At 64.5% G+C, this 56,379-nt stretch carries 50 protein-coding genes (1 of these 50 only partly in view); 14 read left to right on the forward strand and 36 right to left on the reverse strand.

The features are described 5' to 3' along the window. Positions 1-292: 292 nt before the first annotated feature. On the reverse strand, positions 293-466 hold the full coding sequence (locus tag NTZ26_00255) for a hypothetical protein (GenBank protein ID MCX6558918.1): 174 nt from the start codon (positions 464-466) through the stop codon (positions 293-295). Between the two features lie 526 nt (positions 467-992). Here NTZ26_00255 and NTZ26_00260 point away from each other — a divergent pair. After that, entirely contained in the window at positions 993-1,331 is a 339-nt protein-coding gene (locus NTZ26_00260; GenBank protein ID MCX6558919.1) for a hypothetical protein, read from the forward strand. Between the two features lie 424 nt (positions 1,332-1,755). Here the strand turns inward: NTZ26_00260 and NTZ26_00265 are convergent, their stop codons facing one another. Beyond that, a complete protein-coding gene (locus NTZ26_00265; protein ID MCX6558920.1) occupies positions 1,756-2,085 on the reverse strand; it encodes a hypothetical protein in 330 nt (109 codons plus the stop codon). A 185-nt stretch (positions 2,086-2,270) separates the two neighbouring features. On the opposite strand from NTZ26_00265, the gene NTZ26_00270 reads away from it, so the two are divergent. Further along, entirely contained in the window at positions 2,271-3,392 is a 1,122-nt protein-coding gene (locus NTZ26_00270; protein ID MCX6558921.1) for a dipeptide epimerase, read from the forward strand. A gap of 12 nt (positions 3,393-3,404) precedes the next feature. On the opposite strand, the gene NTZ26_00275 is transcribed toward NTZ26_00270, so the two are convergent. Continuing rightward, positions 3,405-5,906, reverse strand: coding sequence for a hypothetical protein (locus NTZ26_00275; GenBank protein MCX6558922.1), 2,502 nt, complete (start codon positions 5,904-5,906; stop codon positions 3,405-3,407). A gap of 47 nt (positions 5,907-5,953) precedes the next feature. Continuing rightward, complete coding sequence (locus tag NTZ26_00280; protein MCX6558923.1) at positions 5,954-7,048, reverse strand: pyridoxal phosphate-dependent aminotransferase family protein; 1,095 nt, start codon at positions 7,046-7,048, stop codon at positions 5,954-5,956. 198 nt (positions 7,049-7,246) lie between these two features. Here NTZ26_00280 and NTZ26_00285 point away from each other — a divergent pair, with 198 nt between their 5' ends. From NTZ26_00285 to NTZ26_00295, 3 genes are read left to right on the forward strand one after another with little or no spacing between them, the layout of a single operon-like run. Next, positions 7,247-8,533, forward strand: coding sequence for a C4-dicarboxylate ABC transporter (locus NTZ26_00285; GenBank protein MCX6558924.1), 1,287 nt, complete (start codon positions 7,247-7,249; stop codon positions 8,531-8,533). 11 nt (positions 8,534-8,544) lie between these two features. Next, positions 8,545-8,694 (forward strand): hypothetical protein, encoded by a 150-nt coding sequence (locus NTZ26_00290; GenBank protein ID MCX6558925.1) that lies wholly within the window; start codon positions 8,545-8,547, stop codon positions 8,692-8,694. Between the two features lie 8 nt (positions 8,695-8,702). Next, positions 8,703-9,851, forward strand: coding sequence for a succinylglutamate desuccinylase/aspartoacylase family protein (locus tag NTZ26_00295; GenBank protein MCX6558926.1), 1,149 nt, complete (start codon positions 8,703-8,705; stop codon positions 9,849-9,851). A 17-nt stretch (positions 9,852-9,868) separates the two neighbouring features. Here NTZ26_00295 and NTZ26_00300 read toward each other — a convergent pair whose 3' ends face one another. The 3 genes from NTZ26_00300 to NTZ26_00310 are packed head-to-tail and all read right to left on the reverse strand — an operon-like array spanning position 9,869 to position 13,670. Further along, a complete protein-coding gene (locus NTZ26_00300) occupies positions 9,869-10,573 on the reverse strand; it encodes a response regulator transcription factor (protein ID MCX6558927.1) in 705 nt (234 codons plus the stop codon). Continuing rightward, positions 10,570-12,558 carry a HAMP domain-containing sensor histidine kinase gene (locus NTZ26_00305; protein ID MCX6558928.1) on the reverse strand — a complete coding sequence of 663 codons (1,989 nt, stop codon included), beginning with the start codon at positions 12,556-12,558 and terminating at the stop codon, positions 10,570-10,572. Before NTZ26_00305 ends, NTZ26_00300 begins: the two co-directional genes overlap by 4 nt. Before the next feature lie 23 nt (positions 12,559-12,581). Then, positions 12,582-13,670, reverse strand: coding sequence for a hypothetical protein (locus NTZ26_00310; GenBank protein MCX6558929.1), 1,089 nt, complete (start codon positions 13,668-13,670; stop codon positions 12,582-12,584). A gap of 133 nt (positions 13,671-13,803) precedes the next feature. Between NTZ26_00310 and NTZ26_00315 the strand changes: the two genes are divergently transcribed. After that, positions 13,804-15,147 carry a DUF1015 domain-containing protein gene (locus NTZ26_00315; GenBank protein ID MCX6558930.1) on the forward strand — a complete coding sequence of 448 codons (1,344 nt, stop codon included), beginning with the start codon at positions 13,804-13,806 and terminating at the stop codon, positions 15,145-15,147. A gap of 565 nt (positions 15,148-15,712) precedes the next feature. Here NTZ26_00315 and NTZ26_00320 read toward each other — a convergent pair. From NTZ26_00320 to NTZ26_00350, 7 genes are all read right to left on the reverse strand, one after another. Beyond that, positions 15,713-17,875 carry a hypothetical protein gene (locus NTZ26_00320; GenBank protein MCX6558931.1) on the reverse strand — a complete coding sequence of 721 codons (2,163 nt, stop codon included), beginning with the start codon at positions 17,873-17,875 and terminating at the stop codon, positions 15,713-15,715. Between the two features lies 1 nt (position 17,876). Then, complete coding sequence (locus NTZ26_00325; protein MCX6558932.1) at positions 17,877-18,719, reverse strand: tetratricopeptide repeat protein; 843 nt, start codon at positions 18,717-18,719, stop codon at positions 17,877-17,879. A 57-nt stretch (positions 18,720-18,776) separates the two neighbouring features. Then, a complete protein-coding gene (locus tag NTZ26_00330; protein MCX6558933.1) occupies positions 18,777-19,082 on the reverse strand; it encodes a transcriptional regulator in 306 nt (101 codons plus the stop codon). Between the two features lie 4 nt (positions 19,083-19,086). Beyond that, a complete protein-coding gene (locus NTZ26_00335; GenBank protein MCX6558934.1) occupies positions 19,087-19,683 on the reverse strand; it encodes a hypothetical protein in 597 nt (198 codons plus the stop codon). 174 nt (positions 19,684-19,857) lie between these two features. Further along, the gene (gene pgsW, locus NTZ26_00340) at positions 19,858-20,958 is read right to left on the reverse strand and encodes a poly-gamma-glutamate system protein (GenBank protein ID MCX6558935.1); all 1,101 of its coding nucleotides are present in this window, start codon (positions 20,956-20,958) and stop codon (positions 19,858-19,860) included. Between the two features lies 1 nt (position 20,959). Next, positions 20,960-21,385: a poly-gamma-glutamate biosynthesis protein PgsC gene (pgsC, locus tag NTZ26_00345; GenBank protein ID MCX6558936.1), complete on the reverse strand. Its 426-nt coding sequence runs from the start codon at positions 21,383-21,385 to the stop codon at positions 20,960-20,962. Beyond that, positions 21,385-22,581 (reverse strand): Mur ligase family protein, encoded by a 1,197-nt coding sequence (locus NTZ26_00350; protein MCX6558937.1) that lies wholly within the window; start codon positions 22,579-22,581, stop codon positions 21,385-21,387. Before NTZ26_00350 ends, pgsC begins: the two co-directional genes overlap by 1 nt. A 445-nt stretch (positions 22,582-23,026) precedes the next feature. Between NTZ26_00350 and NTZ26_00355 the strand changes: the two genes are divergently transcribed. Together NTZ26_00355 and NTZ26_00360 are read left to right on the forward strand one after the other, a co-directional pair. After that, entirely contained in the window at positions 23,027-23,617 is a 591-nt protein-coding gene (locus tag NTZ26_00355) for a sigma-70 family RNA polymerase sigma factor (GenBank protein MCX6558938.1), read from the forward strand. Then, a complete protein-coding gene (locus NTZ26_00360) occupies positions 23,556-24,218 on the forward strand; it encodes a hypothetical protein (protein ID MCX6558939.1) in 663 nt (220 codons plus the stop codon). Before NTZ26_00355 ends, NTZ26_00360 begins: the two co-directional genes overlap by 62 nt. Positions 24,219-24,273: 55 nt before the next feature. Here NTZ26_00360 and NTZ26_00365 read toward each other — a convergent pair whose 3' ends face one another. From NTZ26_00365 to NTZ26_00400, 8 genes are all read right to left on the reverse strand, one after another. Next, positions 24,274-26,847, reverse strand: a complete 2,574-nt coding sequence (locus NTZ26_00365; GenBank protein MCX6558940.1) for a CHAT domain-containing protein — start codon at positions 26,845-26,847, stop codon at positions 24,274-24,276. A 189-nt stretch (positions 26,848-27,036) separates the two neighbouring features. Continuing rightward, positions 27,037-27,417 (reverse strand): response regulator, encoded by a 381-nt coding sequence (locus tag NTZ26_00370; GenBank protein MCX6558941.1) that lies wholly within the window; start codon positions 27,415-27,417, stop codon positions 27,037-27,039. A gap of 155 nt (positions 27,418-27,572) precedes the next feature. Then, positions 27,573-28,910: a sigma-54 dependent transcriptional regulator gene (locus NTZ26_00375; protein MCX6558942.1), complete on the reverse strand. Its 1,338-nt coding sequence runs from the start codon at positions 28,908-28,910 to the stop codon at positions 27,573-27,575. Further along, entirely contained in the window at positions 28,907-30,364 is a 1,458-nt protein-coding gene (locus NTZ26_00380; GenBank protein MCX6558943.1) for an ATP-binding protein, read from the reverse strand. The genes NTZ26_00375 and NTZ26_00380 overlap by 4 nt, the downstream gene beginning before the upstream one ends. Further along, positions 30,361-31,989: an ABC transporter substrate-binding protein gene (locus NTZ26_00385; protein ID MCX6558944.1), complete on the reverse strand. Its 1,629-nt coding sequence runs from the start codon at positions 31,987-31,989 to the stop codon at positions 30,361-30,363. Before NTZ26_00385 ends, NTZ26_00380 begins: the two co-directional genes overlap by 4 nt. Positions 31,990-32,123: 134 nt before the next feature. Next, on the reverse strand, positions 32,124-33,386 hold the full coding sequence (locus NTZ26_00390) for a dipeptidase (GenBank protein MCX6558945.1): 1,263 nt from the start codon (positions 33,384-33,386) through the stop codon (positions 32,124-32,126). A gap of 361 nt (positions 33,387-33,747) precedes the next feature. Next, positions 33,748-35,133, reverse strand: a complete 1,386-nt coding sequence (locus NTZ26_00395) for an ABC transporter permease (GenBank protein MCX6558946.1) — start codon at positions 35,131-35,133, stop codon at positions 33,748-33,750. 3 nt (positions 35,134-35,136) lie between these two features. Then, positions 35,137-36,108 (reverse strand): hypothetical protein, encoded by a 972-nt coding sequence (locus NTZ26_00400; GenBank protein MCX6558947.1) that lies wholly within the window; start codon positions 36,106-36,108, stop codon positions 35,137-35,139. 153 nt (positions 36,109-36,261) lie between these two features. On the opposite strand from NTZ26_00400, the gene NTZ26_00405 reads away from it, so the two are divergent. Continuing rightward, complete coding sequence (locus NTZ26_00405; GenBank protein MCX6558948.1) at positions 36,262-37,191, forward strand: diacylglycerol kinase family protein; 930 nt, start codon at positions 36,262-36,264, stop codon at positions 37,189-37,191. Here the strand turns inward: NTZ26_00405 and NTZ26_00410 are convergent. The 4 genes from NTZ26_00410 to NTZ26_00425 form a co-directional block, all read right to left on the reverse strand. Continuing rightward, positions 37,175-37,825 carry a DUF429 domain-containing protein gene (locus tag NTZ26_00410; protein ID MCX6558949.1) on the reverse strand — a complete coding sequence of 217 codons (651 nt, stop codon included), beginning with the start codon at positions 37,823-37,825 and terminating at the stop codon, positions 37,175-37,177. The two genes, NTZ26_00405 and NTZ26_00410, sit on opposite strands and share 17 nt — an antisense overlap. 148 nt (positions 37,826-37,973) lie before the next feature. Further along, positions 37,974-38,384 (reverse strand): OsmC family protein, encoded by a 411-nt coding sequence (locus NTZ26_00415; GenBank protein ID MCX6558950.1) that lies wholly within the window; start codon positions 38,382-38,384, stop codon positions 37,974-37,976. Further along, complete coding sequence (locus tag NTZ26_00420) at positions 38,374-39,153, reverse strand: RNA methyltransferase (GenBank protein ID MCX6558951.1); 780 nt, start codon at positions 39,151-39,153, stop codon at positions 38,374-38,376. Before NTZ26_00420 ends, NTZ26_00415 begins: the two co-directional genes overlap by 11 nt. A gap of 65 nt (positions 39,154-39,218) precedes the next feature. Continuing rightward, entirely contained in the window at positions 39,219-39,386 is a 168-nt protein-coding gene (locus tag NTZ26_00425; GenBank protein ID MCX6558952.1) for a DUF6132 family protein, read from the reverse strand. Positions 39,387-39,917: 531 nt separating this feature from the next. Between NTZ26_00425 and NTZ26_00430 the strand changes: the two genes are divergently transcribed. The 4 genes from NTZ26_00430 to NTZ26_00445 are packed head-to-tail and all read left to right on the forward strand — an operon-like array spanning position 39,918 to position 45,368. After that, positions 39,918-40,457, forward strand: a complete 540-nt coding sequence (locus tag NTZ26_00430; protein ID MCX6558953.1) for a DUF2284 domain-containing protein — start codon at positions 39,918-39,920, stop codon at positions 40,455-40,457. Positions 40,458-40,511: 54 nt separating this feature from the next. Continuing rightward, positions 40,512-41,843: an NAD-dependent malic enzyme gene (locus NTZ26_00435; GenBank protein ID MCX6558954.1), complete on the forward strand. Its 1,332-nt coding sequence runs from the start codon at positions 40,512-40,514 to the stop codon at positions 41,841-41,843. A 39-nt stretch (positions 41,844-41,882) separates the two neighbouring features. Continuing rightward, a complete protein-coding gene (locus NTZ26_00440; GenBank protein ID MCX6558955.1) occupies positions 41,883-44,177 on the forward strand; it encodes a hypothetical protein in 2,295 nt (764 codons plus the stop codon). A gap of 21 nt (positions 44,178-44,198) precedes the next feature. Next, positions 44,199-45,368: an MFS transporter gene (locus NTZ26_00445; GenBank protein ID MCX6558956.1), complete on the forward strand. Its 1,170-nt coding sequence runs from the start codon at positions 44,199-44,201 to the stop codon at positions 45,366-45,368. A 508-nt stretch (positions 45,369-45,876) separates the two neighbouring features. Here NTZ26_00445 and NTZ26_00450 read toward each other — a convergent pair. The 8 genes from NTZ26_00450 to NTZ26_00485 all read right to left on the reverse strand — a co-directional run bounded on the left by NTZ26_00450 (position 45,877) and on the right by NTZ26_00485 (position 53,689). Then, entirely contained in the window at positions 45,877-46,233 is a 357-nt protein-coding gene (locus NTZ26_00450) for a DUF1667 domain-containing protein (protein ID MCX6558957.1), read from the reverse strand. Next, complete coding sequence (locus NTZ26_00455; GenBank protein MCX6558958.1) at positions 46,226-47,485, reverse strand: NAD(P)/FAD-dependent oxidoreductase; 1,260 nt, start codon at positions 47,483-47,485, stop codon at positions 46,226-46,228. Before NTZ26_00455 ends, NTZ26_00450 begins: the two co-directional genes overlap by 8 nt. Next, the gene (locus NTZ26_00460; GenBank protein ID MCX6558959.1) at positions 47,482-48,981 is read right to left on the reverse strand and encodes an NAD(P)/FAD-dependent oxidoreductase; all 1,500 of its coding nucleotides are present in this window, start codon (positions 48,979-48,981) and stop codon (positions 47,482-47,484) included. Before NTZ26_00460 ends, NTZ26_00455 begins: the two co-directional genes overlap by 4 nt. A gap of 69 nt (positions 48,982-49,050) precedes the next feature. Next, the gene (locus NTZ26_00465; protein ID MCX6558960.1) at positions 49,051-50,058 is read right to left on the reverse strand and encodes a hypothetical protein; all 1,008 of its coding nucleotides are present in this window, start codon (positions 50,056-50,058) and stop codon (positions 49,051-49,053) included. 52 nt (positions 50,059-50,110) lie between these two features. Next, entirely contained in the window at positions 50,111-50,533 is a 423-nt protein-coding gene (gene dut / locus NTZ26_00470; GenBank protein ID MCX6558961.1) for a dUTP diphosphatase, read from the reverse strand. Positions 50,534-50,667: 134 nt separating this feature from the next. Next, positions 50,668-51,369, reverse strand: coding sequence for an anaerobic ribonucleoside-triphosphate reductase activating protein (locus NTZ26_00475; protein ID MCX6558962.1), 702 nt, complete (start codon positions 51,367-51,369; stop codon positions 50,668-50,670). Beyond that, on the reverse strand, positions 51,348-51,614 hold the full coding sequence (locus NTZ26_00480) for a hypothetical protein (GenBank protein ID MCX6558963.1): 267 nt from the start codon (positions 51,612-51,614) through the stop codon (positions 51,348-51,350). The genes NTZ26_00475 and NTZ26_00480 overlap by 22 nt, the downstream gene beginning before the upstream one ends. Continuing rightward, positions 51,614-53,689 (reverse strand): ribonucleoside triphosphate reductase, encoded by a 2,076-nt coding sequence (locus tag NTZ26_00485; GenBank protein MCX6558964.1) that lies wholly within the window; start codon positions 53,687-53,689, stop codon positions 51,614-51,616. Before NTZ26_00485 ends, NTZ26_00480 begins: the two co-directional genes overlap by 1 nt. Before the next feature lie 286 nt (positions 53,690-53,975). Here NTZ26_00485 and NTZ26_00490 point away from each other — a divergent pair, with 286 nt between their 5' ends. Beyond that, positions 53,976-54,752 (forward strand): dimethylargininase, encoded by a 777-nt coding sequence (locus tag NTZ26_00490; GenBank protein MCX6558965.1) that lies wholly within the window; start codon positions 53,976-53,978, stop codon positions 54,750-54,752. On the opposite strand, the gene NTZ26_00495 is transcribed toward NTZ26_00490, so the two are convergent. Further along, entirely contained in the window at positions 54,742-55,347 is a 606-nt protein-coding gene (locus NTZ26_00495; GenBank protein ID MCX6558966.1) for an HAD-IA family hydrolase, read from the reverse strand. The two genes, NTZ26_00490 and NTZ26_00495, sit on opposite strands and share 11 nt — an antisense overlap. Beyond that, positions 55,344-56,379, reverse strand: partial view of an MFS transporter gene (locus NTZ26_00500; protein ID MCX6558967.1) — the 3' portion only. The gene runs 296 nt beyond the window's last position; only the last 1,036 of its 1,332 coding nucleotides appear in the window; its start codon lies off the right edge, out of view — the gene reads right to left on this strand; it ends in the stop codon at positions 55,344-55,346. Before NTZ26_00500 ends, NTZ26_00495 begins: the two co-directional genes overlap by 4 nt.

Below are 56,379 nucleotides of genomic sequence, written 5' to 3' on the forward strand. Positions count from 1 at the left end.
AATTTTTTGCAGATTTTGAGCGTGACCGTATTCGAGAAAGTCCCATTGAATCAACTGCTTACGTTTTCGGATGATCAAGTTTCTAAAGCCAAAGACCCTAACCAGTTTGTTTTGTTGGACTTTTAACCGGACAGCCGTGATAATAATTGAATACTTAGTTCAAGATGGTTGATCGTATTATGAAGCAGGATCCCTTATTGCCGACGATCGGTTGGCGGGCGACGGCGAACCCTGTATCCTGAAAGGGCTTAGACATATGTGCGGAGTTCGTCTCTATGAACTGAGGCGACCATCATTCCGTGCCGACTAGGAAAATTCCGGCAATAACTCCGGCCCGAAAGGGGAGGGTCAGGTGGGCAAGTCCGAAGACATGAATCGGGATGGCCAGCAGGCTGGCGAAGGTGCCCGGAACGATCGGAAATTCCCCGGCACCGAAGAAAGTGGATATGATCCGACTTCGTTCCATTATCTTCTTCGATATCGGCGCGGACGATACGCCTCAAAGCGTTAATGGGAAATCCCGCAGAGTTGATCCGGCCACGTAAATCATACGCGTCCGCCTGGGTCATTTCAACTGTGGCGATGGGCCCTGCGGCGGCCGTTCATCTGCTCTAATCTGATATGATATCAATAACATGCCGCATGGGCGCGGGGCTTTATTGCCTTATTATTGTTATGCTTTTACGATTCTTTAGCACACAGGAGCAGATCGCGACATGCGTTGGCCGAAACGTCCACGCGATCGGCGCTCTCTGTGAGCGGAAGCGCAAGCGAGATTAGGGCCTAGAACGGGATCGACATTGCTAGGACAATCTAGTCCTTGATCTGTTTCCCTAGAATGCGTATAATTCTCCTTGGGTGCGCCACGCAATAGGGCGTTGCGCAGGTATATTTCCTTGGGTGGTCGGGCCGCCATCCATATCGTACGGGGCTACGCCAGTTGCATAGCCTCGGTGATAGCGTTCGAGAAGAACGCCGATATGGAGGCTCAAATGACCGTGCCCAATCCTCAACTTTCCCAAGACTCCGATTCAGGTTCCGGGTGTCTTTCTGGATTTGTGCGCCTCACCTGGATATTTGGCGGGGTCAGCCTGGTCTATTGTGCCGTGTACGTAGCCATGCGCAAAGGACCAGTCGTTGCCGACATACTGTTGTTTGTCTTTGCCCTTTTGCTTATCGTGGCCCGCTTCTTGGATATCCGGTATTTGGATGGCGAAACGATGAATCAGCAACCGGCCACAATCAAGCACTGGCGACGCTATTCATTCTTTGTGTTGATCATCACTAGCGCACTCTATGCTCTCGCAAAGTTCATTGCCCAGAAACAATGACTATAACGGCTCGCCGGCGGGCTGCCTAGCCTTTGCATCTTATATCGGAAAGTCCGAGGCTTAAGGCCCGGTCGTGAAATAACATGTCGGATAAATGAATTCGTTTCAAGGGCGGGGATGTTAATGCGCCTGCCTCAGAGAACCGAGGCGAAGAAAAGCCGAACTGACCGTCTTCCCGTCATCCCCGATGCGGACTAGATGATCATTTTCAGCTGCCTGGATGGGACCTTGCTCGAACATCGGACTTATTCATTCGAATCCGCGCGCCCGGTAAGTCCAGCTCAATCGTGTTCAATTCCACGCGACGCCGGCTGATAGCGGGTGCCGGGTTCGAAGACTAGCTGAGGGCAGCTATTCGACTCTTAAACCTCAGATCGAGCCAAGGACCGTCGCACTATCCCTGCCGCAGACGCTTCTGATGCCGTCAGCGTAGAAAGTAAAGCAATACGATATTGATGATAAAGATGAAGAAAATGCCGCATGTATCCCAGGATAATCGAAAGCGCTTCCTCGGGGATCGGTAGATAAGCCCCGCTACGGCTAAGCCCGTCATTGCGACCGCAGACATGACCGCGATTAAATGCTGCTTATCGACAGCGGAAAGCAAAGGCGATCTGAAGAAGAAAAGGTCGTCGATGGCAAGAATCGCCATATTGATAAGGTTGCTGCCGAAGAGATTACCGACGGCCGTGTCAATGGCCCCCAGCCTGAAGCTGGCGATCGTCACGACCAACTCGGGCAAGGACGTCGACATGGCAATGATATTTTTTAATTGAACAGGAAGCAATTTCTCTAAGATTCGCCTGCGTTTTGATTCCCAGACACATGCCGAATTCCATCTCTTTCTTCCTCGTGCGTACGGAAAGCGTGAATTCGGTATGTGTCTGGGAATTGACATCGGCCGCGGCGGCGGATACTTTAGGCTCTCAAGGAGCCGCCATGCCATTCACCCCGGCCGACGCCGCCAAGATCCGCGTCATCGGCGTGGACATCTTCGTCTACGACCTTCCCCTGGAGCAGCCGTTCCGCATCGCCATCGGAACGATGGAAGCCGCCAACGACGTCCTCATCCGTCTCCGCACGGACGCCGGGCTGACGGGCCTCGGCGAAGCCTGCCCGTTCCCCCCGATCACGGGCGAAACGCAAGCCACGAACATCGCCGCGGCCAAGGCCGTCCGGGAGATCGTGCTGGGCCGCAACCCCCTCGAGATCGAAAGCCTGCTCAAGGATTGCGGCGCGATCGTTCACTCGAACCCGAGTCTCACGGCCGCCTTCGACACGGCCTGCCACGACATCCTGGGCCAGGCCGCCGGCCTACCGCTCTATAGGCTCTGGGGCGGGGCCAAGACCGAGTTCGAGACGGACATCACGGCCGACCTCGATTCGCCGGAGGCCATGGCGGCCCGGGCGGTGAAGTTCGTCGCGGCGGGCTTCACCATGATCAAGATCAAGGTCGGCCAGGGCCGTGAGATCGACCTCGAGCGGCTGCGGTCCATCCGGGACGCGGTCGGCGGCGGCATCCGCCTCCAGATCGACGCCAACCAAGGCTGGTCGCCCGCGACGGCCAGGGACACGCTGAAAAAGATGGAGCGCTTCGACATCCTGTTCTGCGAACAGCCGGTCCTGGCATCGGACATCGACGGCCTGCGCGACGTTCGGCGGGCGAGCCCCATCCCGATCATGGCCGACGAGGCCGCCTATGGCCCGGCCGACGTCGCCCGGCTGATCAAGGCCGAGGCCTGCGATGCGATCAACATCAAGCTGATGAAGGCGGGGAGCCTCGCGGCCATGCGCAAGATGGCCCACGCCGCCGAGGCCGCCAACATGCCCTGCATGGTCGGCTGCATGCTCGAATCGCGGCTGGCTCTGACGGCCGCCGCCCACGTCGTCGCGGCCCACAACAACATCCTATGGGCCGACCTGGACGGCCACAGCTCGCACCGCATCGATCCCGTCGAGGGGGGGATGTCGTTCGCCCGCGGCCGCGTGACGCTGCCGGAAGGCCCCGGCCTTGGGGCCACGATCGACCCGGCTTTCCTGGACAAGCTGCCGCAGGTTTGAAGCGGAGCCGTCTTACTTCCGAATTTTAACCAGCCCCGCCTTCGTCTGGAAGAAGGCCCCGGCGGTCGCATCGGCCAGAACGATGTCGCCGTCCGCGGCGGGCATGCCCCAGACTCCCTGAAACTCCGCACCGGTCCCCAACGCGAGCGTCCGGACGAGACTTCCGTCCGCGTTCAAGCGAACAACATACGCGCGCGCCCCGGCCCCCTCCGTCGGCTTGGCGGTTCCAACCGCCAGAAAGCCGCCGTCCGATGCAGCCGCGACATGGACGAACGATTCTTCGGCCGCGGTCCCGAAAGCCTTCTCCCAGACCGGCTCGCCGCCGGAGTCGACCCGGACCAGGAAGGCATCCGATCCGCCTGCCCCGCTCGATTGCGTCAGTCCAGCGGCGATCAAGCCGCCGTCGGCCGTCGCGGCCAGGCAGGATCCGCTCTCCTCCTTCTTCCCACCGAAGGCTCGGGCCCAGATTCTTCGGCCGGAGCCGTCAAAGCGCGCCAGCCAGAGATCCTTATATCCGGCCCCGGGGGTCAGGATCTCCCCGGTCGCCGCCACACCGCCCCCGGCCGTCCAGACGGCGCAGCCGATAGTCAATTCCTTCTCCTCCCCCGGATCAATATCCGCGGTCTTGACGACGGCGCCCGCACTGTCGATCGTCCAGACGAACAGCTTCCCGCCGGCGGTCCCGAGGACTTCGCATTCGCTCCCTCCGGCCGCACGAACGCCGAAAACGGAATGGATGACGCCTTCGGCGCCCAGCGTCTTTTCCCACACGGCCTTGCCGGAGGCATCGGTTTTAACGAGATAGACGCGGGCCGATCCTTCGAAAGAGGTCTCGGGCCTGGTCTCTCCCGCCGCGAAAAATCCTCCGTCGGGCGCCTCGGCCAGGGCTATGAGGTAGTCCCATGGCTCGCCGCCGAAACGGCCCTGCCATAACAGGCGCCCCTCGCCGTCCAGACGGGCCAGGTACGCGTCGACGTTTGCGCCGCCCGCATCGCAATGTCCGCCAACCAGGAACCCCCCACCGGAGACGGGGATCGCCGACCTGGCGACGGTGATGTTGCCCTGGTCGAGAACGGCGCTCCAGGCGAAGGAGGTCTCGCCGTCGGCCGCGGCAAAGACGACGGGCTCGGCTTTCTTCGCCCCGGCCGCCGGCAAAGGATCGGCCGCCCCCCGGCCGGACCGGCCGCTTCCGGCCAAGAAAACCAGGGCTAGGATGATGAAGATAAAGGGAGTCAGAAGGAGGACGGCCAAGATGCGGTCGCTCTTAGGACGCAGACGCTTGCCGGACGCGTCTTCGCCTTCGGGTGCGGTGATGCCGGTGAACGATCGGGCTTCGTCCCGTCGAGCCACTCCTGCCTTGTCCAGGGCCTTGAGCAGGCGCCCGGCGCCGCCGGTGGTGTCGCCCCCCAGCGCATCCGTAATCCAGACAAAGACGCTCGACCCGCCCCCGAGACCCAAGCCCAAGCCGCCGTAGGCGCTGCCGCCCAGGATCAGGGCCCGGCCTGCCGATCCCAAACGGGCCGAGCCGCGGCCGGCCAAGGCCCCCAGCCAGGAGGCGATGATCAGCCACTTGGGAGGCTTGAGAACGAGCGGCTGATAGAACTTGATCCCGGCGAAGGAAATATCGCGATCCCGGCGGCCCGTCCGCAGGGTCAGCCCTTTCTCGTTCCAAGACAGGCAGTATTCCGCCATCCGCCCGTTGCGGAACAGGAGCCAGACCCCGGCGAACGCCAGCGGCCACATCACGGCGGCCAGGACCCAGCCCCTGGTCAAGCCTTGGATCGCCCCGCCCAGGACGAACATGGGCAGGACGAAGAAGGGAACGAACAGCAGAAAGGAGGCGAAATCGCCGAGGATGATCCTCCAACGCTGATACTGGAGAGCGCTTTTGCGGCGGCGCGGCCATGGCAGGAGAATATAGACGGCCAGACCGGCGAGAACGGGCCAGAGGGCGAAGCGGCGGAGGGGACGAAAGATCGCGGCGGGCGGCGTGGGGGAATGGCTCAACCCCGAGCCGAAGGAAAAATCGTCGTCCGTGAAGGCATGGTAGGTCAGGCTGAAGTAGGAAGCGCCGGCCGCGGTCTTCAGGACCAGATAGGTCTGCTGGCCGTTGCGCGTCAAGCCGAGGTCCAACCCGGCCCAGACAGGATCGTCGGCCGCAAAATGAATCTGGCGCGGATAATAGGCCTGGTCATACTCCGAGCGGCTGATGTGATCCTTCCAGGCGGGAGGCAGAGGGGTGTCGAGCGAAGCCCGGCGGGCATCCGCGAGAAGCGTCTCCCAGGCCGGGCCCGCCACATCGACATGCTGGCTGCTGGTGATTTCGGCGATATATTGATCGAGCGGGAGGCTGGCCAGGTATTGGCCGCGCTCGGTCAATCGCGATTCGTCCTTCTGGGCGGCGGCCATATCGACAGGCTCGATCGTCAGAAAGGGCTTGAGGGAAACGAATAAGGCCATGATCAGGCCGGCGCTGACGGCGGCCAAAAGGATCCAGCGGCGGACGGTTTCCATGTTCCCTCCTTATCGATACGATCGGCCCCGCGCGGAGCCCGGATCGGTCACAAGACCCGTTTGAGCGCGCCGAGAAGCCGGTCGATATGGGCCGAGGTGTGGCTGGAGAAGACCGTGGCTCGCAGGATGCCGCCGGCGGGAGCGCCGGCATAAGCCAGGAGCGCCAGCGCGATGCCGCGCTCGAGTAGGGCGGCCTGAACTCTTTTCATCTCGGTCGCGGGGGCAAGCGGCCAGGCGGCGATCGGCACGGGCGAATCGTCGACCGGCAAACCGAGCGCCCGCAGGCCCGTCTTAAGCCGATGAGCATTTGAGCGCAGGGAGTCCCGCCATTCCGGGTGAGCGGACAGGAGCTCGATGCCCTTGGCCGAAGCGGCGGCGATCGGAGTCGGAGTCGGAGTTGACCCGGCGTATGCGCCGACCTCGGCCCGGACGCGATCGGCCAGGCCGGCGGGAAGCGGCAGGAAGCCGCCATGGCCGCCGAAGGCCTTGCTTAAAGTCCCGGCCATGAGGATCGATCCGCCGGGCGCGAAGCCGAAGTGATCGAGCGTGCCGCGACCGCACGGGCCGAGCACGCCGACGCCATGGGAGTCGTCGACGGCCAATCGGCCGCCGTGGCGCTCGACGACGCCAAGGAGGGCGGGAAGGGGGGCCAGCTCGCCGAGCGCGGGAAAGACGCCGTCGGTCAGCGCCAGGAAGCGGCCCTCGACCGACGGACGGGCCGCTATCTTAGCCTCGAGGTCGTCGGGATCCCGATGGCGGTAAAAAACGACGGGCTTGCCGGCGGCGGCGATCCCATCCTTGAGGCTGAAATGGGCGTCTTCGTCGACAAAGGCGGCATCCCAGGAGTCTTCGGCCGTCCGGGCAAGAAACAGGCCGCTCATATAGCCGGACGGATACGCTACCGCGTCTTCCGTCCCGAAAAATCCGGCGATCTTCCGCTCGAGATCGAGCAGGACGGGGTTGTTGCCGAAGCCGGCCCGGGTGGTGGCGCCGTGCGTGCCCCATCGAAAGGCGTCGATCCCGGCCCGGATGACCTCGGGATGGCCGTGCAGGCCGAAGTACCCCGTGCCGCCGAAATAGAGGACGGCGCGGCCGTCGAGGATTGTTTCAGGGCCCGGGGGGCCCTCCATCAGGAATCCCACGGCCTCATCTTAACATAGGAAGGAGGGGTCAGGTCTTAACTTTTAACAGATTTGACCCGGCCTGACCCCGTGGTGCCAGGCCTCGCCAAAAGCGTTAAAAGTTAAGACCTGACCCCTCCCCTGATTGCAAAGAGGCGGCGGTTTCCTTTAAAGTAAGGGTCTCGCGGATTCCACGAAGAGGAGCCCCTGCCGATGAGCATGACCGCCTCGGCCTCGATCATCCTGGCGGCGATGGTGGCCGCCTACGCCGTCGCCAAAGCCCTGAAGCTCACGACCGAGCTTTCGATGTTCGCCGCCGCCCTGGTCGGCGCGCTGGTCGGCGGCCACGGCGTCCCCGCCCGCCACATCGTCGAGGGGGCTTTCACCTACCTCGACATCTGCCTGATCTTCATCACCGCCACGCTGTTCATGAACCTGCTCAAGGAGTCCGGCGGCGTCGCCTTCGTCGTTCGCCGCATCCTGCAGCGCTTCCACCGCCACAAAGCGGTGCTGTTCGTCATGCTGGCCATCCTGCTGCTCATCCCCGGCGCCCTGACCGGGGCGGGCAGCGTCACGGTCCTCATCGTCGGCGGCATGGTCGCCACCATCCTCGGCTACATGGGCCTGCCCAAGGCCAAAGCGGCGGCCATCGTCTTCATCATCGCCGGCCTCAGCGCCGCCGCTCCCCCCGTCAGCCTATGGGCCATGCTGACGGCGGCGGGCGTCAACATGCCCTATGTCGGCTTCTTCCTGCCGCTGCTCGTCCCTTGCGTCCTTCTGGCCTTGGCGACCATCTTCATCCTGGGCTGGAAGGCCAAGCCGGCCGACCTGGAGCTGGCCTTGCGGGAGCTGCCCGAGGCGCCCGCGGGCATGAGCTGGTTCAAGATCGCGGCGCCATTCCTGGTCTTTTTCGCCCTGGTCGTGGCCGGCCGGGTCTGGCCCTTCGCCCTACCCATCCTCGGCCTGCCGATGATCTTCGCCGCCGCGGCCGTGGTCACGATAGCCCTTTCGCCCCGTCGGCTGGCCGTCTTGGAGATCGCTCGCCGGACCGTCCATCAGCTCCTGCCGCTCATCGGCACCCTGACCTGCGCCGGCATCCTGGTCCAGATTATGACCCTGACGGGAGTCCGGGGCCTGATCTCGATCACGGTCGTCACCCTGCCGCTCGTCGTCGTCATCCTGACGCTGTTCGTCACCCTGCCCCTCTCCGAGGCCGTCCTGATGTGGGGCGCGGCGCCGGTCCTGGGCGTCCCGCTCGTCCTGCTCTTCAACACCCTGAACATGAACCCGGTTATCGCCCTGGCCGGAATGAGCATCATCTGGCCGCTCGGCGACGCCATCCCGCCCACGGCCATCATCGGCCGCCTGACCGTCGAAACGGTGGGCCTCAAGGAATCGTACGGCAAATTCCTGCGCTACTGCCTGGTGCCGGCCGGGCTGATCGTCCTCGTCGGGACGCTGATGGTCCTGTTCAGCCGGAAGCTGGCCTTTTTGACGGTATTTTAAGGAGCGCCGAGATGATCGTCACGATCCTCTACTACATTCTAGTCGCCTTTGCGGCCGGGCTGATGATCTGGAACATTTTCAAGACCAAGAAATGGCAGGAGGAGGCTCTGTACGTCATCGTCCTCATCCCCTTCCTGCTCCGGCTTTTCCGACTCAAATGAGGTCCGTCATGCCGCGTAAAATTCTGATTCTGTCCTTGGGTACTGTCCTGGCCGTCTTCGCCGGGCTCGGCTTCTACCGCATCCGGCATCTTCGGGAGCCGCTCGTCCTCGGCCCCGGCGTCACCGAAGTCAAAACGCTGTCCGAATATTTCCCGGCCCTCAAGGGCTCGGTCAACGACTGCCAGATCTACGTCCTGGGAGGCAGCAAGCCCGGCGGCGGCGTCCTCATCCTGGGCGGTTCGCACCCCGAAGAGCCCTCGGCCCGGCTGGCCGCCTGGATTCTGGCCGAGAACGGGGTCGTGGACCAGGGCCGGCTGTTCGTCGTCGCTTCCGCCAACCGCAGCGGCACGACCGTGACCCGCCCGGGCGGCGCCTACCCGGCCAGCTATACCATCCCGACCTCTTGGGGCGGCCAGGCCTTCCGGGTCGGCGACCGCTGGGCCAACCCACTCGACCAGTGGCCCGATCCCGAAGTCTATATCCACTATCCCTCCAAGCAGAATCTGGCCTACATGGACGTCCGCAACCTCAACCGGGCCTGGCCGGGGCGGCCCGACGGCACGCTGATCGAGAAGACCTGCTACGCCTTCATCGAGATGATCAAGCGGGAGAAGATCGACGTTGTTATCGACCTGCATGAGGCCGAATTGCAATATCCTGTCATCAGCACCATCGTCGCCCATCAAAAAGGGGCGGACCTGGCGGCCATGGCCTCGATGGTCATCTCGGGGGACGAGTTCAAAATCGGGGTGGAATACTCGCCCAAGGCCCTGCGCGGGCTGTCTCACCGCGAGATCGGAGACGCCACGGACGCCGTTTCGCTGCTTCTCGAATCGCCCGAGCCCTTTCTCGATGCCACCCGCGGCCGGACCGACGCCAAGCTCCTGCTCACCGGACAGGACGAGTTCGTCGTCAAGGCCGGCAAGCACGGCCTGCTGTTCGAGAAGATCGACGCGAAAGGCTGGCCGATCGACGTCCGGGTGGGCCGTCACACGTCCACCATCCTGACCCTCCTCGACCTCTGGTCGCAGGACCACCCCGACCGGGCGGTCCTGCTCAAGGACGTGCCGAAGTACGCCGAGGTCATCGCCAAGGGGACGGGGGCATTCCTTAAAGATCCCAAGGGAGTCGAGGCTTCACGCATCCGCTACGAATAGCCGCGCCGCCGAGCCTGTCAAGATCGGAATCGATATCCGACCCCATAAACCGTCTGGATGTGACGGGGCTCGGCCGGATCGTCCTCGATCTTCTGCCGCAGCTTGGCAATGTGCTGGTCCAGGGTGCGAGTCGTCCCTTCATAGCGGACGCCCCAGATCTCGTCCAGCAGGGTGAAGCGCTCCACCACCTCGCCGTCGTGGCGGAGGAAGAAGCGCAGCAGCTCGATCTCGCGGGCCGTCACGGCGAAGCCGCGGCCGGCCTTCGTGCCGGTGAAGGTTTTGGGATCGACGGAAACGTCACCGAAGGTCAAGGGGGATCCGTCGGGCGTTTCGCCCGCCGCGGCCTCGCGGGAAGCGGCCCGGCGCAGCGCCGCCCGGACCCGGGCCACGAGCTCGGCCACCCCGAACGGCTTGACGATGTAGTCGTCCGCCCCCAGCTCCAGCCCGACCACCTTGTCCACCTCCTGCCCCTTGGCCGTCAGCATCAGGATCGGGGTCAGGGCGTCGCCGCGGCGGATTTCCCGGCAGACGTCCAGGCCGCTTTTCTCCGGGATCATGATGTCGAGTAGGATCAAGGCCGGTTTTCCGGACCGGTAGGCGGCAAGGGCGGCGGGGCCGTTCGTGGCGGAATCGACCGCGAAGTCTTCCCCCTCCAGGAGGTCGACCAGGCCGGTCAGGATGGAAGCGTCGTCCTCGACGACGAGGATCCTCGGTTTGTTCATGGCCGGCCCGCCTCCGGGAGCGAAATGCGGAATACGCTGCCTCCCCCCTCCCGGGCGGCGAACGAGACGTCGCCGCCGAGGTCCCGCAGGATGCGGCGGGCGATGGTCAGCCCCAGGCCCGAGCCGCGTACGGGCGCGGTCAGGGTCGTGTCGACGCGGTAGAACTCGCGAAAGATCTTCTCCCGCTCGGCCGGCGGGACGCCGATGCCCCGGTCCTTGACGTCGACGCAGACCGTCCCCCCCTCCCGTCCGACTTCGACCTCGATGCTCTTCACGCCGGCCGAGTACTTCTCGGCGTTCGACAGAAGATTAAGGACGGCCTGCTTGACGGCCTCCTCGTCGGCCTCGACGACCGACGACTCCGCCCCATCATGAAAGACGACCGAGAATCCGGCCGGCTCCAGCCGAGTCCGCTCGCTCTCGACCAGCGCCTCGACCAGGGCGCCGAGGTCGAACCGCTTCCGGGCATAAGCCCGCCGCCCCTTCTCCATGCGCGAGAAGTCCAGGACGTTGTTGATCAGCCGGGTCAGCCGCTCCGTCTCCGAGGCCATCAGGCCGAGGTATTTCTTCTGTTTATCGGGGTCGGGCTGACGGCCGTCCTTGAGCATTTCCGAGAACATCCGGATCGAGGTCAGTGGCGTCTTGAGCTCGTGCGAGACATTGGTCACGAAGGTCGTCTTCTGCCGGGCCAGGGCCATTTCGCTCCGCACGGTCGCCAGGACGACCGTCCCACCCGAAAGGATGACGACAAACATGGCCAGGATGATCAGGATGGTCAGGTAGCGGGTCGCCCGAGCCCGCGAGGCCAAAGCCCCGGGGTCCGTGGCGTAGGCGGCCGCCTCCCAGCGGGGGAGAATCTCGCTCACCTCACGGGCCGCTACGGGCCGGCGCCAGTCGCGCCCCTCCTGCCCGGCCGGGGTGACCAGCGGACGCCCGTTCTCGTCCAGAAAGGTCAGGATGCGGGCCGGCGAATAGACGTCGGGCAGGCGCGCCAGGAGCGCGGCCTTGGCCGAGCCGTCGTCCAGCCGGCAGCCGACGATCCGGCCCGAGGGCAGGCGCTTCCAGAACAGCCAGCCGAGCTTCTCCTCGATGAACCGCGGGATGAGACCGGCCTCCCGGCCCGCCGTGATCTCGCTGAAGCGGCGCGGTTCGGAAATATAGATGGATTCGGTGCGCGGCGCCGCGGAAGCGGGGGACGGCGCGGGCGCCCCCCCGGCCGGCCGGACGTTGCGGGTTTCCGCCTTCTGACCCATGCGGGCAGCTTCGTCGTAAACCCGCTTGCGGGCGGCGTCGCTCTGCTCGAACTCGGACAAGGCCTGCTGTTCGGCCCGGACATCCTCGATCTTGGACTTGGCCGCGAGTTTGTCGCCGGCGTCTTTTTCGGCCGTCGCGGCAGGAGCGGCAGCCCCGACTTTCATTTGCATCATCACCGGCGCTTCGGCCCGTTGCGCGGCATCCTTCTTGCTCTCGCCTTTAACCTCCCCCGGATTCGCGGCCATCAATTTTTCCGCCGTCCCCTGATCGCCTCCTCCCCCGGTGACCTGGTCCCGGTAGAGAAGAGCCGCGTTCTGATAGAACGGGATCGCGGCCGCGTCGCTGATGAACTCGCGGTTCCAATTGAGGAAGGACAAATCCGCGGCATCGAGATAAGCGGTGCGCGTCGGCCAAAGGATGCGGAAATCGGAATCCAGTAGAAACGGCACGCCGACCAGGGGGGCCGCCTTCTTCCAGGCCGCGAAGGCGGCCCGGGGATCGCTCCCGGGATCGGCGGGGGCGGAGGCGGAGAGCAATTCCTCGATCCGTCCCAGGTTCTCGCGGACCAAGGCCACGGCATAGGTCAGCTCCGCATCCAGGCTCTGAGCCAGCCGCTTTTCCAGGAACGCCTCTTCCCGGCCGAGAGAGCGGACCGAGAGAACGGCCAGGACGGCGCAGGGGACGAGGACGGCGACGACAAAGACGAGCCGCAGATGCCTGGAAAGCCTCATGTCCCTCTCCGCGTATTATAGCCTCATCGCCCATCCCGGATCACCCGGATTCTCTGCTCGGGGCCGTCGGTCCCGGTCACCTTCGTCCGGTCATCCTCTTGAGCGAAGGCGGCCAGATGGGCCACCGCCTGGTCGACGACCAGCGCCTGGACGTTGACGTCCTTGTCCAGGAAGGAATGCTCGAAGCCCAGGTCGAGGCCCTTCTTGATCTGATAGTCCTTGTCGAGCAGGGCTTTCAGGAAGTCGGCCGCCGCTTCCGGCTTCAGCGACCCTTCGCCCCGGCGGCCCAGGGCGGCCAGGGCGGACGACCGCAGGATCTTCGGCCATTGCTTTTGGAAGAGGGCCGGGTCGGCGAAGAGATCCGCGCTGACGATCCGCCCGCCCAGTCCGATCACGACCCCGACCGTGTCCTTCATCAGCCGCGGGATCGCGGTCATCCGGTCCTCGATCTCAGCGATTTGCTTCTTGGCCCCGGCGGACTCGTAGGCGTCCTGGTAGGCGCCGGTGGGGGAAGCCGCCCCGACCCGGGCATTCTGTTCGGCCACCCGGTCCCAGATCTCGGTCTGGGCAGCCTCGCCCTTGGCCATGGCCTTGGCCCGCAGGTCGTACGTCCCGATGTTGTTCTTGGTCGTGAAACCGGGCGAGACGGCCGTCCAGCGGCCGTGCTCGACGCAGAAGACGGGGACCACGAGATTGCGGGTGCCCGGGCCGAGCAGAAGGTCCGAGGCCAGGATGCGGTCCTGTCGGGCCCCGGTCAGGATCTCGCCGCCCATCAGGTAGATCGTGCGCTTGGACAGGTTCGAGATCCGGACCTGCGGCACGCGCCCGCCGTCGAGCTCGCCCACTTCGATCCAGCCGTTCTTGACCGCCTCGTCGAACATCACCCAGTCCTTGGGCCGGGGCGCGTCCGTCCGGTAGACCGGGACGATCGTCAGCCCCTGGTGGGTCACGGGGCGGCCCACCTCGAGGACCCTGACCAGGGACGGAATCGGGCCGTTCTTGTCGGCCGCCGGAGCCGCCCCCGCCGCGAGAAGAAACCCGCCCAGGACCAGGAGAGCCAACGCGGCCCGCCGACCCATGCCCTTGGTGACCTTGGTGTTCGTCTTGTTCATGGTGTTTGACCTCCGTCGTATTCAACATACGCGGAGCCGGCCTCCCGATTGTCACCCAAGCGCAAAACGATTGTAAAAAGATCGTCTCTTTTAGGCTATAATTTCCCTCCATACGTCCTCGCGAGGAGCCTCTATGCGCACTTATAATTCGATCGCCCTGGGCATTCCGGATACCCTACTGCCCCGGGAAGGCACCGACCTGGCCAAGTGGGCCGTCATCGCCTGCGACCAATACACGTCCGAGCCCGATTATTGGGCCAAGGCGGCATCGACGGTCGGCAACGCCCCCTCGGCCCTCAACCTGATCTATCCCGAAGTCTTCCTGCACGAGGCGGAGGCCGAGAAGAGCGCCCGCATCGCCCGCATCCGGGAGACGATGGCCCGCTATTTGAGCGAAGGCCTGTTTCAGCCCCGCGAAGGCATGGTCTACGTGGAGCGGACGACCGGCGGCCACACCCGGCGCGGGCTGGTGGTCTGCCTCGACCTGGAAGCCTATGACTACCGCAAGAGCTCGACGACCCTGATCCGGGCCACCGAGGGCACCATCCTCGACCGGATCCCACCCCGGGTCCGGATCCGCGACGGGGCGGCCCTCGAGACGCCCCACATCATGGTCCTTATCGACGACCCCGCCGACGCGGTCATCGGCCCGCTTACAGCGGCCAAAGCCAAGCTGCCGCGGCTCTACGATTTCGAGCTGATGCTGGGCTCGGGGCATTTGGTCGGATACCGGGTCGGCAACCCGGCGGTCGAATCGGGGATCGTCAAGGCCCTGGCCGCCCTGGCCGACCCCGCGACGTTCGCCGTCAAGTACGGCCTGCCGACGGGCACCCCGGTGATCCTCTATGCCATGGGCGACGGCAACCACTCCCTGGCCACAGCCAAAACGATCTGGGAAACGACCAAGGAAAAGGCGGCCGACAAGTCCGCGGTCATGGCTTCACCCCTGCGATACGCCATGGTCGAGCTGGTCAACCTGCACGACCCCGCTCTGGTTTTCGAGCCCATCCACCGGGTGGTGTTCGACATCGCTCCCGGCCGCGATCTGTTGACCGAAGCCATAGCCTTCTACGGCGGCGCGGCCGAATACGCTCCGATGTGCTGCGAACATGTCATGCGGGAAACGATCGATGAGCAGTCGGGCCGGCCCCACAAGATCGGGATCGCGACCCAATCCGGATTCGGCCTGCTCGAGATCGCCACGTCCGGCTCCAACCTCGCCGTCGGCTCGCTGCAGGGCTTCCTGGACGAGTTCCTCAAGACCGGCGGCGCCCGCGAGATCGACTACGTCCACGGAGCGGAGGCCGCGATCGCCCTGGGCGGCAAGCCCGGAAACTGGGGCTTCCTCCTCCCGGCGATGCGCAAGGAGGACCTGTTCAAAACCGTCATCCTGGACGGCGTCACGCCCCGCAAGACTTTTTCGATGGGCGAGGCCTGGGAGAAGCGTTTCTACATGGAAGCCCGCCGGCTCGGCTGAGCCTCGGCCTCATAAAAGGTTCATCGCCCGATTCCGGGGAGGCGGTTCGGGGTATCGGCCCGGCAACGCTTTGATAGTTCTCGCCAGGACAGTTGTTTCAACAGTCCTCGCGAGGGCGGCTTCGGGCTCTACTCGCCTTTTCCCACAGCTCTCCTCGGCGCCTCCAGCGCTTCGCAGTCCTCGGAGGGACGTCGCCCCGACCGTCCCCGCGAGGGCGGAACTCCGCATTCGAGATCTCCCGGTCTTGGAGACCTCCCACTCCGTTTCGATTACGTTAAATAGTCGCGTGCTCAAACAGCCCTCGGCACATGCAGCCGAAGGCGCTATCCAATCCCCGCCTTCGAAGGCGGGGTAGGGGTGGTGATATCAATGAGAATAAGAGTGTTGTGCGCCTTCGGAATAAAAATCTTTGCCCTCGCGATTTCGCCGTCGGCCGATCTTGCTGCGTTGTTCCCTCACCACAATCACGGCTGTAGAAGAGACCGTTCACGCAGCATGATACCGTTACCCCCAACGGCACACCCCGAACCGCTCTAGTCTCCCTAGAATCGGCCGATGATTTTTTTTACAAGAGAATATAGACGCCGAGGAATATCGTCCGGCCGAAGATGGACCGCTGGTCCTTGCGCTCGGCGTAGTCGGCACCGTAATCGTAGCTCGAGATATTGGCGGTGTCGAGGACGTTGGTCAGCCCATAGTAAAAAATAGCCGCCGTTTTCCCGATCGTCACCATTTGGCTGCCACTGAGGTCGATCCGGGAGTACCCGGGATAGCGGGCGCTCATCGGGGCCCCCCAGACCGGATCGTAAGCCGCCTCCGCCGCATCCCATTCCCGCCCCAGAAGCGGAGTCACGGGCCGGCCGGAAGCGGCCGATATCCTGGCCGAGAGCGAACCGCCTTTGAATTTTCGGGATACAATCAGCGTCCCCGCGTGGCGGATTTCGTAGGGCGAGGGAGCCAATTCCCCTACCCCGCCTTCCAGGCGGCGCGAAGAAAGATAATTATAGACGGCGATGAAGTCCCAAGCCGAACCCTTGGACTTGAAAAACAGCTCCGCCCCGCGGGCATAGCCGCGCCCGCCGTTGGTCGTCTCCCCCGCCGGACCGGACAGAAACAGGCCCCGGTATTCCTTATCGTAAACCGTGGCCCGGACCTCGAGGGTCTCCCGGACCCGGTCGAAGCTCAGGGCGGCGTGGATGGCCGAAGGAGGGGCCAGGCCCGGCGTCCGGGCCAAAGAGGCGAAATCGCCGAACTGATGGTACTGTCCGGCGGAGAGGCGGATCGTGTCGGACTTGGCGGCGAGGTAAGCCAGGGAAAAACGGGGATCGACCGCCGTCCGCGAACCGTTCGCGTCCAAATGGGCCAAGCGGGCACCCGCCGTGATAAAGATCTTCGGCGCGACCCGGAAGCGGTCGTTGACGAAAAAGCCGGTCCGCGTCCCGTCCATCGTCCAGTCGGCATCGGGAATGGTCGGAAGTCCCTGCCGGACCCGGCGTCGGACGACATCGCCGCCGAACTCGAGATAGTGGCGCTCCAGGTCCCAGGAGGCGTCGGCGCGCAGTTGAAAGGCCCGATCGCCGCTCTCGGCCCGGAAGCCTCCGAGCTCGTCATATATCGAGCGGTAGTCCGTCCAGGCGGCCACCGCCCGGGTCGTGATTTTGCTCCCCCAAGCCGCCGTCCAGGTCAGCCCGGCCATGGCGTTTTCGGAGGAGGCGTTGAAGGCGTCGCCCTGGGTGAAGCGGTAGTCATCGCGAAAGCCGTAAATCCGAAGCTTGTGGGAAGCGCCCAGGGGCAGGATGAGCTTGCCGAAGCCCTGGGCGGTGCGGAAGGCCTGCCCCTCCCGGCCGTTAAGCCAGGTCATGACGTCGGACCAGCCTCTGTTATAGCTGCCGATAAATCCGCCGCCCTCGCCGACGGGAACGCCCAAATAGCTGGTCAGCCCCAGAACCGAAAGCCCCAGGTTCAGCTCGGTTCGCGGCGCCGCGTCCTTGGCGGTCAGGGCCATGACCCCGGACAAGAGGTCGCCGTAGCGGGGGTGAACACCGCTCGTGGAGACGCTGAAGCCGTCGATGATCTGATTGTCGAAGACGCTGAAATAGCTCTCATGGAGCGATTCGCTGAGGAAGGGATGGCTGATCTCGATGCCGTCGAAGTAATAGCCGACCTCGCGCGGAGCGCCGCCGCGGATGAGCAGCCCGGAGGAGTCCGGCAGAGAGTTGACCCCGGGGAGGACATGGCTGGCATAGAGCGGATCAGCCGCAGCCCCGGGGACCCGATAGACGTCCATCTTGCCTAACGATACGGTCCGCGGGCTCGTTCCGTCGGACACGATGCTGTCGGCCGATACGGTCACTTCCTTGGCCGGGAGCGGCTCCAGATCGAGCTCCACCATGACCGGCGAGCCGGGCTTGGCGAGAATTTCCTTTTTCTGGTACCCCAAAAGGTAGACGACAAGCCGGACTCCTGCCTCCGGGACAGCCGCGACGGTCAGGCGGAACCGCCCGTCCGATCCCGCCGATACGCCCCCGCCGCCGGCGATCATGACATAGGCCGGAAGAGGATCTTTCGACTCCCGGTCCAGGACCCGGCCTTCGACGACGGCCTTGGCCTGCCCCGAAGCCTCGGGCTTGTCCTCACACGCCGAGGCCCGCGCAGACAGCCCGGGGACGACGACAAGGGAAGCCAAGGCCAGAAGCAGGCCAAGAAGAAAGCGCCGGGTTCGGACCATGTCAGGGCCTTTTACCGAGCTTGGCCAGCTCGGACTTGGCCTGGCCGGAGGCCGGGTTGACGGCCAGGGCCTTCTCGAAACAGGCCTTGGCCTTGGCCGGATCGGTTTTGGCATAGGCGAGGCCGAGATAAGTATAGGCTTGGTCCTTGCCCCAGACGGGATGCAGGGGATCGCCGGACGACTCTTTTTCGAAAAGCCCGGCGGCCTTTTCGAGCAAAACAATGGCGGCCGCGGCTCCGCCTCCGTACGCCTCCGGCACGTACATCAGATACTGGCCGTTGAGAAGGTGAACGCGCGGATTCGCCGGCTCGAGGGAAACGCCTTTGCTCAGAGCCGCGAAGCTCTCCAGGCCCAAAGTCATGGCTTGGTCGGGGTGAAGGGCCAAGTCGAGGCCGAGCAGGAATCCATACAGGGCGGCGGCCTCTCCCGATTTCGGATCGGCCTTCATGGCCCGATCAAGATAGGACTCCCCTTCGCTGACGAAGCGCTCCGCGTCGGCGGAAGCCGATCGGGACAGGTGATAGGAGGCCAAGCGCATATCCGCCAGCCCGACCGATATCGCCAGAAGGGCGGCCGGCTCCTTGCGCTCGATCAGGACGGCCAGGAACGAATCCCTGGCTTGAGAGAGCTTGACCGGGTCCCAAGCGTCCAAGCCCGCCTGCAGCTCGGCGTAGGCTTTCTGGAGCGAGGCGGGGAACGGAGCTTGCCCGACCGCGCCGAAGCCCGGATATGGAAAAAGGAGCCAGACGGCCACGGCCGCCAGCACCCCGGCCGCGGCGGCCGTGACGGCGGGCGGACGGCGTCCGGCCCGCAAGCGGTAAATCAGCGAACTCAGCTTAATCATGTTTTCGTCCTCCTGGTGGCGATTTTCGCCCCGGCATCCGAACGCGGCGCTCCGCGCTCAGGTCCGGGGCTTGGGCAGATAGGATTCCAAAGCGGTCACGTATCGAGCCAAGGCTTCGCGCCCGGCTTCCGTCAAGGAGCAGACCGTCGCGGGCTTGCGGCCCCGGAAAAATTTCTTTACCCGGATATATCCAGCCTCTTCCAGCTTGGCCAGGTGGGTGCTGAGGTTGCCGTCGGTCGCCCCCGTCGCCGCCTTCAGCTCGTTGAAATCCGCCTCGACGGCCGAGACGAGGATCGACATCACGGCCAGGCGGAGCTGCGCGTGGATGACGGGATCGAGCGGGGCGAGCTTATCGGGAGTCATGCCGTCAGGCCTGTTTCTTGTCGCTGCGGAATCTGGCCCGGAAGACCAAGCCTGGGACGAGATAGCCGATGACGAGGAGGGGAACCATGCTCAAACCCCGCCAATCGGGGGGAACAAACGCCAGGCCCATGGATCCCACCCACCACGCCGCGCCGGCCGCCAGCATGAACTTGGCCCGGAAGATCCCGCCCAGGCCGAAAAGGAACACGCCGGAAACGAGGGAAACGACGATGGGGATGACGCCATAGCCGTAAACACCGAGGAGGGGCAGTGCGAACGCGGCCAGGGCAAAGCCGATGCCGCAGGCGAATGAGAAATAGGCCGCGGCTTCCTGGGCGAAAGTCAGGACGCGCTCCCGGCGGCCGTTCCGGATCGAATACCAGATCGTCACCACCCAGCCGGAAAAACCGAAGAAGGCCCAATTCACCCAGATCCATTTGTAGAGATGAGTGAAGACAAGGGCATAGTTGCCGACGAGGGCCAGGATGATCCAGACGCCCCAAAAGATAAAGTTCATCCCGGAATCGGCCGTCGACCGCCGGGTCCGTTCCAGCATATCGCGGATAAGCTTGATGTCGTCCCGGGCTTGCTGTTCGTCCATGTTCGCTCCTATTTATTCAAAGTACTTTGTTTTACAAAGTAAATATAGGCGGCATGAGCTCGTCTGTCAATGTATATTTTTTATATTACTGTTAATAAATGATTTAACGATGATAACAATTTACGGAGCGGCTTAATTGAACGGGATTTGGGACCGGATTCTCGTATTCGTTAATCAGCCGATCCGGCGGCGGCGGCCGATCCAAATGAGCCCGGCGACCGAAACGACGACAAAGAAACCAGCCAGCGCGGCTTTCAGGCGGGAAGTCCTCCCGCCGCCGGATGCTTCCGCAGAAGCGGGCGAAGCGAACGGCATCGGATCCCAGGGGATCCCATACCTCTCGCACAAACCTCTGACAAAGAGCAGGTGAACGACGGGGACCCCCTTCGCCGCCCAGGCCTGAATGAGGCCGCGCCTGGCGACGGGCGGGATGCTCACATCCGCGGCCGGGTTGAACCCGGGCCTCAGCTTCAACACCTCGGAATCGGTCCCCATGTCCACCCAACTTCCGCCCACGTTGACGAACGCCTTGATCGGCGCGCCCGCGGCCCAGGATTCGAACAAGCGAATCCTAACCGCCACCTCCGCCGTCAAATCCCCGGCTGCCAGGAATTCCCCTCCCCACTCTTCGATACGGCGCCGCAGGAGCGCCCTCCCCTCCGGCGCCATGTCCAGGCCCATGTCCCCCTCGCCCCCGATCGAGGCGGCTATGATCGGGACATCGAGCACACCCGACTTGTTCAGGCTCTCGACAATGTCGAGGCCCGTCCAGCGGGGATCGTTGGCCCCCCAATTCGACGCCCCCAGTGAAACGATGGGCAAGGCCCGCGCACCCATGGCCTGAGCCGCGCAAAGGGTCGCGACGACCAGCCCGGGGAATGAGCTCGAGGCGCCTACGGCAATGGCATCGCCCCGGCCGACTCCGGCCTCGTGGAGCATTCGGACAACGGCCCCGGCCAAGGCCGGATTGGCTGCCGTCCGCTTGGCCTCGAGATGACCAAGCGAGGTTGTAGTGGGCGACGCCTCCCGCCCGATAAGGCCGGTGAGGTTGAGATCGGTCCGCTCGTCGATTGCGAGCCCGGCAGCGGCTCGGGCTTCGCGCAAGGCATCCAGGGCCCGGGTCATCAACCGGACCGCGTCGCCGGCATCCTCTTCGGCGGCGGGCCGCGGCGGCGCGACGGGCAGCAGCGTCCGCAGGACGATGAACAGCCCTCCCAGGATTCCCAGCCAAGCGAGCGGAAAGCTCAGGTTTCGGTTTGAATCGCGCTTGGCCATTTCAGAAGAGCAGGCTCGCCAGAGCGACCGTGAGCGCCGTTGCCCCCGCCAGGGAGGCCAGGGTCGGTCCCGGCTTCTGGCGGACGAGATTGTTGGCCAGCAAGCCGGGGATGACCCAGCCGATGACCCGGAGATCAACCGGACCCGAGAAGAGCCGCGGCCAGAGCAGGAGCCAGGCCTGCCCGATCAGCCCGCCGATAAAGAGCATGAAGACGAACCTGCGGCGGCCGAACAGCAAAAACCATCGGGACAGGAGGCGATAAGCCCCGAACGCTAAAAAGGCCGCGGCCAGCGTGGCCGCGATCCGCCAGGGCTGGTTGGCATACAAGGCCAGATAAGCGGGGACGATAAGACCGCCCGGCAAGACACCCGTGATTTCCGTCCAAAGCAGAGCGACGGCCAAGCCGAGGAGGATCGAGGCGGCCATCAGACCGGCTCCCCGTTCGCGGCCCAGAAATCGATCAAGGCCGTTCCGATGCCGACAATGTTGCCCATGCCGATGAGGCAGGCATCCCCACCGGCCAAGCCCACAGCCGCGGCCATGATGCGAGCCGGATCGGATGCCGACGAGGCCGAAACAGCCGTCCCCGCCGGTGCGAGCCGGCGGAGCCGCCGGGCAATGGGGAGGGCGTGGTCGCCCAGGACCATGATTCCGGCGAAAGCCTTGAAAAAGCCACGGCCCGCGGCCTCCAGCCATTGCCGGGTCCGGTCTTCGCGGTCGGCCCGAAAGGCCAGGACGGCCACTCGCCGTTCGGGCAGCCCGGGGAAAGCCAGGGCCAGACGCTCTAGGGACAAGGCCGTCGACTCGGGTTCGTTGGCGGCAAAAAGGCTGACGGCGCAGGCCGGGGGCGAAAATTCGGGAATCCGGAGTCGCCAGGCCTTAAGGCTGCCGAAGTCAGGCGCGGCGGCGGCCAAGCCGGCTTTCAACCGGCCGTCGTCGACGCCGCAATACCGGGCGACCGCCTCCGCCAGACGGATATTGACCGGAAATTCCACGGCCGCCCCGCCGGTGACCACGGGACGCCTTTCGGCCGGATCGCCGGAGATGGGCGTCAGGCGGCATCCGACCCGGCGCGCGGCCTCAGCGTAAATAGGGAGCATCTCCTCCTCCGGCAGGAAGGCCACGACGCCCGGGATAAAAGCCCGAGCCAGCGTCGCGGCGATCTCTTCGCGGGTCCGCCCCATCTCCTCGCGGTGATCGAGCCGGGCGTTCGTGACGACCAGAATATGGGGTCGCAGGATCTTGCCGGCCTCGGCCCGCAGCGTCTCGGGCCCGATGCTCATCATCTCGGCCACTAGGGCGTCGGCCCGCATCCGGACGGCCGCCCGGACGACCGATCTTTGCTCCAAAATGGACGGCGGGCCGGGGCGCCGGATCTCCGTCTCCTCTCCCCCCGGACCGATCAGGGCCGGCCGGGATCCGGTGGTCTTGGCCAGGACGATGCGCCCGTCCGCCCGCAGGGCCGCGGCGACGAGCCGGGTCACGGTGGACTTGCCGCGCGTCCCGGTCACGGCGATCCGCAGCGGGATGCGGCGGCAAAAAGCCTCCAGGCGGACCCGCTCCGCTCCCAGGGCGGCCAGACCGGCCGCGGCCAAGGCCGAGGGGACAAGGATGTCGATCACGGAGCTATTGTATTTTGTCCCCGGGGAAAAAGACAGGGCCGACTTCCAGCCAAAAAAAAAGAGGCGAAGGAGCTTGGGTCTCCTTCGCCTCCCCACTGAAAGGAAGAGAGTTGAAAGGTATATTGTAGGCGCTCGGGAAGCGCCTTTGTCCCTGATTAGAGCACGAATCGTGCCAATTTGGCAGCGATCTGCCGTCTTTTTTCCCCCTGAAAATAGACCCCCGGCCGCACTGAGCGCTCAAACCTGCAAAAAAAGTTTACAGAAACCCACTTTCTTTACTTTTTTCGCCCCCGGATGGGGACATGAGCCGGAGCAAAGCCCCCCACCTTCATCCAGTTCCCACATACAGACCGGGATTCCCGCTCGATTTTCCCGCTTTGGCCGAAACTTGATAATATTAATCAAGTTGCCTATGATGATTCTTCAAGGAGCGGCAGAGGAAGCCATGGACCAGGGACGATATACTCTTACCGCGGCTCTGATCGCGGAGATCTCGCGCTGCACGCGGATCGTGCTGGCCAGAAAGTTCCCCGGCTTCTCCGAGGCCGCGCGGGAAGACATCGAGCAGGAAGTCCTGCTCAAGCTTTGCCGGATGGCTCAAAACGGGAAAAAGATCGACCATCTGTCGTCTTATCTTTGGAAGGCCGTGACGACCACGGCTTTGGACTGGATGGAGCCCGAACGGGGGACGATCTCACTGGAAGGGTATCTGGAGAAAGCCCGCCCGGACAGGCTCCCCGAAGACTTGCTCGTCGTTTCCGGCCAGGAGGAAATCGAATTCCGCCGCCACTTGGAGAGCTTGCTCGAAAGGCTGCCCCAAAAACGCCGGCTCGTCCTCAAGCTCCACTTGTCCGGCCTGGGGCTGGAGGAAACGGCGGAATACCTGCATTGGACGCAGCCCAAGGTCCGGCACCTGTTTTACCGGGCCTTGGACCAGTTGAGGAAAATGATCCGCGAATCGCGAGAGGATGAAGATGAACCCGGAGAAACCCTCCTGTCCGTCGAACGAGGCGTTCGAGAAGTCCTTCCGGACTGACGCCCCGGCGGCGGAGCGGGAAGCCCTGGTCGATCATGTCCGCGTCTGCCCTCCTTGCCGGGCCAAGTGGGACGTTCTGTGGGAGCTGAAGAGGGAGATTTCCGGCCGCCGCGGGAAATTCGAGCGCTTGGCTGCCGCCAGCCTGGACGAATTGAGGGCGGACGGGGCGCCTCGAGCGACGCCCGGGCGGCTTCGGTTCGCATGGTTCCGGCGCAGTCCGGCGGCAGCCTGGGGGCTGCTTCTGGCTTTGACGGTCGCGGCCGGCCTCTATTTCGGCCCCTTCGCCCAGCGCGGAGACAGCCTCCGGAGCGGGGAAACCGGCGGTCTCGTTCTCCTCAGCCCGCGGGGGACGATAGACGGGTTTCCGGTTGAATTCCGCTGGTCGGCGCCGCCCAGCGCGGAAAGCTATTTTTTCGAGCTGATCGACGACCGCTTGATGATAATCATCCCGGAATCCGGCCTTAATGAACTCTCCTTCAGCCTGCCGATCGGCTACGAGAGCCGATTCCAGAAAGGCCGCACCTATATCTGGAGCGTGAAAGCCACGAACGACGCCGGCCAAACCGTCGGGACGAGCCAACAATCGTTCTCGATCCGTTGAACCGATAAACCCGCTCGCCCCGATTTGAAAATCGGGGTTTGGCGCCGCGAATGGATCAATCCCCTATCAGGACGAACGGAGCCCAGGCGAAGGGCGGCTCGCCCGATCGAAGGGCCTCGATCTTGGCCTGGCGGAGGGCTTCCGGCTTGCTCGTTCCCCGCTTCCACAGCCGATAGAATGAAGCCATGAACCGAGCGGTGGCCTTGTCGTTGACGCTCCACAAGCTGATCAGGACGGATCTGGCTCCGCTGCGGAGGAAGGCGCCGGACAAGCCCATCACCCCTTCACCCTTCAACAGACTGCCGCCGCCGGTCCGGCAGCCGGAGAGGACCAGCAGCTCGGGACGGAAACGAAGGGAAAGCAGGTCCCCGGGCTGGAGGAAGCCGTCCTCTTCACCGTCTTTGTCCCTTTGGAGAAGGAGGGCCGAGCGCCACCAAACGGCGTCATCGAAAAAGCCGTGGGCGGCCAGATGGACGATTCGGTAATCGGCCAGCGGGAGCGATTTCAATCGGCCCTCGCCGGCATCCCGGCCGGTCAGAATCGTCCGCTTCGCGGCCGGGAACAGCCGGCCGATTGACCGGACCTCCCGCATCGCGTAGGGCAGGCTTGGGAATCGCAGCTCCCCGCCGGCGCTCAAGCCGAAGAGCCGGTAGGGCAAGTCATTGGCTAAGCCGAGAAATTCCATCGGGTAGCCGGCCGGCGCCGGCCGGCGCCGGAGATCGATAAGCACCGAGGCCGAAGGTCCATAGCCGATGGCAAAGTCTTCGACCAGAAAACGCCGGCCTTCGGGTCCGCCCAATAGAGTCTCAAAGGGCAGATAGTGGAGAAGTCCGTCGGGGATGATGAGAATCTTCTTGATGCGAGGCGATAAACGGCCTTCGAAGGGGCTCCAAAGCGATTCCCGAAGCAGCCGGCCCCCGGACCAGCCCGCGAATTCGCGGGGCTCCCGCAGCGTCAGGAACCTCAAATAGTTCGAGATCCGCGGCCGCAGGGCTCCCTCGTTCGGGATTTCGGCCGTCCACAGGCCCTCCCGGGTCATGAGGAATGCATAGGACCGCTTTCCGCCCAGCACATATTCCAAGAGGGCGGTAGATTCGTCCAGGAGCTCGCGCCTGATTTCTTCAATCGAGGGCGCCGGGAGAGGGGCTCCGCGGGCGCCCGATGGATCCCGTTGCCTGACCCGGAGTAAGAAGGTCTGTCGCTCGGCATCGGCTTTGTCCAGCCGGCGCAAGAGGGCGGATCGGGCGTCAGGGGTCGCGCCGGGGTCCTGGAGCTCGGTCTGGATCCGGCTGATGGCGGAAGACACCCGCTTCATCTCGCGGCGGCCGTCATCCCGGGACATGCCCGCCAGATCGGTCTCGGCTCGGCGCAGATCGCCAAGAACGCCTTGGGCCTTGGATCGTTCGGCCATGAGGAACGCGCGGCGATCGTATCCCTCGCCGGGAGCCAGGGCATGCCGGTCGAGCAGGAGCCCGATCGCCGTCTCATAGACCCCGATCTTGTCCTTTCGGAACCGGGTCCGGTGATCCGCCAAAGGAAGCCGGGACCCGACGCTCTCGATGAAATCGATCGTCCGGCCATAGCGCTCGATGGCCACGGCCGCGTCGCCCCTTTTTTCGGCCGTCTGGGCCGAGCCCAGTTCGGCCATCCAGCGCGCTTCCAGGCCGCCTCCGGCTTCGGTCAAGGCCAGGGCTTGCCGAAAGTGCGATTCGGCTCCCGCTAGATCCCCGCTGTCCAACGAAGATTGTCCCATCATCGCCAGGAGCAGCGAGTCCCGACGCTTGACCCGATCGGCCGATTCGGGCCGAGGGCCCCGGTCCGCCGCGAAAAGCCGATTGAGGCGCCGCGGAAATTCCCTTCTCTTGGCCCGCGCATCGGCAGCCGAGCCGGACCAGATGTCCGGGCCCAGATCAATTCGGTTGGTGCCGGGAGCCGGGATGGCCGGGAGGGACTCCTCCTTGACCATCATGCAGTCCCAGAGGACGGCCCGGTCAACCTTGAAGAACAAGTGATTGCTCCCCGAAAAGGCAACCTTCGTCCTGGCGATTAAGCACCGTTCCGCCGAGAGGCTCCCGGCCTCATTGGTGGAAAGACCTCTTTCGCAATTGCCGATGATGAGCCGGGACAACCGGGCCGATCCGACTCGGGTCCAGCGATCGTCAACGTCTACAGCGAACGTAATGTCGAAGAAAGCCAGATCCGATCCGGTCCATTCGACATCGGGACTGTCCCTCTGGAGGAGGCCGAAGACCGAATCTTTCAGGATGAAGCCCGAGATGTCCACGGCGGCCCGGACGATGAAAACGGCCGTCCGCGGCGCTTTCGAGCCGCAGACCACGGCTCCGAAGAGATTTTTGGACCGGATCGTGATCGGCTTGTCAAGAACGAGGTCTTGTTCGAAATAATACCCGTCGTCGACCTCGACGACATCCCCCGGCCGGGCGGCCGCGACGGCCAGCGAGATCAGCAGATGGTCCTGGGGAACGCGAATAGTCCGGGCTTGAGGGACGGGAGCGGCGGCCAGGGAACCCGGGATACAGGCAGCCAGGATGGCGAAAAGGCCAAGGAGACCCGCCCGGCTCAAAGCTGGGCGGGAATGCTTCGGACGCCGTCCCTCGGGCTTGGCCAAAGTTCACACCCTTCCGCGTGTCTCGCGAGGGTGGATTTTATCAGAAACGAGTCCTGCGGGGGAGTACGATCGCGCGGGAGGCCCGGCAGCGAAAGCCACCAGGCTATCTGAAAGGTCCGGGGGGAACTCCTAACTCGTTCCCCCCGGCGCCGGCTCCCACCGGGAGCCGACGGCCCTGTCTCGGCCGTGTCAAATGCGGGCGGCGCTTTCGTCCTTGGTCAGCAGATAGTCGATCGACCGGCTGATGGCGTTGAGGTCGAGCGGCTTGGCAAAAAAGTGCCCGATCCGCAGCCGGCCCAGGATCGAGGGATCGACGAGCTCGGCATGGGCGGAAATGAGGATGACCTCGCCTCGATACCCCCGGCGCCTCAGCTCGGTGATCAGCTCGACACCGTCCTTGCCGGGCAGGCGCAGGTCGGCAATGACCAGGTCATACCCGTTCTTCTGCTTGTCGAGGGCCTCCTCGGCGTCCTTGGCCGCGACCACGCGGTATTTGCCGTTGAGCAGGAGGACAAAAGTCTTGCGGATGGATTCTTCGTCGTCCACCACGAGGATTTTCTTTCCCAGCATGTTTGTTCCTTTCTTCGAAGCCTCAGCCAATGATTATGCAGGATTCGTGCCAAAACCGGCCCGGACGCATCAGGGAAAAAGGCGCTTTCGGATCCCGGAACCGCAGGCCACCGGCAAGGGAATTTACGAGCCGGGTAAAGAAATCTTATGGCCGCTTAGGCGATTTCCAGGCTGTAGTCCTTGATCTTCTTGTCCAGCGTCGGCCGGCTGATCTGCAGGATCTGGCTGGCCCGCGTCTTGCTGCCCTTGACCGCGGTCAGGACGTACCGGATGTATTCCTTCTCGACCTCTTCGAGCGAGGTCAGGGCCTTGGCGAACAGTCGCTTGTCCTCGAACTCCAGCGGCAGGTTCTCCTTGAGGACGACGTCGCCCTTGGCCAGGATGACCGCCCGGGTCAAGGCGTTCTCAAGCTCCCGGACGTTGCCTTTCCAGGGCATATCGGACAGCAGCTTGATCACCTCGGCCGGGACTTTGCGGACGTTTTTTCGCAGCTCCCGGTTGATCTTCTCCAACAGGTACGCAACCAGTTCGGGGACGTCTTCCATGCGGTCCCGCAGGGCCGGCAGCTGGATCTCGACGACCTTGAGCCGGTAGTAAAGGTCCTCCCTGAACTTGCCCGACTCGATCAGGCCGCGCAGGCTCTGGTTGGTGGCGGCGATGATGCGGGCCTCGGTCTTGAGGACCTTTTCCCCGCCCACCTTCATGAAATCGCGCGTCTCGATGACCCGCAGCAGCTTGGACTGGAGGTTGGGCGAGACGTCGCCGATCTCGTCCAAGAACAGCGTCCCCCGGCCGGCGATCTCAAACTTGCCCTTGGTCTCGCAGTGGGCGTCGGTGAAGGCGCCCTTGACGTGGCCGAAGAGCTCGGATTCGAGCAGGGTGTCCTGGATGGCGGAGCAGTTGATGACGATGAACGGTTCGTCGCGCAGCGGGCTGTTGTAGTGGATGGCCTTGGCCACCAGCTCCTTGCCCGTCCCGCTCTCGCCTTGGATCAGGACGTTGGTCCGGGTTACGGCGACCGAGCCGATCAGCTTGAAGACCTCGCGCATCGGGGCCGAGCGGCCGATGATGTTGTCGATCTGGTATTCCTTGCTCCGCTCCTGGACCAGGTAGCTGACCTTCTCCTCCAAGGCCCTGACCTGGAAAGCCTTGTCCACGGTCAGATCGAGAGCCACGTAATCGAGCGGCTTGACCAGGTATTCGAAGGCGCCCCGCTTGACGGCCTCGACCGTGGTCTTCATGTCGTCGTAGGCGGTCATGATCACGACCGCCGCCCCGCAACCGGACTCCTTGAGCCGCCGCAGGACTTCCAGCCCGTCGATGTCCGGCAGGCGGATGTCGCAGAGAACCAGATCGGGCTCGGCCTCCGCCGCCTGGGCCAGGCCGGACTCCCCGTCCTCGGCCGTCCGGACTTCGAAGCCCTGCTTGCCCAGGTGGGCCGCCAGGGTCTTGCGGATCAGGGCGTCGTCGTCGATGATCAGGATCGATTTCATGGCTCTCCCTCGCACGGCAGGTCGATTTCGAAGGCCGCCCCCGGGCCGCGCTTGCGGGCCGCCCGGATAGTCCCTTTATGCTGCTCGACGATCTTGCGGGCGTTGGCCAGCCCCAGCCCGAAGCCCTGCGGCTTGGTGGTGAAGAACGGTTCGAAGATGTTATCCCAGTCCTTCTCGGGGATGCCGGCGCCGTTGTCCGAGATCCGGACCCGCAGCCGGCAGCCCGCCTCGGTCTCGGCTTTGCCCGTGGTGATGGTGATGCGCCCGCCCGGACCGAGGGCCTCGGCCGAGTTGCGCAGAATGTTGGCAAAGACCTGGCGCAGACGGTCGCCGTCGACCGCCACCTCGGGCAGGCCGGCGGCGTAGCGGCGCTCGACGGCGATCATCTTCTCGGCCAGGACGTCCCGCAGCAGCTTGACGCTCTCGTCCAGGACCTGCTCGATCCCGAAGCGGGCCTTCTGCAGGTCCGAGACGCGGGTAAAGTTGAGCAGTTCCTTGATGAACCGCTCGATCTGGGCGATGCCCTCTTCGGACAGGCTCATGTGCTCCTGCTCGATCTCGTCGAGGTGGAGGGAGCTGCGGACCTTCTGGATGTTGAGCTTGACGGAGGTCAGGGGGTTGCGGATCTCATGGGCGATGGTGGCGGCCATGCGGCCGATCTGGGCCAGCTTCTCGGACTGGACGAGCTTGCGGTTGGCCACCTCGATGACCCCCAGAGTCTGCTGCAGCTTCTCGCTCATGTCGTTGAAGTCGCGGGCCAGGCGGCCGATCTCGTCCTGCGAATTGATTTCGATCCGGTGCGAGAACTCGCCCCGGGCGATGCGGACCGTCCCGTCGGCCAGATCCTTGATCGGCCGGGTGATGCGGCGGGCCAGGACGGTGGCGCCCAGCGTCCCGAAGAGCAGCCCCACGGCTCCGATCAGAATGAGGACGAACCGGGTCCGACTGACCTGCCGGTCCAAGGCTTCGAGCGACAACCCCATCTTGACCGAGCCCCAATTGGCATCGGAGCCGCGGACGAAGATCGGCACCTCGACCTCGAGAACCCTGCGGATCTTCTTGGCGATATAGACATTCTTGGCCTGGGCGTAAGTCGGCGCGCCGCCGGAAGCTCTCTGCAACTGACTCGTCTGGGCCAGGGCCCGGTCGGCGGCGATGTCGCGGCTGGCCACCAAGCCGGTCCCGTAGCGGTCGAAGAAGGCGATGTACAACCGGTTGTCGTCGATCTGGGCGTCGACGTTGGCCTGCAGGTCTTCGATGTCCCAGACCTTGACCGAGCCCTGGTTGACTTCGGCCAAGTTGGATGCCGTCAGGAGGGCCCGGGTCTTGAACTCGTCGAAGATGATGCTCAGCTCGCGCCCTTGAATGACCCAAAGAATGGCGCCGACCAGGACCAGAACCAGGGCCGCCACCCACAGGGTGAACCGCTTTTGGATCGAGTTCGGCATGCTCATGGCCGGGGGCTTCTCCGATCCAGCCACAAGTCTTTGGCGTCGAGATAGCTCGAACCCAAGGGGGGCATCCGGACGCCGCGGACGTAGCTCTGGACCGCCAGCCGCTCCTCCTCGGTGAACAGCGGCACGGCCGGCATATCCTGGCCCAGGAGCTTCTCCATGCGATGAAACAGCTCGATCCGCCGGGTCCAGCTCTTCTCGGCCGCGGACTCCTCGAGCAGCTTGTCCAAGGCCGGCGAAGAGTAATGGATCAGGAACTGGAGCCCATCCGTTCCCTGTCCGAAGAGAGGCAGGATGATGTTCTCGGCGTCGGGATAATCCATCAACCAGGTAAAAAACGTCAAGTAGGGGGTCCGGACGTCGAGCAGATCATCGGCCTTCGTGTACGTTCGGATGGAGACGGAGATGCCGACGGCATCCAGCTGGGCGGCGATCTCGCGGGCCAGGCGCATCGGCGCTTCGGCGCGGGGCTTGAGGACGAACAGCAGAAGGGAGGGGAAGCGACGCTCTCCGGAATACCCGAGTTCGTCTAGAAGCCGGCGGGCCTGTTCCGAGTCGAAGTGCGAGGTCTCCTCCAACGGAAGAAATCCCGGCAGCCCGGATGGAATATAGCTCGAGGCCTGGCGGCGGACCCGGTCCGGCGCTTGGGCCGCCTCGATCAGACGGTCCTTGTTGATGGCGGCCGCCACGGCCCGGCGGACCACACTGCGGTCGAAAGGCGGGATCTGGCAGCTGAAGCCCAGGTAAGATTCCTTGTAGGGGACGCCGACCACGGCCTGACAGCCGGAGTTGGCCATCCGATCCGAGAGAAACGGCATGATGTCGGCATCGCCGCTCATGAAATGATCAACGGTCAGATAAGGGCTGTATTCAACATGGTCAAGATAGGCCTTGCGGCCGTGGTACTGTTCGAACCGGTCCAGATGGACGCCCACGATGTCCAGCTGAGGGCTGCGCATCCAGTTGGCGAATCGGAAGGGGCCCGTCCCGGACGGCTTGTCGAAGAAGCCCGCCCCCTCCTCGATCAGCTTGTCGCGCGGCAGGATCTTGCAGAAGCTCATGCTCAGCAGATAGAGGGACGCGACCGAGGGAGCCTTCCAGCTTACTTCGAAGACGTATTTTTCCGGAGCCCGGAATCCGGTCACCTCGGCGGCCTTGCCGTCCCAGAACTCCTCGGCTCCGACGATCTTGCCGGCCAAAAGCCCGGCATAGGGCGACTTGGTCTCCCGGCGGAGCAATCGCTCGAAAGAGTATTTGACGTCCTGGGCATCGAATTCACGACCGTGATGGAAGCGCACGCCCCGCTTGAGGATGAACGTCATCCGACATCTGTCCTCGGAAACCATCCAGTATTCGGCCAGCGAAGGGACGAGATCGAGCCGGTTGTCGAGCCGGACCAGCCCTTCGAAGATCTGTTCGGTGGCGAAAACCCAGGACGCGACGGCCGGGTCGAGATTGGGCTTAAGGGAGGTGGTGAAGTCGCGGACGCGGATCATTCCGCCCAACTTCGGCAAGTCCTCGCGGCCGGGCGAGGCCCCGGTCGCGGCGGCGACAGCGGCAACGAGCAGAAAAACGCAGGCACCCCAGTGAGGGGCGGCGGACAGACGGTTTTTAAGGCGGTTCATAGATGAATCAACAGAGCAATCTTTATGCCAGACCGGACGAATCGATTCTTCCGCCTGTTAAAAGCGCGGGCGCGCGCTCAACTCGCTAATAGATTACCAGAACGTAAAGATATTTTACAGTCTTGGCCTGATAATCAGGCCGCGGCATCGATGACTTTCTGGAGCACGCGCATGATATTGCCGCCCCAGATCTTCCCGATTTCCTTCTCGTTGTATCCGCGGCGCAGCAGCTCCATCGTCACCCGGAACATCTGGCTGACATCGCCGCAGTCGCTGACGCCGCCGCCGCCGTCGAAGTCCGTCCCGATCCCGATATAGTCGACGCCCACGAGCTTGATGACGTGCTCGATATGATCAACGATATCCTTGACCGAGGCCCGGTCGTCAGGAAATTTCTGCATCACCGCCTGGTATTCCTGGGTGGCCTTGACCCGCAGCGCCTCATCCTTGACGTTCTGGAGAGCCCGGCGGGGCCCGTACTTGGCCTCGAGCTCCTTGAGGGCCTTTTCCCGGTCGGGGTTGGGCTTGGGCGCCTTGAGATAGGCCGACAGGAAGCACATTTGAATGACGCCGCCCTTGCGGGCCAGGGCTTTGATCATATCGTCGGTCAGGTTGCGGGGATTGTCGCACAGCGCCCGACAGCAGGAGTGGGAGGCGAAGATCGGGGCCCGGGACGCCTGCAGGACGTCGAAGAACGACTTGTCCGACATATGAGAGACATCGACCATGATCCCCCACCGGTTGCACTCGGCCACGACTTTACGGCCGAACTCGGACAGGCCTTTGTCCTCGGGGTTCCGGCGTTCGGTACCCGAATCGCAGATCTGATTGTCGGACCCGTGGCACAAGGTGATGTAGCGGACGCCCTTCTTGGCGTAAGCCTCGATGAGCGACAGATCGGTGCCGATCGGATAGCCGTTCTCCATGCCGAGGAAGGCGATCCGCTTGCCGGTCGCCTTGATCCGCCAGGCGTCGCCGGGGGTGGTCGCTTTCTCGACCAGATCCGGATACTTGACGCACATGGCGTCCACGGCGGCGATGAGCTGATCGGCCCGTTCCTTGGCCTTGGCGTAAGCCTGGGGCGAAAGCTCGCCCTGGCCGACGAAGGCGCCGAAGAACAGGGCGTCGAGACAGCCCTCTTTCATCCGCGGCAGGTCGATGAGCCCGCTGCCCGACTTGCCCGGCTCGTGGCGCTGGCCGATGTCCCAATTGCCGCGGAGCATGTTCATGGGTGTGTCACAGTGAGTGTCGACGGATAGGATCCTGGCGTGGATGGCGCGGGCCTTGGCCTCGAGCGATACGTCGTCCATCTTGACCGGGGCCGCGACGCAGGCGGCTAAGACCGCGACGCCGATCGCGAGCCATGTCAATTCGACAAATCGGGAACGCTTGGTCATGGTCGCCTCCTTCGGATGCGGGGGGATTATATCAGAATTCTTTCCGAACAGATTGCGCATGCCGTCAAGCCTAGGCCTCCGCTAAAACCCAGTGTTATTGCTTCCGAAAAGGTCTTTTGCTGAGGCGAGGGGTATAGGGGGCCAAACCCACAGGCTTGGCAGCCCTATGCTTCAGCATAGGGTCGGCGAGAGAGCGGGCACGGTCCCGAGCCGGGCGGCGCTAAAAATATGTTCCTATCTATACGATGGAAGCCAAATGGACGAGGCTCCTTGGAGGGGTAGCAGCCCGAATCGGCCTCAGGCCGATTCGGGCGTTGGAGGGGGACCCGGCTAAAGGGTCCCCTTCCAAGGGAGTCCGAGCCTATTCATGCCGCAAGGCGACAGCCGGGTCGACCCTCGCCGCGCGCCGGGCCGGGTAGATCCCGGCCGCCAGGCTGACCAGGACGGCAAAGACGATCGCCCCCAGGCAGAGCCAAGCCGGGAAGCTGAAATATCCCATGGCCGGAAGCCCTTCCTTGGCCGCGAAGTAGTTGATGACGGGGTTGATGATCCGGCTGACCGCCCAGCCCAGGACCAGCCCGAAAACGCCGCCGGCCAAGCCGATCAGACTCGATTCGAAGACGAAGATCTTCTGAACGGCGGCCGGCGATGCGCCGACGGCCTTCATGATCCCGATCTCGTTGGTCCGTTCCAGGACCGACATGACCATGGTGTTGACGATGCCCAAGGCGGCGACGAAGATGGCGATCATCCCGATCGCGGCCAGCATCATGTCCATCAGGACAAAGCTGGTCTTGATCTGCTCGAACTGGTCGAGAAGCGAGAAGGTGGAGAATCCCCTATCCGCGGCGGCCCGCTTGACGGCGGCGGCGGCCGACAGGTCTTTGAGCCGCACGTTGACCGCGGAATAGCCGGCGCCCCCGGGTCCCGTCCGGAAAAGGTCCCAGATATTCGTCACGGACAGCTTGGGCAGCCGCCCGGCCGGGCCCGGCGGCAGCAGGATGTCGGAGGCCAACGGGGTGACCCCCCCCCCGAACCCGCCCGTCTCCATGACCCCGGCGATCCGGAAAGAGGCGGACGTCCGCTTGAACGGCGAGGCCCCGCCGCCGAGGATGGCCCCGATCTTGGCCGGATCGAATGAGGCCAGGTTGAACGACAGCGAGACGATCTCGACCGTCCGGCCGATCGCGGCAGCCGGATCGGCCAGGCCCATGGCCCGCAGGAGCCCCGCCCCGACCAGGACCGCTTCCTCGTCGTCGGAGGCGTACGGCCGGCCCACCCGAAGGGGGAGCAGACGCGAGCCCGCGATCCGGGCGGGAACGACCTGGACGAGGCGGAATTCCTCGGCCTCCCCGATCCGGATCATGGCCGGGAAGCGGACCTCGGGGAAGACGCTTTCGACCCCTGGGAGACGGCCCAGATCCGCCACGGCGGCATCGTCCAGGACGGCGGACTTGGCCCGCGCCGCCGGCTCGGCTGCGGCCCGTCGTCCCCGCCGGAGGCCGAAATCGCCCATCCCCCCGCCGGCCGGCAGGACGGTCAGGGAATTGAAAAGGTCGAGCTTGGCGAAGTTGTCGGTCACGTTCTTCTGCATGCCCTTGCCGAAGCCGACCATGGCCACCAGGGCCCCGATGCCGACGGTGACGCCGAAAGAGGTCAGAAAAGTTCGGAGCTTCCTCTGGCCCAGATCGGAGACGGCGAACTCCAGGTAATCGCGAAGCGACAAGCGGGGGGATCTGGCAGCCATGGGTCAGGCCTTATGCAGGACGTACCAGCTTTCGGCCTCGGGCCGCCTGACGCCCCGAAAATCTATAATCCGGTAGCCGAGGCGAAAAAGAGCTTGAAAGGCCTCCCGGGTCCGAAGCCGCCACTCCAAGGGAATCCGGCGGATCTCGGGGTCGGCCACGTCGGTCTCCTGCAGCATAAGGTAGAAATCGCGCGGCACGCGGACAAGCGCGAAATCTCCGGCCGCGGCAAGGTCTGCGGCCTCGACGATCTCGAGGTCCTGGGGGCCGGACGCGCCGGCCGTGGTCCGCCTGGAGATGCAGAGGATCGGCGGCGTCGCCTCCAAAAGGTCGGCCAGGTCGTAGGCGGGACGCGGCGGGGGCGCCTCGAGATCCCAATCCATGAAGAACCGGTCGGTGGGGACGTCGCGCCGATTGAGCCGTCCTCCGTATTCTCCGTAGGTGGCGACCCGGTATTCCAGGACGGACATCCCGAAATGATGGATGTTGCGATAGGCGTTGACCCCCGTTAAAGGATCGTAAGTGCACACGACGTGGCCGAGGCCGAAGACACCGCGCAGGATGTCGCGCTGGAATTCTTTGAGGGCCACCCCGAGACCGGCGCCCTGGCAGGCGGGCTTAACGGCCGTGTACTGGGCGTAGAACCACAGGTTTGCCGGTGAGCGGAAGCCGATCGATTTGTCCCGGATGCCGACGAAGCCATAGGCGAAGCCGACTAGGCGGTCGTCGGCCTCGGGGAGTCGTCCGTCCGGCCCGGCGTCATAAGCGGCCAGGAAAAGCGCGCTTCCGTCGTGCAGGAAGTTCTCGCACATCAAGTTGCGCGTTCCGGCCATGTGGTCCTCGGGGAAGCCCCAGACCTCGTTCCGCAGATGGTCGTATTTGGCATAAGCGCCGGCATCGGGGGAGGCTTCCACTTGAAGCCGATAAGTCCGGCCTCCGGCTTGGTGGAGCCTGGGGGACAGCAGGGCATCGTTCATGGTTGGGACTTCAAACCGGATTGTAGCCCAACCGGCCTGGGAAAGAAACCCGGGCCAGGGAAGGTTTTCTCCATTCGTGCGTCTAATGGAAGAGGGTTGGTTTGTCTAAATCGGCCGCTCGTGGTAAAAATAGGGTTTAATCAGGATTGGATGATGCCCCATCGAAAGCCGTCTCCTTACGTGGCCGGAAAGCGGGTCGTCGTCGTTGTCAATCCCCACTCGGCCCGCCAGAAGTGGCGCCGATCGCCGAAAGTCCGCGCTTACTTGAACGCCCGCTTCCCGGGCCGGGTCTACGACCAATTCGCCGGCAAGGCCGAGATGATCGAGACGGTGGCGCGGCTCAGCGCCGAAAACGACGTCATTCTCGGGCTGGGCGGGGACGGCACCTTGGCCGACATCATGCAGGGCATCGTCAATGCCGGCCGCCAGGCCGACGTCCTGATGGGCATCATCCCCTTCGGCAGCGGCAACGCCCTACGCAAATCCCTGCGCATCCCCAAACAGGCGCGGGCCGCGGTCAAGGCCTTCTACCGCGGCCGGCCGCGGGCCATCGACCTCATCGACGTGGACGGCCGGGTGGCCAGCTTCGTCAGCATCGGGGCGACGGGGATGGTGACGCACCGCAAGGCCCAGATCAAGATCCCGGGCCTGGCTGGCCATCTGCTGGCCTCGACCCGGCTGGCCTGGCATCCGCGCGAGTACTTCGAGATCGAGCTCTTTGACGGGCTCGACGATGCGGGCGAAGTTTTCGTCCACAAGATCCTGCGGCTCAAGATCTTTGATTGCATCGTCAACAAGACCAATCACTTCGGCTACAACTGGGTTATCGCCCCCAAAGCCAAAATCGACGATGGCTACCTCGACGTCACCCTCTTCGACATCCGGGCCTACAACTACCTGGTGAATTTCCCCCTGATCTACCTGGGCTACTACCAGAAGATCCTCAAGCACTTCAAGGCCCGCCGGGTGGTGATTCGGGGCGAGATGCTGCACGCCCAGTACAACGGCGAAATCCTGGAACCGCGGCGCGAGCTCGAGCTGAAGGTCCTGCCCAAGGCCATCCGCGTTATTCGCCCTCGCTGAGCGCGGGCAGCAGGATGGCCCCGGTCCGGAAATCTCCCAGAACCTCGGCCCGGCCCAGAAGGTACAGGCGGCCGACATAAGCACCCGTGGCGGCGTCAAGCTCGTGCTCCGACATCTCCGAGGTCAGCCCCCGCAGCCCCAGCCGGGTCAGCCCAACCCGCAGACCTCGCCGATCGCGGCGGGCCCGGGGGATGTCCCAGACGTCCTGCGCCCCGCCGGGGTACATCTCCAAAGACCGAAAACCGGCCCGTTCAAGGCGTTTCTTGAGGGCCATGCCACGCACGGTCAGGCCGCGCATCGGGCCGAGGGTGATCGGAAAGAAGGGGATTTTGCGGGCTTTGAGCTCCAGGTCACAGGGACGGTAATGAGCGCCGTTGCGGTCGTCGATCGAGCGGCGGCCGGGAGGCAGGTGGAGCGGTGCATCGATAACCACCAGGTCGGGACGGCCGGCCTTGACGAAGGCCAGGATCTCGTCATCCCCGCCGAGCTCGGCGGTCGTCGCGGTCATCGTCCGCAGGAGGCAGGCTCCCGTGGGGCGCGAGGGGACGCCGGCCAAGTCGAGCCCGGCGACGACGATCGGTCCGCGGCGGCGGCGCGGAGGGGGCGCCGAGGCGGCGGCGGGCCGATGCGTCATGTCCCCTCTCCGTTGCCCATCGGCGCTCAATCTATCGCGACGGTGGACCCAAGTCAATCCGGGACCGGGGCCTGCCCGAACGCCGCGCCGGGAGGCGCGGGCCCGTCGGCCGCCGGGCGTCCGGTCGCGCGGCCGGGACGCGGCGGACTCAGGCTTCGGCGATATGGGAGGTGATTTCGAAATCCGGCGGAAAGGCCAGGTGGGCCTTGACGGCGCATTTGTCGGCCGCTTTGATCACGGCCTCTTTGTATTTGGCCGGGAAACCGGCCGGCAGATGGATCTCGATGCGCACCATCTCTATGAGCTTCGACTTCGGGCCCCGCTCCATGCGTTGAACCAGGGTGATCCCTTCGGTCGGAATCTTCCGCTCCTGGCAGAAGGCGAGGACATAATAGCCGGCGCAGGTCGCCAGGGACGCCAGAAACAAGTCGAACGGAGAAGGGGCGGCGTTTTCACCGCCGGCGTGGACGGGCTGGTCGGTCAGGATGGAAAAACCCCGCAGGCGGGCTTCCACCCGGCTTCCGCCGGGCAATGTGACGAGAATCTCGTTATCGGTCATGGTCGGACTCCTTTGGGTCGGAATTCACTCCCTTGGCGAACAAGGCCAGCAGGAACCGCCGGTCGCGGGCGGTCATCGCCAGCCGGCCCAGCAGGTCGCGGGTCAAGGCGGAGATATGAACTTTGTTGCCGGCATGGATGAAGCGCTTGGCTTCGAGCTGCCGGAGGATGAGGTCGATGGCGGCGTCCTGCTCCGGCCGCGGCAAGGGCGGCCCGGCATTGCGGCCCGGCTCGCCTCCGGCCGGAGGCGCCCCGGAATTGAAGAACGTGAAGAGCGTCAAGAGCACGGCCGCTGCGAGGTTGTAGGAGGGCTGGCGTCCGGCCTGGGGGATGGTGAAGACGCAGTTGGCCCGCTCGATCTCCTCCGCCGTAAGCCCGGTCCGCTCGTTGCCGAAAAGCAGGGCGACCGTCGTCCCCGGCGGCTGCCCGCCGATCATCCGGGCCGCCTCGTCCAGGCCGACGACGGTGGAATGGCGCCGCATCCGGGCGGTGGAGGCGAGGACGATCTCGCGGTCGGCCAGGGCCGCCTCGAGGGTCGGAAAGACCTTGGCCTGTTCGAGGATGTCCTCGGCGTGGACGGCGGTCTTGCGCGCTTCGGCCGGGAGAGCCCGGCGGCTGACGATCCGCAGGTCGGCGAAGCCCGTGTTCTTCATGGCCCGGGCGGCCAAGCCGATGTTCTCGGAGCTCTCGGGCCGGCAGAGAATAACCGAAGTCCGGGACGGCAAACCGGGCCCGGAAGGAGCGAGCAGCGGAACCGTTGGTCGGGCCAATTCTGAACCTCTATTTGGATTCTATTCTATTTCCGAGCCGAGAGAAACGGGAGCCCGGCGCGGACTCAGCGGCCGAACCCCGAGGCCGCAAGACCCCCGATGAGGGCCCCATAGAGCACGGAGCGAATGGGGTTGGATGTCAGCAGGCAGACTCCCGATCGGCAGCCGACCAGCTTGTAGTAGAGAAACCCGACGACGGCGCCGGCGGCGATGCCGATGAGAGTGATAAGCATGGCTTTCCTTCCGAGAGAGAAGTGATTCTATATATTCGTTATTTTTTATATAACATATTTAGAATACTGTCAAGTCTCTTTTCCCCAAATACTCGCCCAATTCGGGGGAGGGCCGTTCGGGGTATCGTCCCGGCGGCTTCGGGCTTTACTCGCCTTTTCCCACAGCTCTCTTCGGCGCCTCCAGCGCTTCGCAGTCCTCGGAGGGACGCCGCTCCGACCGTCCCCGCGAGGGCGGAACTCCGCATTCGAGATCGTGCGGTCTTGGAGACCGCCCACTCCGTTTCGATCCCGCTAGATAGTCGCGTGCTCAAACAGCCCTCGGCGCCTGGCCAGAGCCAGGTTCCCTCAGAGAGCTATGGAAAAAGGCGCCGCCCTTGCGATTTCGCCGTTGGCCGACACCCCGAACGGCCTTAGTCTCCCCGGGATTGGGCGACGGACCTTTCTTTCTTCCATTCGGGACCGGCAGCTGATTTGACGCGTTTGTCGAATGGACTATAATTAGCCAAAATTCACGAAACAAGGACGCCGGACATGCCCGAACGCAAGCGACTCGAAACCCTATTTGAGAAGAACGGCTTTTTCGATTATCGTTGGCTCGACCCGGCCGGGATCGTTGTGGCCCAGTGGGTCCGGATGAAGTGCCTCTACGGCTGCCCCGATTACGGCAAGGCCGCTTGCTGCCCGCCCAACACCCCGTCGGTGGCGGAGTGCGAACGATTCTTCAGGGAGTACAAGCAAGCCGCTATATTCCACTTCGAGAAGGCGGTCGACAAGCCGGAGGACCGCCACGACTGGAGCCGCGGCATCAACGGCCGGCTCTTGGATCTAGAGAAAGAAGTTTTCTTGAGCGGCTTCGTCAAGGCCTTCCTGCTGCCCATGGACAGCTGCGGCGTCTGCGCCTCGTGCGCGGGGATGAAGACAGGCTGCAAGGATCCCAAGCGGGCCCGGCCGTCGCCGGACGCCATGGCCGTGGACGTCTACGCGACCATCCTACGGGCCGGCTACCCCATCGAGGTTTTGGCCGACTATAAAAAGACCATGAACCGGTACGCCTTTCTGCTGATCGAGTAGCCCCGCCCGAACGGGGCCGCGAGGAGCATCGCCATGTGGTGGGAAGAAAAAATCATGCGCACCTTCCGCTGCCGACTGCGGCAGGTGCCCGGGACCTTGGGCCGCTTCCTCTCCCGCCTGGGCGAGGCCGGCGGCGATGTCGGCGAGATCCGCGTCCTGCGCCAGGGCATCGGCCAGGTCGAGCGCGATATCGTCGTCTTCGCCGACTCGCCGGCCCACATGGACCGGCTCATCGCCCTGGCCGGCGGCGTCGCCGACGTCGAGCTTCTCGAAGTCCGCGACGACGTACTGGAGATGCACCAGGGCGGCAAGATCGCCATCCGGAGCCGCTACAAGATCGACAGCCTGGAGGTCTTGCGCAAGGTCTACACGCCCGGTGTGGCCGAAGTTTGTCTCAAGATCAAAGAGGACCCCTCCCTGGCCCGCCGCTACACCTGCATCCGCCACTTTGTGGCCATCGTCACCGACGGGACCGCCGTGCTCGGCCTGGGCGACATCGGGCCGCAGGCGGCCATGCCGGTCATGGAAGGCAAGGCCAGCCTGATGGAGACGCTGTGCGGCCTGTCGGGCGTGCCCATCCTTCTCTCGACCAAAGACGTCGACCAGATCGTCGAGGCGGTGGTCGCCATCGCCCCCACCTTCAGCGCCATCCAGCTCGAAGACATCTCCGCCCCGCGCTGCTTCGAGATCGAGCGTCGCATCCAGGAGCGGGTGGATATCCCGGTCATGCACGACGACCAGCACGGGACGGCCTGTGTGGTCACCGCCGCCCTCCTCAACGCCGAGAAGGTCGCCGCCCGGAGGCCTTTGGCCGACAGCCGCATCGGGGTCATCGGCCTGGGCGCCGCCGGAATGGCCATCTCCAAGATGCTGATGTTTCTGACCGGCCGCCCGGTGGCCGGCGCCGATCTTGCGGCGGACGCCCTCGACCGCCTGGCCAAGGCCGGCGGCCGGCCGGCCGGGCTGGCCGAGATCATGGCCTCCTCGGACGTCATTGTGGCCGTGACCGGAGCCGCCGGGTTGATCAAGCCGGACATGGTCCGGCCTGGTCAGATCATCCTGGCCCTTTCCAACCCCGCGCCCGAGATCGAGCCCGACGCGGCCCGCCAGGCGGGTGCCGCCTTCGCCGCCGACGGCAAGTCGGTCAACAACGTCCTCGGTTTTCCCGGCATCTTTCGCGGCGCCGTGGACGCCAACGTCCGGCAGATCACGCAGGACATGCTGCTCGCGGCGGCCCGAGCCATCGCCGACACGGCTCGCCCCGGCGAGATCGTCCCCAGCCCGCTCGAGCGCACCCTGCACCCGAAAGTGGCCCGGGCCGTGGCCCGGGTGGCGCTGGAGAAGGGCCTCAACCGGGATGATCTGACCGGCTATTTCGACGACTGACCGCCTAAGCTTTCTCGAGCTCCTTCCTAGGGGGTTGCCATGAAGAGACGCGAAGCCCTGAAGACGCTCCCCTTGGCCGCGGCGGGGTGGACGCTGTCCGCCCGGGTCGCGGGCGCCGGTCCCGCCAGGGCGGCCGCTCCGCCGTTGCGGGCCGAGGTCAAGGCCTTCCACGGACGTCCCGTCCTTCATCTCAACGGCAAGCCCGTCTTCCCGGCCATCAGCTGGGTTTCGGGTCCGCGGCCCGACGGCTGGGACTTCGCCCGCCAGGCCCGCATGAACAGGGAAACGGGCATCCATGTCTACGCCTTCGACGTCGGTAAAGGCGTCGAATGGATCGGCCCGGGAACCTCGCCCCAAAACCCCTATGACTTCTCGACCCTCGCGGCCCGCTTCGGCCGGGTCCTGGACGCCGATCCCGAGGCCCTCTTCCACCTGCGGATCTACCTGGAGACGGGCCACGACGATTGGTGGGAGCGGGCCAACCCGGGCGAATGCGAGATCCTATCCGACGGCCGCCGCAACGGCCAGTCTTTCGCCTCGACGGTCTGGCGGCAACAGGTCCGGGATTTCCTGACCGCCTATGCGGCGGCTTTGAAGAAGGCGGGGCTGGCCGAGCGCGTCCTCGCCTACCAGGTCGGCGCGGGACATACGGGCGAGTGGGTCAAGGGCGAAAGCTCGATGCACGCGCCCTGCGGCGACTACAGCGAACCGATGCGGCGGCATTTCCGGGCTTGGCTGCGCCGGACCTATGCGGAGGACGCCGCCGCCTTCCGCCTGGCTTGGAACGATCCGCGGGCTTCGTTCGAGACGGCCGAAGTTCCCGGAGCTGAAGCCCAGCTAGCGGCCGGAGGCTATATCTTCCGCGATCCCCGGACCGAGCGGGCCGTGATCGACTATTTCCAATGCCTGGCCGAGCTGTGCGCGGACGCCGTCATCGACTTCTGCCGGGCGGCGAAAACGGCGTCGGGCGGGACCAAGCTGGCCGGCGCCTTCTATGGCTACGTCATGGACCTCGCCTGGAACGGCGGCTTCTTCCGCGAACGGCCGGACAGCGATTACTCGACTTACCAGCGCAGCGGCCACCTCGGCCTGCACCGCGTGCTCGAAGACCCGGCGGTCGACTTCCTGGTCAGCCCCTACAGCTACGGCTACCGGGGCATCGGCGGCGACGGCCCGAGCATGCTGCCGGCCGAGTCGGCCCGTCTCCACGACAAGCTCGTCCTGATCGAGGACGACACCCGGACGCACGTCGACGCCGAGGATCCCCACTACGGCCGGGCCGCGACCCTGGCCGAGAGCACGGCCATCCTCCGCCGCAACCTGGCCCAGGACCTAACCCACGGGCAGGGGGCCTGGTGGGCGGCCTGGAAGATCGATCCGATCAAGGAGCCCGCTTTTCTGGAGATGCTGCGCGGCTTTCGGGGCCTGGGAGAGTTCGCCTTGGAGCTCGACCTCGCGCCCTCGGCCGACGTTGCCGTCCTCCTCGACGACGAGAGCTTCTTCTATGAGACCTGCCGCTACAACCTCGACATCCCGCTCATCTTTCAACAGCGGCTCTGGGGCCTGCCCAAGATGGGCACGCCGTTCGACACCTATCTCCTGAACGACTTCATCGGGGGACGGACGAAGCCCTACAAGCTGCTGGTGTTCCTCAACCCCTTCCGGCTCGACGCCGGGCGGCGCCGGGCTCTGGCGGCCAGGCTCGCGGGGAGCGGCTCGACGGCGCTCTGGATCTACGCCCCCGGATACATCCGGGACGATTGTTCGACGGACCACATGCGGGAGCTGACCGGGATCCGTTTCGGCCTCGGCGAACAGCCCTGGGGCCCGCTCGTCCATATCACCGACGGGGCCCATCCCATCACGGCCGGCCTCCCCCAGGACCTGGTCTGGGGCACCAACGCCAAGCTGGCGCCGCTATTCCATGTCGACGACCCCGAGGCGCGCGTCCTCGGCCAGGTCGTCTATTCGCAGGGCGACTGCAAGCCGGGCTTCGCCGTGAAACCGCAGGCGGGCTGGACGTCCGTCTACTCGGCGGCGCCGAATCTCCCCGCCCCCGTCCTGCGCGGCATCGCCCGCTTCGCCGGGGCCCATATCTACGGCGAGGACGGCGACGTCCTCTACGCGACGCCGCAGCTACTCGGCCTCCACACGATCACGGGCGGGCGCCGGACGATCCGCTTGCGCGGTCCGGTCGAGATCGTCTACGACCTCTTCGCCCGCCGCGTCGTCGCTCAAAATGCGGCCGGATTCGAGATCGAGACGGCGCCTGCGTCCACGGCGCTCTTCTACATGGGGTCCGCCGGACTCCTGGAAAAGCTCCCGCGGGCGTGATAGAGTCGGTCCTTCCCGGCCATGAAAAAGAAGATTCTGCTCTCCGCCTCGGTCTTCCACGCTCTGACCGATGCCGCCACCGTCATCACGCCGACGATCTTCCCGATCCTCTACAGCCAGGGCTTCCTGATCACCCGCTATTCCCAAATCGGATTCCTTTCCAACCTCGGCCTGCTCGTCACCCTCATCCTCCAGTTCCTGGCCGTCCGACTTTCGTTCCGCCATGAATACCGGCGGCTGCTCCTGATCAGCGGCCTGGGCATCTGCGCGGCCACGGCGCTGGTTCCGTTCGCCCGCACTTTCCTCGGGCTCACGGCCGCTTTCCTGCTTTTGCGGGCCGCCACCAGCTTCTACCATCCGGTCGTCATCGCCTGGGTCTCCAAGTCGAGGGAAGGGGCGGGCCGGGAGCTGGACGATGCCATGGGCATCCAGAGCGGCTCGGGCAACGTCGGCGTCATGCTGGCCTACCTTTCAGTGGGATTCCTGGCCCAGCGCTTCGGCTGGCAGGTCTCGCTGTTCGTCTGGGCGGCCCTGGGGCTCGGCCTGGTCGCCCTCGGGACGCTGACCCTGCGGGGCGTCTCTTCGCGCAACGAAGAAAAGCCGTCTCTCGGCGCCCGGTCCTGGGCCCGCTCGCTCCGATCCATCCGCCGGTTCATCCCCGGATTCTTCTTCGGCGGGATGGGCTGGTCGGTGACGGTCTATTACGCGCCGTCCCTGCTCAACCACAAGTTCGGCATCCCCATGGGGCGGACGGGACTCATCCTGGCCCTCTGGATCGGCCTGGGGACGATCACCGGCTACGGCTACGGTGTCTGGAGCCGCCGCTTCGGGCGCAAAAACGTCTTTCTGGTCAGCCTGGGCGGGGCCGCGGCCTGCCTGTTCCTGATCGGGCTCTCGCCCCATCGGACGCCGGCCGTGCTCGGCCTCATCGGCTTCGGCGGCTTCCTGCTGATGACCTACCCGTCACTTCACACGTTCGTCGGCTCGACTGTGCCCGCCGCCGGGCAGACCCAGGCCTTCAGCTGGGTCTCGAACATCCAGCTCATCTCGGGCGCCCTCGTCTCGCTCGTCTCGGGATTTCTCTCGGACGCGCTGGGCATCCATTTCCCGTTCCTGCTGACGGGTGTTCTAACGATCGGAATCCTGCTTTTCTATCTCCCCCGCGGCGCCGAATTCTTCGGCGCCCAATAAATAGGGGGACAGTATACGTAATCCCCTATTTAATTATTTATGCTCAAGTATTCCATCGGGGCAATCGGCTTTGATGCAACGCTAAGTCGCCAGAAATAATTAGGATCATCTCCAATCTCCGGGAGACATAAGCGGTTCGGAGTGTCGGCCAACGGCGAAACCGCGAGGGGACCCAACGGGCGCCGAGGGCTGTTTGAGCACGCGACAATCTAACGAAATAGAAACGGAGTGGGTGGTCGCAATATCCGGGAGATCTTGAATGCGGAGTTTCGCCCTCGCGGGGACCGTCGAAGCGACGTCCCGACGAGGACTGCGAAGCGCTGAGGCGCCGAGCGGATTAGCGTAAAAAGGAGTGGTGAACCCGCGCCGTCCTCGCGAGAACCGTTGAAGCAACTGTCCTGGCGAGGACTATCAAAGCGTTGCCGGGGCGACACTTCGGACCGTGTTTCCCGGGGATTGGAGATGAACCAATAATTAGGGGGTTACGTATGGTGTCCCCCTATTCTTCCTATTCATTAATCGTGCGGGTGGCGATGACGTCGACGCCCGAGCCGAGGACATCGGAGATCAGAACTTGGCCGCGCCGCACAGGAGGCTCGGGCCGGAGGCCGGAGATGGCGTCCAGGATCGGAAAGATCCGGTCGCGCGGGACGGGTCCGCTCAACCGGACCGAGACCATCCGGGTCGCGTTTCCCTTCACGGGGACGGACGTGGCCAGATTCCGGCGTGGATCGCGGATCTCATTTTGGGCAAATTCGACACCCTTCTCACATTCGTTGCCGCGGATCTCGAGCCGGCCGTCCGCCTCCCCGACCTCCAGCTCGCAGCCGGCCGGGCACTGGATGCAGGTCATCTTGTCAATCATGTCCGCCGACCTCGATGTCCTCCTCGATGGGGCCCTTGAGGAGGATCGTCTGCATTTCCGAAGGAATCGCGCGGGCGAGCCGCCGCCCGCCGCAGCGCCGGCCGGTCTCGACTCCGCGGGCTTCCACTTTTAGGCCGCGGACCGGGCGGGCGACGCGGAAATGGACCGTCACATCCCGCGCGCCGCGGTGGACGGCTTGGGGGAGGGCATAGCGGAGATACCCGGCGGCCGAAACCCGTACGGTCTCCGCCAAGGAACGCAGGCCCAGGACGTATTCGGCCGCGCGCCGCCCGGCCGCCAGCCCCTCGGCCGCCGCCCAATCAGCGATGTCGTGGATATGGAGCACATTGCCGCAGGAGAAGATGCCCTCCACCCCGGTCATGAACGTCTCGTCAACGACCGCCCCGCCCGTAAGCGGCGACAGCGCGATCCCGGCCCGCTTGGCCAGCTCGTTCTCCGGGATCAGCCCGACCGAAAGGAGCAGCGTGTCGCAGGGGACGATCTCTTCCGTCCCAGCCACGGGCATGAGCCTCTCGTCGACCCTGGCTGTAACGACGGCCGAGAGCCGCTCCCGGCCCCGGATCTCGACCACCGTCCGCGACAGCTCCAGGGGGATGCCGAAGTCCTTGAGGCATTGGCGGATGTTGCGCTCCAGCCCGCCGGGCCAGGGCATGATCTCGAACACGCCCTTGACTTTGATGCCCTCAAAGGTCAGCCGGCGGGCCATGATCAGCCCGATGTCGCCCGAGCCGAGAATGACCGCCTCACGTCCGATCCGGATGTTCTGGAGGTTGACCAGGGCCTGGGCGCTTCCCGCCGTCAGAACACCGGCCGGCCGCATACCGGGGATCTCGATCATATCCCGCGTCCGCTCGCGGCAGCCCATGGCCAGGACCACCGCCCCGGCCCGGATCAGCCGGTAGCCGTCCGGCGCATTGAGGCGCAGGAGCCGGTCGGGACCGAGGTCGAGGACCATCGCCCCGGTTTGAACGGCGATGCCCTCGCGCTCGACATCCTCGGCCAGGCGCTCGGCGAATTCGGGACCGGAGATCGACTTCTTATACAGAAAAAGTCCGAAGCCGTCGTGGACGCATTGATTGAGGATGCCGCCCAGGTTCCGGTCCCGCTCGACGAGCAGGACGTCCGCCGCCCCGGCCCGCTTGGCGCCCAGCGCCGCCGTCATGCCGGCCGGTCCGCCGCCGATAACGACGACGTCCCTCTTTTCAACGGCGGGAAGCATCCCGGCGTTCACGGCTTGATCCTCCCAAAAAACATCCGCGATTCCCCACCGCGCTTGCTGATCCTGTCCAGGGGCACCCCTTCCTTCTGCAATATTTCGACAATCCGGGGCCCGCAGAATCCGCCCTGGCAGCGGCCCATGCCGCAGCGTGTCCGCCGCTTGAGGCCGTCCATAGTCCGGACGCCGAAGGGGTTGCGAAGCGCAGCCTCGACCTCGGCCCGGGTCACGTGCTCGCAGCGGCAGACCATCTCGCCCCATTTCGGATCGGCCGCTGCGTGCGCCGCCCGCTCGGCGTCGTCCAGGCGCGAGAAATCGGGAGGGGCGGGCCGGTCCGGCTTGAAGTCGGACTTTTCGGCGAGGTCCCTGTGCGCCCCGATCATCTCGACGACCCGACGGGCGATGGCCGGGGCTGCCGTCAGCCCGGGCGACTCGATGCCTAGAAGGTTGATCCACCCGGGCCGCCGCCCGCTCTCCTCAATGACGAAATCCGCCATCAGCGACGCGCCGCCCGGGGCGATCAGCTTGGGCCGCAGGCCGGCATAGCTGTGAATGAACGGGAAGCGCCGCAGGCTCGGAACAAGATCGAACGCCTCGGCCTTGAGCTTGTCCATGACGGCCCGGGTGGAGGCGGTGTCGCGCTTGTCGCCGACGGCCTCCGAGCTTGGGCCGAGCAGGACGTTGCCTTCCAGCGTCGGCGTGATGTGAACGCCCAGGTAGGAATCGTCCCGCGGCGGGACCGGATAGACGGGCATCGACAGCGCCGCTCCCGCCTCCCTGTCGGCGATGAGGTACTCTCCCCGGAAGGGAAAGACGCAGTAGCCTTCGATCCCGGCCAGGGCGGCGACTTCGTCGGCGAACAGCCCGGCCGCGTTGACCACCCGGCGCGCGGTCACGACGTCGCGCGGCGTCGTCAGCCGGAATCCGTCCGTCCGGCAGCCGACCGACGTCACCGGCGCATCCAGGGCCACCGCGGCCCCGTTGGCGACGGCGCTCTCGGCCAGCGCGATCGTCAGTTCGTAGGGCGAGATGATCCCGGTACGGGCCGACAGCAGGGCTCGCAGGCCTCGCACGCCCGGCGCCAGCCGCTCGATGCCGGCCCGGTCGACGATCTCCAGCCCCGGGACGCCGCTCCTCTCGCCCTGGGCCAGAAGCTCCCCGAGCCGCGGAAAATCGCCCTCGGATAGGGCGACCACGAGCTTGCCGGTCAGGCGATGGGGCACGCCAAGCCGGGCCGCCAGACCGTAGATCAGCCCTAGGCCCTCGACATTTAAACGGGCCTTGAGCGAACCCGGCGGGACATTGAATCCGGCGTGGATGACCCCGCTGTTGGCCTTGCTGATCCCCTCGGCCAGGTCGGACTCTTTCTCCAAAAGGCAGATCCGCAGGTCGAAGCGTGAGAGCTCCCGCAGGACGGCGCAGCCGACCACCCCGCCGCCGATGACGGCCACGTCGTAGATGGCGCCGTCGAACGGATCAGGCGACGGGGAGGGAGGTTTCGTTTCGTGCATGGGGCTGCGAAGGGGGAAATCATATCAGATCGATCCGGGGCCGCCAACCGAAGGCGGCGGCTGGATCGATCAAGCCTTAACGGGGCCTTTCCGCTTGAGGAGCCCGGCGCCGAGTCCTGCGGCGATCGCCAGCGGGAAGAAGGCCAGGCCGAAGAAGACATACGCGTCGCGGGCGTAGATCAGGATCAAGTAGGCGTAGATCCAAGCCCCCAGAACAAGCAGCCAGCCCCGGCGGCCCAACAGTCGGAATCCGGCCGTGATCAGGCCGCCGGCGACGAACGCAACCAGCGCCGCTTGGAGATCCTTGGTCGTCGCCAGGACGGCTCCCGCCCAGGCCAGGGGGACGAGAATCCAGATCTTTTTCCGCGGCCGGGTCAGAATAACGCCCGCAGCCAGCAAACCGATCAAGACGAACCCGGCGTGGGCGGCGGCTGTTCCCGCCTTGGCGAACGGCGGCCGGCCTTCGGCCAGGTTCCCGATCGTATTCATCATCCTCTTTTCCATAAAGAAATACACCGGGTCGAGAATGATCGTCATGGGAATCTTGGCCCAGATCTTGACCGGCCCGGCCGCCATGCTCCTGATCAGCACACGCGTTCCCCCGATTCCCTCCGCCTCCATGACGAAGGGACCCCAGCCGGGGTTCAGAAAGAACACCCGGCCCGGCTCCAGGATGTCGAAGGCCCAGCCGTTGGCGCCGGCTTTAAGCGCACCGAATTGAAGCGACCGAACAAATTCGCGGTCGGGACGATTCTGCCACTCCGGGACGATCCGGAAATCGTTCCTGATGCCGGCCAGGAACATGTTCTCCATCCAGGTATAACTGTAGTAGCCGGAGCGCCCGATGCCGAGCTGGACGAACCGCTCCCAGACCTTTTCCGGCGGAGCCCCAATCGTCAGGGCTCGGGTGCACTGGTACTCGATCGCGGCCGGCGTGACATCCGCGGGAAAAACACGCGCGGCTTCCTCCGCGGTCGCACCCCAGGTTAAAAACGCGGGCCGGACCAGGCCATAATACGCAGCCAGCCAGGCGGTCAGTAGAACCAGACCGCCGAGCCAAAACGATCTTTTCTTCATCGCCTCACCTAGCTTTCCGAAGGCCTCGCCCCCGTCTTGATCCGACGACCGCCTAATATAACCCCGTACTGCCGAAGCCGCCCTCGCCGCGGCTGGTATCGTCGAGATCGTCGGCCTCAACGATCGTAGCCTCATGGACGGGCTGGATGAGCATCTGGGCGATCTTCATCCCGACTTTGATCTCGAACGCGGTTGCACCCAGGTTGATCAGGACGACCTGGACCTCGCCCCGGTAGCCGGCGTCGACGACACCGGCCAGCCGGTGGACTCCCTTAAGCGAAATGCCGCTCTTGTCCCAAACCAGGCCGACGAAGCCGCGCGGGATGGCCATTTTGATCCCGGTCGAAACGGCGAAGACTTCGCCGGGGGCCAGGGTGTGATCGACGGCCGCGTAAAGATCCATCCCCGCATCGCCCGGATGCCCGAAGGACGGGAGCTTAGCCTGGGGGACTATTCGTTTCACTCTGAGCTGCATATTCGCCTCTTTAAAGGACATTCAGATAGATCCCTCGCGGTAAAGTACCCGCTCGGGATGACGTTCTTGCACACTCATTCCTAGGGATGACATTTTACCTTATTCGTTCCTCGGGATGACGGATACGAGAAACACTAGATTCCCTCGATCCTGACTTCGCCGAAGTAGGGCTCGGCCACGGCGGCCATCCGCCGCACCTCGTCCCGTCCGTAGGGCCGGATCTTGCGGTAATCCTCGTCCATGGCGTTCACAGGCGAGAACTGCTGGATCTGGAAGACGGCGGCGCCCAGCATCCAGCGTCCGATGGCCTCGATGTCGGAGGCGTCGATCAGCCCCGGGACGACGGTTGTCCGAAGCAGATACGGCAGGCCCGAGGCCCGTAGGACTTCAGCGCTTTGGGCCACGGCCTCCGGGTCGGCGGACTTGGCGCCGGTCACCTCGCGGTAGCGCTCGGGGGGGGCCTTGACGTCCAAGGCCACCCGGTCGGCCAGACCGGCCTCCAGGACGGCCCGCAGCCGGTCCGGCCGGGAGCCGTTGGTGTCCAGCTTGACCAGCAGGCCCTTGGCCTTGAGGATGCTGAGGAAGCCCTCCAGATCATCCGTCAGCAGAGGCTCGCCGCCGGTGACGCAGACGCCCTCGAGCCAGCCTTTGCGGGCGTCCAGGTAGGCCAGGAACAGGTCCATCGGGATGTCGGCCAGGCGATCCGGCTGCAGGATCAGATCTGGATTATGGCAGTACGGACAACGGAAATTGCAGCCGGCCAGGAAGACAGTCGAGGCGATGAAGCCGGGAAAGTCCTTGGGGGCGAATTTCTCTAGGCCCTTGATCGCAACCACGCTTCGAAGTCCTCGCGGGTGTTGAGCACGGCCTCGACCCGGCCGCCCTCCATACACATCAGAGTCGGCAGGATGATCGAGCCCTTATCGTCCCGCACGACGCTCCGCAGGAAGTCGCGGATCTTCGTCCGGCCTTCCTTCAGAGTGACGTCATACTCCTGCTTGGCCAGGCCGCGCTCGGCGAAGAAGGCCTTCAGGGCATCGCACTTATGGCAGTTGGGATAAGTGAAGAGAAGATAGTCCATCAGGCGATCTGGGTGTAAGGGGTGCGGTCCTTGAATTCCTGCTGCTTGCCGTCGTTCCAAGTCCGGACCGGGCGCAGATAGCCGACGATGCGCGAGTAGACCTCCGTCTCCGCCCCGCAATCCGGGCAGCGCGGATGCTGGCCTTTCAGGTAGCCATGGCTCTCGCAAACGCTGAAGGTCGGAGTGATGCTGAAGTACGGGATGCGCGTCTCGGCGATCTTGCGGACCAGCTTGCGGCAGGTCTCGCCGTCGATGGCTTCGGGCAGGAAGGTGTGGAAAATGGTGCCGCCGGTGTAGAGCGACTGGACCGCCTCCTGGTGCTGCAAAGCCTCGAAGACGTCCCGGGTGGCGTCGACGTTCAGCTGGGTCGAATTGGTCAGGTAGGGGTATCGATCCGAGCCCGAGGTCACAATCTGCGGGTATTTCTGCTTGTCCAGCCGGGCCAGCCGGTAGGAGGTGGACTCGGCCGGGGTAGCCTCCAGGTTATAGAGGTTTCCCGTTTCCTCCTGGAACTCCTTGAGCACGCCGCGCATGAAGTTGAGGATGTCGACGGCGAAGGCCTGGCCTTCGTGTGTCGCGATGCCCTTGCCCAGGAGGTTTAGGGACGCCTCGTGCATGCCGCAGATGCCGATGGTCGAGAAATGGTTGTTGAAGTGACCCAGGTAAACCTTGGTGTAGGGCATGATGCCCCGCTCGAGCATATGGTTGACGATCTCGCGCTTGGCCTCGAGCGAATCCTTGGCCAGGCCCATCAGATGGCGCAGGCGCTCCTTGTACTCGTCCGGCGACTTGGCCGTGTAGCCGATCCGGTTCAGATTGATGGTCACGACGCCGATCGAGCCGGTCGAGTCGCCGGGGCCCCAGATGCTGCCCGGCCGGCGCATCAGCTCGCGCTGATCCAGGTTCAGCCGGCAGCACATGGCCCGGATGTCGCCGGGATTCAGGTTGGTGCCGATATAGTTCTGGAAGTAGGGAATGCCGTACTTGGCCGTGGCTTCGAACAGCAGCCGGGCATTGGGGCTGTCCCAGTCGAAGTCGGGGGTCAGGTTGTAGGTCGGGATGGGGAAGGTGAAGACGCGGCCTTGGTGATCGCCCTCAACCATCATCTCCAGGAAGGCCCGGTTGATCATGTCCATTTCGGGCTGGAACTCGCCGTAGACGGCGTCCAACTCCTTGCCCCCGACGACGACCTTCTTATCGGCCAGGTCGCGCGGCACGACCCAGTCGAAGGTCAGGTTGGAGAAGGGCGTCTGCCAGCCCCAGCGGGAGGGGACGTTTAGCCCGTAAATGAGCTTCTGGATGTCCTGCCGGACGCGGTCGAAGTCCAGCTTGTCGGCGCGGACGAAGGGCGCCAGCAGAGTGTCGACGCTGGAGAAGGCCTGGGCCCCGGCAAACTCACCCTGCATGGTGCCGATGTAGTTGACCATGTGCAAGGTGGCGGTTTCGAGGTGCTTGGCCGGGGAGGAGTGGATCTGATTGGGGACGTGGCCGAAGCCGCGTCGCAGGAGATTCTCGAGCGACCAGCCGGCGCAATAGCCGACGATGGGATAGGACAGGTCGTGGATGTGGAAATCGCCTTCCAGATGGGCTTGCTTGATCGGCTCGGTGTAGATCTGGTTGAGGGCGTAGGTGGAAAGGACCTCGCCCGCGACCCGGGCGTTGAGCCCGGAGAAGCTCATGGTGCCTTCGTTGGAGTTCTCCCGGATCTTCCAGTCCTGGTCGCTGATGTAGTCCTTGATCAGGCGCTCCAGGTTGAGCCCGGTCTGGCGGGCCTCGCGGATGCTCTTGTGCCGCTCGCGGTATAGGATATAGGATTTGGCCACCTCGTGGTAGCCGCGCTTCATCAGCACCATCTCGACCAGATCCTGAATCTGTTCGACGGAGGGTGTGGTATATCCGCCGAACTTCTCCTCGATGACGAAGGTGACGATATCGGAAACGGTCTTGGCCTGGCTGAAGTCGTCAATCCCTTGGGTCTTCATCGCCATAAAGATCGCGTTGGTGATCTTGTCCTGGGTGAAGTCCACGACAGACCCATCGCGCTTCTTAATGCGGGCGATGACCTTGGAATTCATCAGGGGCCTCCTCTCTCTTCCGCGGCCCAAGCCGTGCCCACTCCCAAGAAAAAAGCGTAAATCCCAAAGTCAATATTTTGTGGGTTCTTAAGCCGATAAATACAACATCTTGTATTTACGGAAGCAATTTAACGCCCTCCCGGAGCCTTTGTCAAGCCCCTTTTTTCCGGGGCCTAAACAGGGCCGATTCCGTTGTTTTCCGCCAGGCTTAGGAGAAATTTTCGCCGGCTCGCGAGGCTCCTCCGCCATCCTTGACACGGCCTTCGGATGGGTCAAGAATAGCGCCGTGCTCCACGCCGTCGTTCGCGAAGTCAGCCCGGCCCTGGGCCGCTGCGAGCTGTCATACCTGCCGCGGACCCCGATCGACGTCGAAATCGCCGGCCTCCAGCACAAGGCTTATGTCGCGGCGCTCGCACGGCAGGGCTGTCGAATCATCGCCCTGCCGGCCGATCCAGGTCTCCCCGATTCGGTCTTTGTCGAGGATGCCGCCGTCGTTCTGCCCGAGCTCGCCGTCATCACCCGGCCGGGAGCGCCATCCCGCCGCCCCGAGACCGAAGCCGTCGCCGCGGGACTGGCCTCGTACCGGCGCCTGGCGTTCATCCGCCCGCCCGGCACTCTTGACGGCGGAGACGTCCTGGCTCTGGGGCATATCCTTTTCGTGGGGATTTCCAAGCGCAGCGATGCGGACGGGATCGGCCAGCTTCGCGCCCTGGCCGGCCCGGCCGGATTCGAAGTCCGGTCCGTGCCCGTCCAAGGCTGCCTGCATCTCAAATCGGCGGCCACGGCGGTCGGCGATGAAACGCTGCTCCTCAATCCCGATTGGGTCGATGCCGCCGCCTTCGCGGGGATCGAGCGAATCGCCGTCGATCCCCGCGAGCCGCACGCCGCCAACGCCCTGCGCGTCGGCGGGGGCCTGATCTACCCGCTGTCGTTTCCCCGAACGCGGGCCCGGCTGGAAAGCCGCGGCCTCGAAGTCGCCGTCGTGGATGTCTCGGAACTGCAGAAAGCGGAAGGGGCGGTGACCTGCTGCAGCCTGGTGTTCGAAGCGCCCCTTAAGCCTTGAGGCCCAAGCGGACCAGCTCGGCTTCCAGATCAACTTCGGGGCCGTAGACGATTCCCTGGATCCCCATCCGTTCCGCCCCGGCCACGTTTTCCGCCAGATCATCGATGAAGACGGCGGACTCTGGCCGAGCGCCGATAAGCGCGAGCGCCTCCCGGTAGACCAGGGGATCGGGCTTCATGGCCCCGAGCTCGAAGGACAGCGCGTAGGCATCGAAGATCAGGATCTCGGGGAAGCGCCGCTTGATGAACGTCCAGCGCATGATGTCGGTACTCGAAACCAGGGCCGTCTTGAGCCCGGGCCGCAGCCGGCGGTAGATCTCCAGCACGGGCCGGTTCAGAGTGAAGACGTCGCAGTAGAGGGCGAAAAACTCGCCGAAATCCGCCTCGGTCGCGAAGAGATCCTTGGCGTTGCGAAAGAAATCGATCTCCGAGATGGCGCCTTTTTCGAACAGAACGGCCAAATCGACGTTCTCGCCGGCGATGCGGCCGATCTCGGCCGCCGTCAGGCGCGACCGCGCGGCCAGGGCGCGGAAGAAGATCTCGTTGTCGAACGTCAGGAGGACGTTGCCCAGGTCGGAAAGAATCGCGTCGATCATGCCGCCTTGGCCTGGGCCCGCTCCAGCCCGCCGCCTTCCCGGCGATCGGCCCGTTTCAGAAGCAGGGCAAAGATCAACCCCACAATCCCCAGTCCGGCGAACATGAACTGGCCAGCCGTGTAGGAATGGGTCTTGTCCCGCAGCATCCCGCTGAGCAGGGGGAAGAGGGCCATACCAACGTTCTGAATGGCGGTCATCAGCCCAAAGGCGGTCCCGACCCGCTCCTTCTTGACGATGAGCGGGATGGACGGCCAGAGAGCGGCTGGAACGAGGACGAAGGCGAAGCCCAGCGCGATCATCGGGTAGACCGGGTAGATTCGGGTCAGCCCCATCATTAGATGGCAGGGGATGAGGATGAGCGAGCCGAAGATCATGAAAGTCGCGCGCCGCCCGATCCGGTCGATAAGCCGGCCGGCGAAGGGGGCCAGGATCATCGAAGCGAAGATGATGATCGAGGAGATGCCGCCGGCGGTGCCGAACAGGTGGATAAAGTTGTTGAAGACCTGATTGAGGAACCCGCCGCCGGTCGTCGCCACCCGGGCGATACCCCACTTGTCGGCGAAGAAGTCGGTCGACAGGTTGGTGAACGGGAAGATGGCGGCGTAGAAGGTCAGGCACAGAAACGTCACGTACCAGAATGAGGGCTTGAAGGCCTTGATGTCGCGCAGAACGATCTTGTCGCCGCCTCCCTCGTCCTTCAAGCCCAGGACGGGGGCGCCGCGGCGGTCCATGACAATGTAGACCAGGTTGGCCAGCAGCGACAGGCCGCAAGCCGCGAAGGCGACCAACAGGGCCGCCCGATACGTCCCGTACATTTTGGCGAAAAGCTCGCCGGTGTTGAAGGCGAAGAGCGACCCCAGCCGGCTCACGGTCAGGGCGATGCCGAAGGACAGGGCCAACTCCTTGTTCCGGAACCAGCGCGACAGGATGGCGCTTTGGGCCACGATAAGCGGCTCCGACCCCGCGCCGAAGACGAAGCGGCCGACGAACAGCATCGGCACGCTGCGGGCCTGCCAGACGATGCCGGCCCCG

The sequence above is a fragment of the Candidatus Aminicenantes bacterium genome (assembly GCA_026393855.1).
In the GTDB taxonomy this organism is placed as follows: domain Bacteria; phylum Acidobacteriota; class Aminicenantia; order Aminicenantales; family UBA4085; genus UBA4085.

What these genes read in the sequence shown, in the direction of transcription:
- NTZ26_00385 (MCX6558944.1), bottom strand. Translation starts at nt 31,989, where the DNA reads ATGAACCGCCTTAAAAACCGTCTGTCCGCCGCCCCTCACTGGGGTGCC.
- pgsW (MCX6558935.1), bottom strand. Translation starts at nt 20,958, where the DNA reads ATGGCCAAGCGCGATTCAAACCGAAACCTGAGCTTTCCGCTCGCTTGG.
- NTZ26_00370 (MCX6558941.1), bottom strand. Translation starts at nt 27,417, where the DNA reads ATGCTGGGAAAGAAAATCCTCGTGGTGGACGACGAAGAATCCATCCGC.
- NTZ26_00380 (MCX6558943.1), bottom strand. Translation starts at nt 30,364, where the DNA reads ATGAGCATGCCGAACTCGATCCAAAAGCGGTTCACCCTGTGGGTGGCG.
- NTZ26_00425 (MCX6558952.1), bottom strand. Translation starts at nt 39,386, where the DNA reads ATGCTTATCACTCTCATCGGCATCGCCGCCGGCGCCGTCGTCGGGTTT.
- NTZ26_00335 (MCX6558934.1), bottom strand. Translation starts at nt 19,683, where the DNA reads ATGGACGAACAGCAAGCCCGGGACGACATCAAGCTTATCCGCGATATG.
- NTZ26_00485 (MCX6558964.1), bottom strand. Translation starts at nt 53,689, where the DNA reads ATGAATTCCAAGGTCATCGCCCGCATTAAGAAGCGCGATGGGTCTGTC.
- dut (MCX6558961.1), bottom strand. Translation starts at nt 50,533, where the DNA reads ATGCAGCTCAGAGTGAAACGAATAGTCCCCCAGGCTAAGCTCCCGTCC.
- NTZ26_00400 (MCX6558947.1), bottom strand. Translation starts at nt 36,108, where the DNA reads ATGAACGATGCCCTGCTGTCCCCCAGGCTCCACCAAGCCGGAGGCCGG.
- NTZ26_00330 (MCX6558933.1), bottom strand. Translation starts at nt 19,082, where the DNA reads ATGACTCCCGATAAGCTCGCCCCGCTCGATCCCGTCATCCACGCGCAG.
- NTZ26_00325 (MCX6558932.1), bottom strand. Translation starts at nt 18,719, where the DNA reads ATGATTAAGCTGAGTTCGCTGATTTACCGCTTGCGGGCCGGACGCCGT.
- NTZ26_00255 (MCX6558918.1), bottom strand. Translation starts at nt 466, where the DNA reads ATGGAACGAAGTCGGATCATATCCACTTTCTTCGGTGCCGGGGAATTT.
- NTZ26_00310 (MCX6558929.1), bottom strand. Translation starts at nt 13,670, where the DNA reads ATGAACAAGACGAACACCAAGGTCACCAAGGGCATGGGTCGGCGGGCC.
- NTZ26_00375 (MCX6558942.1), bottom strand. Translation starts at nt 28,910, where the DNA reads ATGAAATCGATCCTGATCATCGACGACGACGCCCTGATCCGCAAGACC.
- NTZ26_00360 (MCX6558939.1), top strand. Translation starts at nt 23,556, where the DNA reads ATGAACCCGGAGAAACCCTCCTGTCCGTCGAACGAGGCGTTCGAGAAG.
- NTZ26_00465 (MCX6558960.1), bottom strand. Translation starts at nt 50,058, where the DNA reads ATGAAGAAAAGATCGTTTTGGCTCGGCGGTCTGGTTCTACTGACCGCC.
- NTZ26_00290 (MCX6558925.1), top strand. Translation starts at nt 8,545, where the DNA reads ATGATCGTCACGATCCTCTACTACATTCTAGTCGCCTTTGCGGCCGGG.
- NTZ26_00445 (MCX6558956.1), top strand. Translation starts at nt 44,199, where the DNA reads ATGAAAAAGAAGATTCTGCTCTCCGCCTCGGTCTTCCACGCTCTGACC.
- NTZ26_00410 (MCX6558949.1), bottom strand. Translation starts at nt 37,825, where the DNA reads ATGACGCATCGGCCCGCCGCCGCCTCGGCGCCCCCTCCGCGCCGCCGC.
- NTZ26_00315 (MCX6558930.1), top strand. Translation starts at nt 13,804, where the DNA reads ATGCGCACTTATAATTCGATCGCCCTGGGCATTCCGGATACCCTACTG.
- NTZ26_00395 (MCX6558946.1), bottom strand. Translation starts at nt 35,133, where the DNA reads ATGGCTGCCAGATCCCCCCGCTTGTCGCTTCGCGATTACCTGGAGTTC.
- NTZ26_00390 (MCX6558945.1), bottom strand. Translation starts at nt 33,386, where the DNA reads ATGACCAAGCGTTCCCGATTTGTCGAATTGACATGGCTCGCGATCGGC.
- NTZ26_00295 (MCX6558926.1), top strand. Translation starts at nt 8,703, where the DNA reads ATGCCGCGTAAAATTCTGATTCTGTCCTTGGGTACTGTCCTGGCCGTC.
- NTZ26_00320 (MCX6558931.1), bottom strand. Translation starts at nt 17,875, where the DNA reads ATGGTCCGAACCCGGCGCTTTCTTCTTGGCCTGCTTCTGGCCTTGGCT.
- NTZ26_00495 (MCX6558966.1), bottom strand. Translation starts at nt 55,347, where the DNA reads ATGATCGACGCGATTCTTTCCGACCTGGGCAACGTCCTCCTGACGTTC.
- NTZ26_00430 (MCX6558953.1), top strand. Translation starts at nt 39,918, where the DNA reads ATGCCCGAACGCAAGCGACTCGAAACCCTATTTGAGAAGAACGGCTTT.
- NTZ26_00405 (MCX6558948.1), top strand. Translation starts at nt 36,262, where the DNA reads ATGCCCCATCGAAAGCCGTCTCCTTACGTGGCCGGAAAGCGGGTCGTC.
- NTZ26_00260 (MCX6558919.1), top strand. Translation starts at nt 993, where the DNA reads ATGACCGTGCCCAATCCTCAACTTTCCCAAGACTCCGATTCAGGTTCC.
- NTZ26_00415 (MCX6558950.1), bottom strand. Translation starts at nt 38,384, where the DNA reads ATGACCGATAACGAGATTCTCGTCACATTGCCCGGCGGAAGCCGGGTG.
- NTZ26_00275 (MCX6558922.1), bottom strand. Translation starts at nt 5,906, where the DNA reads ATGGAAACCGTCCGCCGCTGGATCCTTTTGGCCGCCGTCAGCGCCGGC.
- NTZ26_00460 (MCX6558959.1), bottom strand. Translation starts at nt 48,981, where the DNA reads ATGCACGAAACGAAACCTCCCTCCCCGTCGCCTGATCCGTTCGACGGC.
- NTZ26_00265 (MCX6558920.1), bottom strand. Translation starts at nt 2,085, where the DNA reads ATGTCGACGTCCTTGCCCGAGTTGGTCGTGACGATCGCCAGCTTCAGG.
- NTZ26_00270 (MCX6558921.1), top strand. Translation starts at nt 2,271, where the DNA reads ATGCCATTCACCCCGGCCGACGCCGCCAAGATCCGCGTCATCGGCGTG.
- pgsC (MCX6558936.1), bottom strand. Translation starts at nt 21,385, where the DNA reads ATGGCCGCCTCGATCCTCCTCGGCTTGGCCGTCGCTCTGCTTTGGACG.
- NTZ26_00305 (MCX6558928.1), bottom strand. Translation starts at nt 12,558, where the DNA reads ATGAGGCTTTCCAGGCATCTGCGGCTCGTCTTTGTCGTCGCCGTCCTC.
- NTZ26_00480 (MCX6558963.1), bottom strand. Translation starts at nt 51,614, where the DNA reads ATGGACTATCTTCTCTTCACTTATCCCAACTGCCATAAGTGCGATGCC.
- NTZ26_00300 (MCX6558927.1), bottom strand. Translation starts at nt 10,573, where the DNA reads ATGAACAAACCGAGGATCCTCGTCGTCGAGGACGACGCTTCCATCCTG.
- NTZ26_00440 (MCX6558955.1), top strand. Translation starts at nt 41,883, where the DNA reads ATGAAGAGACGCGAAGCCCTGAAGACGCTCCCCTTGGCCGCGGCGGGG.
- NTZ26_00450 (MCX6558957.1), bottom strand. Translation starts at nt 46,233, where the DNA reads ATGATTGACAAGATGACCTGCATCCAGTGCCCGGCCGGCTGCGAGCTG.
- NTZ26_00285 (MCX6558924.1), top strand. Translation starts at nt 7,247, where the DNA reads ATGACCGCCTCGGCCTCGATCATCCTGGCGGCGATGGTGGCCGCCTAC.
- NTZ26_00435 (MCX6558954.1), top strand. Translation starts at nt 40,512, where the DNA reads ATGCGCACCTTCCGCTGCCGACTGCGGCAGGTGCCCGGGACCTTGGGC.
- NTZ26_00355 (MCX6558938.1), top strand. Translation starts at nt 23,027, where the DNA reads ATGGACCAGGGACGATATACTCTTACCGCGGCTCTGATCGCGGAGATC.